Source organism: Bradyrhizobium sp. LTSP857 (assembly GCF_000938285.1).
GTDB lineage: Bacteria > Pseudomonadota > Alphaproteobacteria > Rhizobiales > Xanthobacteraceae > Bradyrhizobium.
The window spans coordinates 59182-115471 of the sequence record NZ_JYMS01000048.1 but is presented as its reverse complement, the minus strand read 5'-3'; the positions used below and the strand labels follow the sequence as shown (position 1 = coordinate 115471).

At 62.0% G+C, this 56290-nt stretch carries 54 protein-coding genes and 3 pseudogenes (2 of these 57 running past the window's edge); 26 read left to right on the top strand and 31 right to left on the bottom strand.

The window, feature by feature from the left end:
* The 3 genes from UP06_RS33100 to UP06_RS33090 all read right to left on the bottom strand — a co-directional run.
* Positions 1 to 200 carry the 5' portion of a hypothetical protein gene (locus UP06_RS33100; RefSeq protein ID WP_045007898.1) on the bottom strand. It extends 190 nt beyond the left edge of the window, so 200 of the gene's 390 nt are visible here — the first part of the coding sequence; it begins with the start codon at positions 198 to 200; the stop codon falls past the left edge of the window.
* Between the two features lie 171 nt (positions 201 to 371).
* A complete protein-coding gene (locus tag UP06_RS33095; protein ID WP_082081804.1) occupies positions 372 to 1292 on the bottom strand; it encodes an AraC family transcriptional regulator in 921 nt (306 codons plus the stop codon).
* Positions 1293 to 1341: 49 nt separating this feature from the next.
* On the bottom strand, positions 1342 to 2673 hold the full coding sequence (locus tag UP06_RS33090) for an MFS transporter (RefSeq protein WP_045007897.1): 1332 nt from the start codon (positions 2671 to 2673) through the stop codon (positions 1342 to 1344).
* Between the two features lie 80 nt (positions 2674 to 2753).
* Between UP06_RS33090 and UP06_RS33085 the strand changes: the two genes are divergently transcribed.
* Positions 2754 to 3239 (top strand): ribosomal maturation YjgA family protein, encoded by a 486-nt coding sequence (locus UP06_RS33085; protein ID WP_045007939.1) that lies wholly within the window; start codon positions 2754 to 2756, stop codon positions 3237 to 3239.
* On the opposite strand, the gene UP06_RS33080 is transcribed toward UP06_RS33085, so the two are convergent.
* Complete coding sequence (locus UP06_RS33080) at positions 3205 to 4239, bottom strand: LacI family DNA-binding transcriptional regulator (protein ID WP_045007896.1); 1035 nt, start codon at positions 4237 to 4239, stop codon at positions 3205 to 3207. The two genes, UP06_RS33085 and UP06_RS33080, sit on opposite strands and share 35 nt — an antisense overlap.
* A 218-nt stretch (positions 4240 to 4457) precedes the next feature.
* Between UP06_RS33080 and UP06_RS33075 the strand changes: the two genes are divergently transcribed.
* Positions 4458 to 5396 (top strand): NAD(P)-dependent oxidoreductase, encoded by a 939-nt coding sequence (locus UP06_RS33075; protein WP_045007895.1) that lies wholly within the window; start codon positions 4458 to 4460, stop codon positions 5394 to 5396.
* 18 nt (positions 5397 to 5414) lie between these two features.
* On the opposite strand, the gene UP06_RS33070 is transcribed toward UP06_RS33075, so the two are convergent.
* From UP06_RS33070 to UP06_RS33055, 4 genes are all read right to left on the bottom strand, one after another.
* Complete coding sequence (locus tag UP06_RS33070; protein WP_045007894.1) at positions 5415 to 6575, bottom strand: winged helix-turn-helix domain-containing protein; 1161 nt, start codon at positions 6573 to 6575, stop codon at positions 5415 to 5417.
* A 153-nt stretch (positions 6576 to 6728) separates the two neighbouring features.
* Positions 6729 to 6983, bottom strand: a complete 255-nt coding sequence (locus UP06_RS33065; protein ID WP_045007938.1) for a hypothetical protein — start codon at positions 6981 to 6983, stop codon at positions 6729 to 6731.
* A gap of 120 nt (positions 6984 to 7103) precedes the next feature.
* Complete coding sequence (locus UP06_RS33060; RefSeq protein ID WP_045007937.1) at positions 7104 to 7349, bottom strand: hypothetical protein; 246 nt, start codon at positions 7347 to 7349, stop codon at positions 7104 to 7106.
* 254 nt (positions 7350 to 7603) lie between these two features.
* The gene (locus UP06_RS33055) at positions 7604 to 8995 is read right to left on the bottom strand and encodes a caspase family protein (protein WP_045007893.1); all 1392 of its coding nucleotides are present in this window, start codon (positions 8993 to 8995) and stop codon (positions 7604 to 7606) included.
* A 314-nt stretch (positions 8996 to 9309) separates the two neighbouring features.
* On the opposite strand from UP06_RS33055, the gene UP06_RS33050 reads away from it, so the two are divergent.
* Positions 9310 to 9951, top strand: a complete 642-nt coding sequence (locus UP06_RS33050) for an OmpA family protein (RefSeq protein WP_045007892.1) — start codon at positions 9310 to 9312, stop codon at positions 9949 to 9951.
* A gap of 64 nt (positions 9952 to 10015) precedes the next feature.
* Here the strand turns inward: UP06_RS33050 and UP06_RS33045 are convergent, their stop codons facing one another.
* Positions 10016 to 11296 (bottom strand): phospholipid carrier-dependent glycosyltransferase, encoded by a 1281-nt coding sequence (locus tag UP06_RS33045; RefSeq protein WP_045007891.1) that lies wholly within the window; start codon positions 11294 to 11296, stop codon positions 10016 to 10018.
* Between the two features lie 198 nt (positions 11297 to 11494).
* On the opposite strand from UP06_RS33045, the gene UP06_RS33040 reads away from it, so the two are divergent.
* Together UP06_RS33040 and UP06_RS33035 are read left to right on the top strand one after the other, a co-directional pair.
* Entirely contained in the window at positions 11495 to 12196 is a 702-nt protein-coding gene (locus tag UP06_RS33040; protein ID WP_045007890.1) for a FecR family protein, read from the top strand.
* Positions 12197 to 12198: 2 nt separating this feature from the next.
* Positions 12199 to 13326 (top strand): hypothetical protein, encoded by a 1128-nt coding sequence (locus UP06_RS33035; protein ID WP_045007936.1) that lies wholly within the window; start codon positions 12199 to 12201, stop codon positions 13324 to 13326.
* 115 nt (positions 13327 to 13441) lie between these two features.
* On the opposite strand, the gene UP06_RS33030 is transcribed toward UP06_RS33035, so the two are convergent.
* From UP06_RS33030 to UP06_RS33020, 3 genes are all read right to left on the bottom strand, one after another.
* Entirely contained in the window at positions 13442 to 13930 is a 489-nt protein-coding gene (locus tag UP06_RS33030; RefSeq protein ID WP_045007889.1) for a VOC family protein, read from the bottom strand.
* A gap of 26 nt (positions 13931 to 13956) precedes the next feature.
* Positions 13957 to 14385: a VOC family protein gene (locus UP06_RS33025; RefSeq protein WP_045007888.1), complete on the bottom strand. Its 429-nt coding sequence runs from the start codon at positions 14383 to 14385 to the stop codon at positions 13957 to 13959.
* Positions 14386 to 14516: 131 nt separating this feature from the next.
* Entirely contained in the window at positions 14517 to 15029 is a 513-nt protein-coding gene (locus tag UP06_RS33020) for a cupin domain-containing protein (protein ID WP_028148584.1), read from the bottom strand.
* A 127-nt stretch (positions 15030 to 15156) separates the two neighbouring features.
* Here UP06_RS33020 and UP06_RS33015 point away from each other — a divergent pair, with 127 nt between their 5' ends.
* Positions 15157 to 15375, top strand: a complete 219-nt coding sequence (locus UP06_RS33015; RefSeq protein WP_045007887.1) for a CsbD family protein — start codon at positions 15157 to 15159, stop codon at positions 15373 to 15375.
* A 59-nt stretch (positions 15376 to 15434) separates the two neighbouring features.
* Here the strand turns inward: UP06_RS33015 and UP06_RS33010 are convergent, their stop codons facing one another.
* Both UP06_RS33010 and ggt read right to left on the bottom strand, forming a co-directional pair.
* Positions 15435 to 15899, bottom strand: coding sequence for an FKBP-type peptidyl-prolyl cis-trans isomerase (locus UP06_RS33010; RefSeq protein WP_045007886.1), 465 nt, complete (start codon positions 15897 to 15899; stop codon positions 15435 to 15437).
* A 70-nt stretch (positions 15900 to 15969) separates the two neighbouring features.
* A complete protein-coding gene (ggt, locus tag UP06_RS33005) occupies positions 15970 to 17556 on the bottom strand; it encodes a gamma-glutamyltransferase (protein ID WP_045007935.1) in 1587 nt (528 codons plus the stop codon).
* A 184-nt stretch (positions 17557 to 17740) separates the two neighbouring features.
* Between ggt and trhO the strand changes: the two genes are divergently transcribed.
* Together trhO and UP06_RS32995 are read left to right on the top strand one after the other, a co-directional pair.
* The gene (gene trhO, locus UP06_RS33000) at positions 17741 to 18493 is read left to right on the top strand and encodes an oxygen-dependent tRNA uridine(34) hydroxylase TrhO (protein ID WP_045007885.1); all 753 of its coding nucleotides are present in this window, start codon (positions 17741 to 17743) and stop codon (positions 18491 to 18493) included.
* Entirely contained in the window at positions 18483 to 18701 is a 219-nt protein-coding gene (locus tag UP06_RS32995; protein WP_045007884.1) for a SlyX family protein, read from the top strand. Before trhO ends, UP06_RS32995 begins: the two co-directional genes overlap by 11 nt.
* 6 nt (positions 18702 to 18707) lie before the next feature.
* Here UP06_RS32995 and UP06_RS32990 read toward each other — a convergent pair whose 3' ends face one another.
* Both UP06_RS32990 and UP06_RS32985 read right to left on the bottom strand, forming a co-directional pair.
* Positions 18708 to 20612: a sensor domain-containing diguanylate cyclase gene (locus UP06_RS32990; RefSeq protein ID WP_045007883.1), complete on the bottom strand. Its 1905-nt coding sequence runs from the start codon at positions 20610 to 20612 to the stop codon at positions 18708 to 18710.
* Positions 20613 to 20786: 174 nt separating this feature from the next.
* Positions 20787 to 21002, bottom strand: coding sequence for a hypothetical protein (locus UP06_RS32985; protein WP_045007934.1), 216 nt, complete (start codon positions 21000 to 21002; stop codon positions 20787 to 20789).
* A gap of 109 nt (positions 21003 to 21111) precedes the next feature.
* On the opposite strand from UP06_RS32985, the gene hemE reads away from it, so the two are divergent.
* Positions 21112 to 22146 carry a uroporphyrinogen decarboxylase gene (hemE, locus tag UP06_RS32980; RefSeq protein ID WP_045007882.1) on the top strand — a complete coding sequence of 345 codons (1035 nt, stop codon included), beginning with the start codon at positions 21112 to 21114 and terminating at the stop codon, positions 22144 to 22146.
* Positions 22147 to 22320: 174 nt separating this feature from the next.
* Here the strand turns inward: hemE and hemC are convergent, their stop codons facing one another.
* The 3 genes from hemC to UP06_RS32965 form a co-directional block, all read right to left on the bottom strand.
* Positions 22321 to 23301, bottom strand: coding sequence for a hydroxymethylbilane synthase (hemC, locus tag UP06_RS32975; protein ID WP_082078455.1), 981 nt, complete (start codon positions 23299 to 23301; stop codon positions 22321 to 22323).
* A gap of 26 nt (positions 23302 to 23327) precedes the next feature.
* A complete protein-coding gene (locus UP06_RS32970) occupies positions 23328 to 24953 on the bottom strand; it encodes a GMC family oxidoreductase (RefSeq protein ID WP_045007880.1) in 1626 nt (541 codons plus the stop codon).
* 150 nt (positions 24954 to 25103) lie between these two features.
* Entirely contained in the window at positions 25104 to 25694 is a 591-nt protein-coding gene (locus UP06_RS32965; protein WP_045007879.1) for a TetR/AcrR family transcriptional regulator, read from the bottom strand.
* A 100-nt stretch (positions 25695 to 25794) separates the two neighbouring features.
* Here UP06_RS32965 and UP06_RS32960 point away from each other — a divergent pair, with 100 nt between their 5' ends.
* Positions 25795 to 26160 carry a nuclear transport factor 2 family protein gene (locus tag UP06_RS32960; RefSeq protein WP_045007878.1) on the top strand — a complete coding sequence of 122 codons (366 nt, stop codon included), beginning with the start codon at positions 25795 to 25797 and terminating at the stop codon, positions 26158 to 26160.
* Positions 26161 to 26486: 326 nt separating this feature from the next.
* Positions 26487 to 28448, top strand: a complete 1962-nt coding sequence (locus tag UP06_RS32955; protein ID WP_045007877.1) for a putative bifunctional diguanylate cyclase/phosphodiesterase — start codon at positions 26487 to 26489, stop codon at positions 28446 to 28448.
* 214 nt (positions 28449 to 28662) lie between these two features.
* Here the strand turns inward: UP06_RS32955 and UP06_RS32950 are convergent, their stop codons facing one another.
* The 4 genes from UP06_RS32950 to pgm form a co-directional block, all read right to left on the bottom strand.
* On the bottom strand, positions 28663 to 29643 hold the full coding sequence (locus UP06_RS32950) for a PDR/VanB family oxidoreductase (protein ID WP_045007876.1): 981 nt from the start codon (positions 29641 to 29643) through the stop codon (positions 28663 to 28665).
* An 11-nt stretch (positions 29644 to 29654) separates the two neighbouring features.
* The gene (locus UP06_RS32945) at positions 29655 to 30407 is read right to left on the bottom strand and encodes a GntR family transcriptional regulator (RefSeq protein WP_008139252.1); all 753 of its coding nucleotides are present in this window, start codon (positions 30405 to 30407) and stop codon (positions 29655 to 29657) included.
* Between the two features lie 4 nt (positions 30408 to 30411).
* Positions 30412 to 31461 (bottom strand): aromatic ring-hydroxylating dioxygenase subunit alpha, encoded by a 1050-nt coding sequence (locus UP06_RS32940; protein WP_045007875.1) that lies wholly within the window; start codon positions 31459 to 31461, stop codon positions 30412 to 30414.
* 295 nt (positions 31462 to 31756) lie between these two features.
* Complete coding sequence (gene pgm / locus UP06_RS32935) at positions 31757 to 33403, bottom strand: phosphoglucomutase (alpha-D-glucose-1,6-bisphosphate-dependent) (RefSeq protein WP_045007874.1); 1647 nt, start codon at positions 33401 to 33403, stop codon at positions 31757 to 31759.
* Positions 33404 to 33550: 147 nt separating this feature from the next.
* Between pgm and UP06_RS32930 the strand changes: the two genes are divergently transcribed.
* The gene (locus tag UP06_RS32930) at positions 33551 to 34693 is read left to right on the top strand and encodes an alpha/beta hydrolase family protein (protein WP_045007873.1); all 1143 of its coding nucleotides are present in this window, start codon (positions 33551 to 33553) and stop codon (positions 34691 to 34693) included.
* A gap of 60 nt (positions 34694 to 34753) precedes the next feature.
* Positions 34754 to 35572, top strand: coding sequence for a lytic transglycosylase domain-containing protein (locus UP06_RS32925; protein ID WP_045007872.1), 819 nt, complete (start codon positions 34754 to 34756; stop codon positions 35570 to 35572).
* A gap of 212 nt (positions 35573 to 35784) precedes the next feature.
* On the opposite strand, the gene UP06_RS32920 is transcribed toward UP06_RS32925, so the two are convergent.
* Positions 35785 to 36600, bottom strand: a complete 816-nt coding sequence (locus UP06_RS32920; protein ID WP_045007871.1) for a response regulator transcription factor — start codon at positions 36598 to 36600, stop codon at positions 35785 to 35787.
* A 308-nt stretch (positions 36601 to 36908) separates the two neighbouring features.
* On the opposite strand from UP06_RS32920, the gene UP06_RS32915 reads away from it, so the two are divergent.
* The gene (locus UP06_RS32915) at positions 36909 to 38063 is read left to right on the top strand and encodes an acyltransferase family protein (protein WP_045007870.1); all 1155 of its coding nucleotides are present in this window, start codon (positions 36909 to 36911) and stop codon (positions 38061 to 38063) included.
* 6 nt (positions 38064 to 38069) lie between these two features.
* Here UP06_RS32915 and UP06_RS32910 read toward each other — a convergent pair whose 3' ends face one another.
* Positions 38070 to 38966: an aldose 1-epimerase family protein gene (locus UP06_RS32910; RefSeq protein WP_045007869.1), complete on the bottom strand. Its 897-nt coding sequence runs from the start codon at positions 38964 to 38966 to the stop codon at positions 38070 to 38072.
* Positions 38967 to 39845: 879 nt separating this feature from the next.
* Between UP06_RS32910 and UP06_RS42290 the strand changes: the two are divergent.
* The 9 genes and pseudogenes from UP06_RS42290 to UP06_RS41220 all read left to right on the top strand — a co-directional run.
* Positions 39846 to 40136, top strand: a pseudogene (locus UP06_RS42290) (ParB/Srx family N-terminal domain-containing protein); the annotation flags it as partial.
* Positions 40137 to 41129 carry a DNA-methyltransferase gene (locus UP06_RS32900; RefSeq protein ID WP_245305613.1) on the top strand — a complete coding sequence of 331 codons (993 nt, stop codon included), beginning with the start codon at positions 40137 to 40139 and terminating at the stop codon, positions 41127 to 41129.
* A complete protein-coding gene (locus UP06_RS32895) occupies positions 41126 to 41764 on the top strand; it encodes a DUF5681 domain-containing protein (RefSeq protein WP_045007866.1) in 639 nt (212 codons plus the stop codon). Before UP06_RS32900 ends, UP06_RS32895 begins: the two co-directional genes overlap by 4 nt.
* Positions 41751 to 42302 (top strand): DUF5681 domain-containing protein, encoded by a 552-nt coding sequence (locus UP06_RS32890; protein WP_045007865.1) that lies wholly within the window; start codon positions 41751 to 41753, stop codon positions 42300 to 42302. Before UP06_RS32895 ends, UP06_RS32890 begins: the two co-directional genes overlap by 14 nt.
* Before the next feature lie 232 nt (positions 42303 to 42534).
* Positions 42535 to 43350, top strand: coding sequence for a YqaJ viral recombinase family protein (locus UP06_RS32885; RefSeq protein ID WP_245305612.1), 816 nt, complete (start codon positions 42535 to 42537; stop codon positions 43348 to 43350).
* Complete coding sequence (locus tag UP06_RS32880) at positions 43334 to 44512, top strand: ERF family protein (RefSeq protein WP_045007863.1); 1179 nt, start codon at positions 43334 to 43336, stop codon at positions 44510 to 44512. The genes UP06_RS32885 and UP06_RS32880 overlap by 17 nt, the downstream gene beginning before the upstream one ends.
* A gap of 521 nt (positions 44513 to 45033) precedes the next feature.
* Positions 45034 to 45213: pseudogene (locus tag UP06_RS40380) on the top strand (DUF968 domain-containing protein); the annotation flags it as partial.
* Between the two features lie 521 nt (positions 45214 to 45734).
* On the top strand, positions 45735 to 46265 hold the full coding sequence (locus UP06_RS32870) for a transglutaminase-like cysteine peptidase (RefSeq protein WP_063778878.1): 531 nt from the start codon (positions 45735 to 45737) through the stop codon (positions 46263 to 46265).
* 35 nt (positions 46266 to 46300) lie between these two features.
* Complete coding sequence (locus UP06_RS41220) at positions 46301 to 46456, top strand: hypothetical protein (protein ID WP_156163395.1); 156 nt, start codon at positions 46301 to 46303, stop codon at positions 46454 to 46456.
* A 55-nt stretch (positions 46457 to 46511) separates the two neighbouring features.
* Here the strand turns inward: UP06_RS41220 and UP06_RS32865 are convergent, their stop codons facing one another.
* Both UP06_RS32865 and UP06_RS41215 read right to left on the bottom strand, forming a co-directional pair.
* Positions 46512 to 46832: a hypothetical protein gene (locus tag UP06_RS32865; protein WP_045007861.1), complete on the bottom strand. Its 321-nt coding sequence runs from the start codon at positions 46830 to 46832 to the stop codon at positions 46512 to 46514.
* Between the two features lie 256 nt (positions 46833 to 47088).
* Positions 47089 to 47631: a hypothetical protein gene (locus UP06_RS41215; protein WP_156163394.1), complete on the bottom strand. Its 543-nt coding sequence runs from the start codon at positions 47629 to 47631 to the stop codon at positions 47089 to 47091.
* A gap of 513 nt (positions 47632 to 48144) precedes the next feature.
* On the opposite strand from UP06_RS41215, the gene UP06_RS32855 reads away from it, so the two are divergent.
* Positions 48145 to 49065, top strand: coding sequence for a hypothetical protein (locus tag UP06_RS32855; protein ID WP_156163393.1), 921 nt, complete (start codon positions 48145 to 48147; stop codon positions 49063 to 49065).
* A gap of 77 nt (positions 49066 to 49142) precedes the next feature.
* Positions 49143 to 49838, top strand: a complete 696-nt coding sequence (locus tag UP06_RS32850) for a DUF8453 domain-containing protein (RefSeq protein WP_045007858.1) — start codon at positions 49143 to 49145, stop codon at positions 49836 to 49838.
* A gap of 26 nt (positions 49839 to 49864) precedes the next feature.
* Here UP06_RS32850 and UP06_RS32845 read toward each other — a convergent pair whose 3' ends face one another.
* Positions 49865 to 51391: a polysaccharide deacetylase family protein gene (locus UP06_RS32845; protein ID WP_156163392.1), complete on the bottom strand. Its 1527-nt coding sequence runs from the start codon at positions 51389 to 51391 to the stop codon at positions 49865 to 49867.
* A gap of 1132 nt (positions 51392 to 52523) precedes the next feature.
* Here UP06_RS32845 and UP06_RS32835 point away from each other — a divergent pair.
* Entirely contained in the window at positions 52524 to 52712 is a 189-nt protein-coding gene (locus tag UP06_RS32835; protein WP_045007855.1) for a hypothetical protein, read from the top strand.
* A 668-nt stretch (positions 52713 to 53380) separates the two neighbouring features.
* Here the strand turns inward: UP06_RS32835 and UP06_RS42285 are convergent.
* The 3 genes and pseudogenes from UP06_RS42285 to xrtD form a co-directional block, all read right to left on the bottom strand.
* A pseudogene (locus UP06_RS42285) lies at positions 53381 to 54059 on the bottom strand (nucleotide sugar dehydrogenase); the annotation flags it as partial.
* A 536-nt stretch (positions 54060 to 54595) separates the two neighbouring features.
* On the bottom strand, positions 54596 to 55033 hold the full coding sequence (locus UP06_RS41210; protein ID WP_156163391.1) for a hypothetical protein: 438 nt from the start codon (positions 55031 to 55033) through the stop codon (positions 54596 to 54598).
* A 137-nt stretch (positions 55034 to 55170) separates the two neighbouring features.
* Positions 55171 to 56290, bottom strand: the 3' portion of a protein-coding gene (gene xrtD, locus UP06_RS32820; protein ID WP_045007853.1) for a VPLPA-CTERM-specific exosortase XrtD. Its footprint extends 464 nt past the window's final position; the window shows 1120 of its 1584 coding nt (coding positions 465–1584); its start codon lies beyond the right edge, outside the window; the stop codon is at positions 55171 to 55173.

The window sequence follows — 56290 nt, the reverse complement described above, 5'->3', positions numbered from 1 at the left end:
TTGTTCCGCTTCAGAAACAACGCGCGCGACTTCCTCGCGTCCTGTGAATCGTTCGCATCGTCATCGCCGTCATGCTGCGCGATCAAAACGAATGTACCGCCTTCCGCAAGAAGCGCTGCGAGCTCGGCTTCTGCGTTCCCTTCGGGACCGTCGGTATCGCGGAGAAAAACCAGCGGAAATTGGCTTCTGTCGATCGGCATGGCAGGCTCCTGCAAAGCGGTGCAGCGCCTCTCGCGTGAAGGCGCTCCCAATGGCCTGATCCTATCGATCACGCACCCGCTGGAGCGCGCATCAGATCAGGCCATCAAGTAGCTCCAGACGGCCCAAAATGCGGATTTCCAACGTGTGGCCGCATGACGCCGGGCCTGCCTTCACGATTTCTGCTTGGTGTGCCGCTGGGCAACCGCCCCGAAATCGACGACCTCCGCGTTGGGACGGATATCGACACGCGGAGTGTCGTCGGCGGCACGGCCGGGCGGCTTCCGAATCTCCCGTTCGAGGTCGCCCATCGCAGCTTCGGTGAAATACCGAGCCGGTGTCGTCCCAAGCATCCGTCTAAACATGGCGATAAAAGCGCTTGGGCTTTCATAGCCAAGGTCGAACGCGATATTCGTAACGGAGCTTCCAGAGGCTAGACGCTGGAGTGCCAATCCAATGTGCAACTGCTGTCGCCACCGCATGAACGACATACCCGTCTCGCGTTGAAACAGCCGTGACAGTGTGCGGTTGCTCGCGCCAACGCGCGCGCCCCATTCCTCGATCGTGAAACGCAGCGATGGATCATCGATCAATGTCTCGACAAGCCGCCGCAGGCGTCGATCGGTCGGCATCGGCAAATGCAAGGGTTCGAGCGGAGCCGCCTGGAGCTCGTCCAGCAATACGGCGACCAGCCGCGCTTCGCGCGTATCACCTTCCGGATAGAGCGATGGCCCCGCAATGAACCGCAGCAGCAGCTCGCGAAGCAGTGGCTGGACGAACAGGATCCCACAGCCGCCGCGGAGCGAGTTCGCCGTCGCGGGATCGACATAGAGGCTGCCGACAGAAATCGGACCGGCCGAGCGGGCCACGTGGGCGACGCCGCTCGGAATCCAGATGGCGCAATGGGGTGGCACGGTCCAGATGCCACCAGCGGCTTCCACGGTGATGACGCCGCTGACCACATAGAGCAACTGCGCCTTTCGGTGGCAGTGAGGCTCGGTTTCACGGATCGATGCGAGCTCGATCGTCAGTCCGACGACCGGGCGCGGCACCTGGTCGGGATCGTCCAGGTCCGGGGTGTTCGAAAGGCTCATTGACCAGCCTCCTGTTCGCCAGCTCGCAAATTATGAGGCTGGTTGCCCCTCACCGCCCCTGTTCGGCGAACTCGTGCTTGCTCTCGTGGCCGCCGATGAAGACGAGGATGCCGGCGAGCAGAGGCAGCACCGCGAGCACCAAGAGGCCGGTCGAGGTCTGTCCCGTCGCTTCCTTGACCCAGCCGATCAGATACGGCCCGCCGAAACCGGCGAGGTTGCCGACCGAGTTGATCAGGGCGATAGCGCCGGCCGCAGCCGTGCCCGAGAGCCAGGCGGTCGGCAAGGTCCAGAACACGCCGAAGCAGCAGAACACGCCGATCGCAGCGACCGTCAGCACCACCATCGTCATGGTGGGATCGGTGAGGTAGCTGGAGGCGGCAAGCGCAATGGCCGTGAGCAGCAGCGGCGCGCCGACATGCATCACGCGCTCGCGCGTCGCATCCGAATGCCGTGCCCACAGGATCATGGCGATGGTACCGAACAGATACGGGATCGCGGTGACGAAGCCGGTCTGGGCGTTGGTGAGGCCGAACGCCTTGACGATCTGCGGCAGCCAGAACTGCATGCCGTAGAGCGCGCCGACGAAGCCGAAATAGACCAGGCTCAGCATGATCACCTTGGGCGAGGACAGCGCCTCGCCGAGCGACAAATGCTTCACCGCCTGCTTGGCGGCAATCTCGGAATCGAGTTTGGCCTTGAGCCAGGCCTTCTGCTCGGCCGACAACCAGTCGGCCTTCTCCGGCCTGTCGGTGAGGTAGAACCAGGTGACGATGCCAAGCAGCACCGAGGGGATGCCCTCGATGATGAACAGCCACTGCCAGCCCTTCAGCCCCATCGCGCCGTCGAGCCCGAGCAACAGGCCCGAGATCGGCGCGCCGATCACAGTCGAGACCGGGACCGCGATGGCGAAGGCGGCGAGGAATCGACCGCGATATTCGGCCGGGTACCAATAGGTGAGATAGAGGATGATGCCCGGGAAGAAGCCGGCCTCGGCCACGCCGAGCAGGAAGCGGAGGACGTAGAAGCTGGTGACGCCGCTCGTCAGCGCCATCAGCGCCGAGATGATGCCCCAGGTCACCATGATGCGGGCGATCCAGCGGCTCGCGCCGAACTTTTCCAGCGCGAGGTTGCTCGGCACCTCGAAGATGAAATAGCCGATGAAGAAGATGCCGGCGCCCCAGGAAAAGATCAGCGGCGTGAACTTCAGCTCGGCATTCATGGTCAGCGCGGCGAAGCCGAGATTGACGCGGTCGAGATAGGAGAAGAAGTAGGCCAGCACCAGGAACGGAATCAGGCGCCAGGAGATGGCGCGGATGGTTGAAGTCTCGATTTCACTCTTGGCTGCGCCGGCAGAACCGGCATAGGTCGTGGTCTGGCTCATGGCTTCCCCCCGGGGTTGTTGCTTTTATGGGCTAAAATGCGGTTTTCAGCATCGCGGGCAAAGAGTCAATGGAGCAAGCAATGCACGGGACGCAACCGGTCAAACCCATTGCGCAGCGACAGAGATCGCTGATCCGCGCCGCCCTCGCGCTGGTCGTGATCGCCTGCGGACTGTCCCTGCGCTGGTACGGTTTTCCCCTCGGGCTTCCGGCCTTCGTCGTGAAGTATGGCGGCTCGCTGTTGTGGGCGACGATGGTGTTCCTGCTGGTCGGGGTTTTGCTGCCGCGGCTGACGCGGACGCAGATCGCGATCATCGCCATGGTGATCGCGGTCGTGGTCGAATTCTCTCGACTAGTGCATGCGCCCTGGCTCGATGCGTTCCGGCTGACCACCGCAGGCGCGCTGCTGTTGGGGCGAATCTTCTCCCTGTGGAATTTGGTCGCCTACCTCATCGGTATCGTGGCCGGCGTCTGGCTCGACGGCCGTGTCGCGAGCTTCGCCCAAGACCGGATCCTGCCTCGACGCAGCACGCTCAATTCGCAACAGGCCGGCTCGACGCGCGAATGATCAGCTCCGTCGGCACGGTGAGTCCACGGCCGCGCTCGATCTCGTCGCCGCGCATTCGCTCCAGCAGCATGGTCGCGGCGTGGCGGCCCATCGCCGCCAGATCCCACGCGATCGCCGTGATCGGCGGCGTGTGCAATTCGGCGAGGTCCGAGTCGCTGCCGGCCACCACCGAAATCCCGTCGCCTACGGCGATGTTCATCGTCCGCAGCGCTCTCAAGCAGCCGCCTAGCATGTCCATCGCCGCGACGAAGAGCGCCGTGGGGGGATTCTCAATGCCCATGAGCGATGCCGCCGCCCGGTAGGCGTCTTCGCTCGAGAGCACATTGTCTCGCAACAGTCTCGGATCCGGCGTGATGCCTGCCGCCACATTCGCCTCACGAAATCCTTCCAGGCGGCTTCGCGACGGAAACGCCTTGATATCGCCGACGAGCATCCCGATCCGCCGATGCCCGAGACCAAGCAGATGGCTCGTCGCAAGACCTGCCCCCCGGCGATGATCGGCCGTGACGCGGTCGAGCGCCTCGATGCTGCCTCTGTCGATGAGCAGGACCGGCATCGAACCCTCCGACAGCGCCTGGCGCACGTCGCGGTGCTGCTCGTCACTCAGCGTCATCATCACGCCATCGACCCGGCGCTTGCGGAAGGCCCGCAGCAAGGCGATCTCGACATCGGGGCGGTTGGTCGTGCTCGCCAGCAGCAGGGTGTATCCGGCCTCGCGCAGGACCGCCTCGGCCTCCTTGATGAATATCGCGAAGCGGGGGATGTCGAAATCACGAATGGCGCAGGCCACGAGCCGCGATCGTCCCGCACGCATGCTCTGTGCAGTGACATCAAGCTCATAGCCGAGGTCAGCCACGGCCTTTTCGACGCGCTCGCGCAGCTCTCTGGTCACTGTGGGATGATCATTGAGCACGCGGGATACCGTGCCGACCGCGACGCCCGCCTCTCGGGCCACGTCCCTGACTTTTACGGTTTGTGATCGGCGCGTCTGTAATGGCATGCCATGTTATGAACCGGTTCATGAATTCGGGCAAGCTTCTGCGGCGACAAATGCAAAAAACCAACTACTCGGCTTAAAATCTGTTTTCGTGCGATCGAATCTTTGATGAACCGGTTCATTGACTCCCACGCAGAACTCGGCACAATGGCCGCGGTGGTGAAAAGCCACGCCAGGTGACCTCATCCTCTCCATTGGACGGGTCCAGAGAAATGTCAGCCATGCCGCAACCCAAGATCGGCTTTGTTGGATTTGGCGAGGCTGCGCAATGCTTCGCAAAGCATCTCTCGCCTCAGACCGGCGCGCCGATCGCCGCGTTCTGTCAGGGCAAGACCAACGCACCACCCTATTCTCAGGCCTTTCGCGCGCTGGCGGCCGGTTGTGGCGTCACGCTGGTCGAGCGGCTTGACGATCTGTCGGAGGCGGACGTGATCTTTTCCGCCGTCGTCGTTGCCGTCGCAGCGGAGACAGGCGAGGCCATATCCAGGATTGTGCGCCCCGGCTGCCTCGTGGTGGACATCAACGCGGCAACTCCGCGCACGAAAAAGCGTGTCGCCGAAGCGGTGGAGGCGCGCGGCGGCGTGTTCGCGGACGCGAACCTGATGGGTTCGGTCGACCTTTATGGCGCCGCGGTCCCACTCTACACCTCCGGCAGCGGCGCCGAGCGCTTCGCAGAGATTTTCGGGCCACTCGGCTTCCGCATCGAGGTGGCCGGTCCGGAAGCCGGAACAGCAGCGGCCGTGAAGATGCTGCGGAGTGTGGTGACGAAAGGCATGGAGGCGCTGCTGGTCGAAGCTCTGACCGCCGCAACGCTCGCCGGTGTGCGCCATGAAACCATGCGCGGGCTTTGCGCGTCGATGGATGCCACCACGTTCAGCAAATTCCTCGACATGTGCGTCCGCTCCAACGTGCTGCATGCCGAGCGCCGCGCCGTGGAAATGGACGGCGTCGCGGCGGGCCTGCGGGAATTGGGCTTCGATCCCGTGATGACGGCCGCGACGGCGGAGCGATTGAAAGTCTCCGCGCGGCTGGGCTTACGGGCGGAATTTGCACGACGTTCGGGCTATTCGGCCGACGATGTGCTGGACAGATATGCTCGTGTGCTGTCCGGTCCTGGAGGCGAGCCACGAGGCTCGCGCGAGTTCAAAGAAGGGCCGTAGACAGGGCTGCGATGACGCTCATTCCGCCAATTGAAACCGCTCGAAGCGATCGAGCTCGTCCTCGATCTTCTGCTTGAGCTCCTTGCGCCCCGCCGTCTTCTTGCCGGTGCCGAGCCAGGTCCATTTCTGCATCAGGAGCTTCTTGGCCTGCCGGTCGGTCTTGAGATCGAGCGCGGCGACGATCTCGTCGCCAACCAGCACGGGGAGCGCGAAATAGCCGAGCTTGCGCTTGGCCTTCGGCACGTAAGCCTCGAACAGATGGTTGTAGCCGAAGATGAGATTGGTGCGCTTGCGCTGGATGATCAGAGGGTCGAACGGCGAGAGGATATGGACGAGATCCGGCGAGACTTCGCCCGGCAACAGCGCGGCCGGCTGCGCCCAATGCTCCTGCTTGCCGGCGCCGTCGAGGGCGACCGGGACGAGTTCGCCGCGGCGAACGCGCCAGGCGATCAGGGCTGCGACCGCCTTCTTGCTTGGCGCATCGAGATGGCAGATCGAATCCAGGCTGACGATGCCCTGTGAGCGCAGCGCGCGGTCGAGCAGATAGGCCGTGATCTCCTTCACTGATGCGGGCTTCGGCAACTTGTCCCAGCCGAAATGCCGCGTCATCAGCTCATAGGTCTTGAGCATGCCTTGGCGTTCGCTGACGGTCGCGAGGCCGGTATAGAAGGCGAGCTGCAACGCGCGCTTCGAGGGTTTTCGGCTCTGCCAGAGATGCTCCTTCTCGGTGAGCACGTCATCCTCGATGTCGCGGATCGTCAGCGGTCCGGCGCGAAGCAACCGCATCACCTTGCGGGTGTCGGCCGGCTTTACCGACGCATACCATCTGTGTCCCTCGCGGCGGTGTTCGCGCATCGCCGGCAGGAAGAAGCGAAAGTCGCTCGACGGCACGTAGGACAGTGCATGCGTCCAGTATTCGAACACGCTCCTGTCGACGCTCTGGGCCTGACGCAGGTCGGCGCGGCGATAGGACGGGATGCGGCTGAACAGGATGTGATGATGGCAGCGCTCGATCACGTTGATGGTGTCGATCTGCACATAGCCGAGATGGGCGATCGCCTCCGCCACGGCTGCCGCGCCCTCGCCGAATGGCGCGCGCGTGTCCAGGCGCTGGGCACGCAGCCAGACCTGCCGGGCCAGTGTCGTGGAGATTGGAAGGGGTTTTGGCGCGCGGGACATTGCGAGGAGCAATGTAGCGGGATTCGCGCCAAGAGAAAGAACAAGAGAAACAACAAGAGAAACAACAAGAGAAAGAACAGGGCAGAGCGGCGAGCCCAAGAAAAAGCCGCGCTGCCATCTGCTGACAGCGCGGCCGAATGATACGGCCGAGGCCTATTTCATCATCATGGCCTTCTGCGCCTTCATATAGTGCATGCAGCCGCTCTTCATCTTGCCCATGCTCATGTCGGCGTTGGCCATGGCCATTTCCTTGTTCGCGGCCGTCTTGCCGGCCGTGTCGGCAGGGCCGGTCATCGTGGCCGTCGATTTCATCAGATTATCGCTGGTGCACGCCATCATGGCGGCGGATGCGGGTGAAACAGAAAAAGCGAACGCGACAAAGGCTGCGGCGGTGAGCAAGGTCTTCATCGAAAAGTCTCCTCCGTAAAACGAAACCGGCGTCATGCCGGCCTTCGCAATTACGTATTCTCTGCCGACAATGTTTCGCGGAGAAGAAAATTTTCTTGCTGCGATGCGAAGCGAGACGCCTCAGCGGCCGTCCTTCGGCGCTTTGGACCGGTTACTGAGGCTGCCGGTCGCGATGTCCGGCTCGCAGGAGGCCTTACCGCGCCCCTCGGACTGGCAGCGATAGACGCTGCCGGTGAGGCGGTCGACCAGCCACATGTTCTCGTCGGTCGGACCATCGAGGCCGACATAGCGGGAGGTCAACCCCGTGATCAGCGTCGAGAGCAGGATCGCCACCGCAATCATCGCCGCGCCAATATAGATGGGCATGGAGTTCAGGAACACGGTCCGATCCGGCGGGCCATTGCGATAAAACTGATAGTCACTTGGCCTCGGCACTGGATGGAACTCGGCTCCCCTCGTCTGCGGTGTCGGATGACGGATTTTTGCTAGGCGCGCATCTGGCCGATTTCTTGTTCGCAGGCAGGCCATGCGACGACCGCTTTGCGACGATCAATGTACATCGGTTTCCAACGCAAAAGCGGCCCGGTCTCGGGCCGCTTCGCGCAACGTGGCTCGTCAAATCAGCGGTGGAACAGGCCGCCGAGCACGTGACCGAAGAGAGCGCCGGCGCCGCCCGCGCCGCCACCGCCACCACCATGAGCGCGACGGCTGCCACCGCTGGAGGAGCGGCGATGCGCGGGTTCGTCATCGGAATCGTCAGCCGAGGCGAGCCGGGTGGAGACGATCTCGGACTGCATCGCCTTGTGCTGGAGCTTGTTCAGATAGCCAGTGGTGGGATAGCCGCGCGCAGCCTGCCAGCGCTTGATCACGGAGCGCGTGTCGTCGTCGAACTTGCCGGTTGCCTTGATGTCGAAGCCGAGACCGGTGAGGCGGCGCTGCACGTCGCGGCGCAGGTTCTTGTCCAGCCCAAGCTGGTCTTCGGAGATCTGGTCGGCTGTTTCCGTGAAGGTCGAGGGATCAACGCCGCCGGTCAGGTTGCGCGTCGTGGTCGAAGGGCCATCCTGGATCGCGGCGATGCGGGCGAGTGCCAGCGACTTGAAGGTGCCGTTCGGATAGTTGCTGAGGTAGGCATTGAGCTCCTCGACCTTGTTGGTGTCCTTGATCGAGCGCCAGAACTCGAGCTCGACCTCGCCGGCCTGGGCGACCGACGCCGGAGCGGCGTCGGCGGTGACAGCGGGCGTCGCGGTCGGATTGAGATAGACCGTGCCGGTCAGATTGGTGTGGCCCCAGGGCAGCTGCGCCTTGTTGGTCTCGTCATTGACCTGAGCGCGGACCTTGGTCATCGCCTGCTGGATCTCGACACCGGGGGAAGCGATGTTGGCAATGAGCGCGCGGGTGAAGGGGCTGTTGGTGCCGGCTTCGCCGTCGAGCGCGGTCTGGCCCGGGCCAGTCGCGAAAGCGATCAGCGTGCCTTCGCCGGACTTCATCTCGGCAAGGCCGCTGTCGACGCTGACGGAACGCGTCGCCTTGGCGGAGCGGATCTTTGCGGCGAAGGGATTGTCCCGGCACGCATCGAGGAACACCAGCTTCACCTTGGCGTCGGCCATGGTCTGCTCCAGCGTCAGATCGACGTTGATCGCAGCACCCAGCTTGACGTCCATCTCGGATTTGAGGTCGGCATCGATCGGCAGCAGATAGTTGGTGCCGTTCACCGCGATGCCGTGGCCGGCATAGAAGAACAGCGCCACGTCGGCGCCTTCGCTCTTCTTGCCGAATTCGAGCAGCTTCGTCGTCATGGCGTCGCGGGTGAGGTTCGAACCCTCGACCACCTCGAAGCCGACATTGCGCAGCACCCGCGCCATCGACTTGGCGTCGATCGCGGGGTTCGGAAGCTGCGGAACGTTCTTGTAGGCTGAATTGCCGACCACGAAGGCGACGCGCTTGTCTGCGAGCGCCGCGTTGCCAGAGAAGACGAGGGCCGCGAAGGATATTGCCGCGATCAGGAAACGCATGGTCTTTCTCCCCAGATCCAGAACCACCGACGGCCTGACTGTGATCTCTTCCACGGAGCCTGAATGTGATCTATATCACGCAAGGGGCGACGCAGCTCGAACCCGCGCCGAACAGGGCGCGACGACTGCTGTTCGCTTGGGCGCGATCTCTTTCCCTTGGATACGAAGCGCCGCCCGAAACACCGTGAAAATGCGCTAGGATGAGCCCGGAAACGCACAATTTCCAACGTGACGAGCATCACATCTGAGCTTTTGAACCTAGCCTATGCTCGCAGCATCAAATCGCCATCAGGCGTCACAGCGAGGATACGACAATGACCCATTTCAATAAGTTTTTTGGACTTAAGGCGATTGCGCTCACGGCCGCGCTGTCGATGACGGCGGGCCTGGCTTTCGCCGGCGACAATAACGTCTCTTCCAGCCAGATCCTGGATGCACTGAAGCCGAAGCCGGTGACCCGCGGCCTCTCGGTCGGTCCGCAGACCGATCCGACGGTGCAGGCCAAGGAATCGAGCTTCCTGAGCACCGTGCGCAACCGGCAGACCCGTTCGCTCTCGACGGGCGAGCGTGAGCAGATCGCCGAGCTCGCCGCGACCAAGCCGAACATCGATCTGGAAATCCAGTTCGACTACAACTCGGCCGACATCGCCAAGACCTCGGTGCCGTCGGTGCAGGCGCTCGGCAAGGCATTGTCCGATCCGACGCTGAAGGGCTCGACCTTCGTGGTCGCCGGCCACACCGATGCGGTCGGCACCGAAGAGTACAATCAGGGGCTCTCGGAACGACGCGCCGACACCATCAAGAAGTATTTGGTGCAGAATTACGGCCTCAACGGCACCGACCTCGTCACCGTCGGCTATGGCAAGACCAAGCTGAAGGACACCGCCAACGGCGCCGACCCGGTCAACCGCCGCGTCCAGGTCGTGAACATGGACACCAAGACCGCGTCGAAGTGATCTGAGAAGTAGTTGCAGCAATCGACAAACCGCCTGCCGCGAGAGTGGCAGGCGGTTTTGATTGTCAGATCCAGCCCTGAAACAGCATCAACCGGTTGAAGGTCTGCATCGAGGTGCCGACGAAGGCCGCGGAGATCGGCAGCATGACGGCAAAGCCGACTGCCGCGACGCCGACATAGGCCCACAGCAGCCAGCGCGGCAGGCCATCCCTGCGCAACACATAGACCAGCGTGAGCGATGCCGCGGTCGCGGCCGGCAGATAATAATAGATGAAGCCGAGCGTGCGCGGCAGCAGCGCCCAGGCGAGCCAGGGGCCGAAATAGAACGCCGCGATCAGGAACGCATCCCAGCGACGCGCGACGATGAAATCGCGTAGCACAAATACGAGCGCGAGCAGCGCCGGCCACAGCACCAGCGGATTGCCGAGGAAGACGACTGCCGAAACATTGTCTTCCGCGGTCTTGTCGAACAGGAACCACACCGGGCGCGCGAGCAACGGCCAGGACGGCCACGAGCTCATATAGGTGTGGCCAGCGATCGCAGTCGTGGTGTTGTCGGCAAAGATCCGGCGCTGCGCCTCAACCAGATCCGACAGCGATAACCCGTCGAGCGGAACGAAGGCCGCAACATACGTCAGCGCCGGCAGCAGCGCGAAGCAGAGCGCGACATGGTGCACCCTGAAGTCGGGCCAAAGATCAGGCCGGTACCAGTCGCTTGCCTTCGCATCGGCAAACAGCGTGTTCCAGCTCTGCATCAGACGGACCACCGCAACAATGGCGATGCAGACGCCGAGCGGAAACAGCCCGCTCCACTTGCAGGCCGCGGCGAGGCCGAACAACGCGCCCGCAAGCGCGAACAACGCATGCGGACGCTCTCTCCGAAAGCCATGCATGAAGGCGGCGGTCGCGAGCAGGCCGAAGCCAAGCGCAAAGATGTCGAGCATCGCGATGCGCGCCTGCACATAGAGCATCTGGTTAAATACTGCGATCAGCGCGGCCGCGATCGCAGGCTCCTGTGCGGCGAACAGCGCGAGACCGCAGAGATAGATCGCGACGATCGCGAGCGCGCCGAACAATGTCGCCGGATAGCGCCAGCCGAACGCATTGTCGCCGAACGCCGCGATCGATACCGCCATCAGCTCCTTCGCGAGCGGCGGATGCATCGGGTTGAGCATCGGCTGCGACGTCACGGGGCTGAGCATCTGCCGCGCAGCCGGCACATAATGCACCTCGTCGAACACGAATTTGTCCGGCGTCGCCAGCCCGATCAGCAACGCGAGATGCGCAGCTAGGAAAATCGCGACAGCGATCACTGCGCTCCGCGACAGCTTTGGAACTGCGGGCAATTCAAGCGGCTTCTGTGGGGTTATTTTACGTGGCAAATCTGCGTCACCCCGGATAAAAAAATAACTCAGCGTCTGCATTGAACGCATTCTGCCGCAACTGTCACTAAGCTAACGCTCGTCCCGCGCCGCTTGTGATAATTCTACCACAACACAAGCGTGCGCGATCCGGTACGATCAGGGACCTCGATCGGTTGCGAAATGAATTTACGTTTTCTGCTTTTACCAACACTGCTGTCGGCCGCACTCTGCGCAGCGCCTTGCGCGCAGGCGCAGACCCGCGTCGGCGAAGCCGTCCTCGTCCAGAACGAAGTGGTGCGCGTGGCCGCGACCACGACGCCGATCAGTGTCGGCGACAGCATGCTGCGCGACGAGACTGTGCAGACCGGCGCCGCCAGTGCGGCGCGCTTCGTCATGGCCGACAGCACCAATCTGTCGCTCGGCCCGAGCGCAACGCTGAAGCTCGACCGTACCGTCTTCAACGACGAGCATAGCTATCGCGACGTCGCGATCCGCATGACCACCGGCGCGTTCCGGTTCGTCACCGGACATTCGGAGAAGACCGCCTACAAGATCACAACGCCGCTTGCGACCATCGGTGTGCGCGGCACCACGCTCGACATCCTGTCCCAGCGCGGCCGCTCCGTCGTCGTGCTTCAGGAGGGCGCGGCCAGCGTCTGCACGTTGAGCTTCCAATGCGTGCAGCTCACCCAGCCCGGCGACACCGCGGTCATTACCTCGACCGGCGGCAAGGTCTCCATCACCAAGACCAACGCGCCGCCCTGGACGTTCGCCGCCAACTGCACCGCGAGTGCCGGGCTGTGCTCGGTCAACCAATATGCCGACGCCTCACCGACCATCACGCCCGCCGTCCATGACGATGGCATGCTGTGCGGGCGCTGATGATGGCGAAGCTCGGCTTCAGACGGCTTGTCCTGGCCTGCGCGCTAAGCGCAGCCGCTGCGCTTGCACTGTTTACGCTCGACACCCGTCCGGCTGCGGCGCAGAGCACCACCTGCGAGTCCGAGTGCGGCGAGCCGCACCCCAATCCGTCGCCGACGTACTCGCCCTCCCCTTCGCCGAGCCCATATCCCTCGCCGTCGCCGAGCCCATATCCGTCGCCAAGCCCGACGCCGACCGGCTCCGATTCCAGCGGCAATTCGATCGGCGGCCTCGCCAACCAGCGCTTCAACCAGATGATCACCAACCGGGTGCTCGGCACGGTGCTGCTCGGCGTCAACGAGCAGGTCAATTGCAGCGACTGCATCAGCGCGTTCGGCTCGGCCGGCTCGTTCTCGGCCGGCATCCACGGCCGCAAGGAACTGACCAACAATCTGTCGCTGCTCGCCGGCATCGCCTACACGCAATACAGCGAGGGCGGCTACAACATCACCAGCGCGCCGATCGGCGCTTTCGCGCTGCGCTATGACTTCACCGATTGGGGCTCGTCGCGCCCGTTCTTCGACATCGGCACGATCCTGACGCCGTGGGAGAAGGCGCGCTACACCCGGAGCTACAACACCAGCCTCGGCCCGGTGAGCGTGACGAGTTCGACGAACAGCTCGAACTACGCGGTCTACGGTCGCGCCGGCTGGATGAGCCGGCTGTCACCGCGCGACGAAGTTGCGGCCTCCATCGAGGTCTGGCAACTCTGGCAGCGCGTGTCCGGCTACGCGGACAATACGGTGGCGTTCAATCCGTTCGACGCCACCATCGCAACCGGCACCGACCGCACCAGCCTGGTCAAGATCGGCGGCCAGTGGACCCATCTCTTCGCCGGCAATATCGAGACGAACATCAACGGCGGCTGGGTGCAGTCATTCGCCAGCCATAGCGGTATCGTCGCCACCGTGACCGGGGACGGCATGGTGGTGCCGACGATGGGCAACCAGGGCTGGTTCGAATATGGCGGCCGCCTCGGCTTCCGCGTGCAGAAGGGTTGGATCGTGGACCTCTTTGCGAACGGTACGCTCGGTCCGCAGCCGGTCGGCAACACCATCCATGGCGGCGTGGGGCTGCGGATTAATTATTAGCGGGAGGTCGTGGGGTGGGCAAAGCGAAGCGTGCCCACCAACTCTCGTAATCGTGGATGGATGGTGGGCACGGCGCTACTGCGCCTATGCCCACCCTACGGCGACTGCGTTGACGTCACGCCGCCGACTTACCCTCGAACGCCCGTCGCAAGAGCGCCTCGTCCAGCTTCACCATCTTCATCATGGCCTGCATCGCGCGAGCGGCCGCAGCCCTGTCCGGGCTCGAGAGGAATTCGAACATCACCTTCGGCACGACCTGCCACGACACGCCGTAGCGGTCGCTGATCCAGCCGCACTGCTGTTCCTTGCCGCCATGCTCCAGGAACGCATGCCACACGCTGTCGACCTGGGCCTGATCGTCGCAATGGATCATCAGTGACAGCGCGTGGGTATATTCCACCTTCATGCCGCCGTTGAGCGCGACCAGCGGCTGGCCGGCCACCGTGAACTCGACGACAAGCACGGAGCCCTCCTTGCCGGACGGGTTATCCGAGACGTTGCGCTGGACGTGCGTGATCTTGGAGCCCGGCACGAGCGAGACGTAGAACTTCGCGGCTTCCTCGGCATCGCCGTTGAACCACATGCAGGGAACGAGCTTGGACATTGCGAATGCTCCTCTTCGGGTTTCAATCAGGCGTTCGCCATAGCGGGCTTCGGGGGGACCGCGGCCATGTCCAGCCAGTTCACACCCCACATATGACCATCCGGATCCTCGAAGCTGCGGCCGTACATGAAGCTGTATTCGTCCTTCGGGCTGGGATCGGCCGCCCCACCCGCAGCCTTGGCCCTGTCGACGATATCGTCGACCTCGTTGCGGCTATCGGCGGACAGGCAGAACAGAGCCTGGTTCGAGGTCTTTGCATCCGCGATCGGCTTCGGCGTGAACTGACGGAATTTGTCGTGGGTCGTCAGCATCACGTAAATGGTCTCGGAAAAGACCATGCAGCTTGCCGTGTCGTCACTGAATTGCGGATTCCTGGTCGCGCCGATCGCCTCATAAAACGCGGTCGCACGCTTGAGGTCGGTCACCGGTAGATTGAGGAAAATCATCCTGGGCATCGAAAGCTCCTTGGGCGGGGTTCTGCCCAAGGACGGATGGACAGGGGGCCATCCGACACGGCTTCCGAGAATTTTTTTGACCGAGCCTGCGTGGTTCTGCCGCACGGGAACCACGCAGGTCCTCGCTGGTCCTACTTCTTCTCGTTGGGATCGCGGTGCACCGGATCGATCCACAGCACAGTCTCCGGCTTCTCGACCGGTTCGATGTCGAGATTGATCGCGACCGCCTCGCCGTCGCTGCGGACCAGCACGCATTCCAGCACCTCGTCGCGGCTGGCGTTGATCTCCTGATGCGGCACGTAAGGCGGGACGAAAATGAAATCGCCGGGGCCGGCCTCGGCGGTGAATTGCAGGCTCTCGCCCCAGCGCATCCGCGCCTTGCCCTTCACCACATAGATCACGCTTTCGAGATGGCCATGGTGGTGCGCGCCGGTCTTGGCATCAGGCTTGATGCTCACCGTGCCCGCCCACAATTTCTGCGCGCCGACGCGCGCGAAATTGATCGCGGCCGCGCGGTCCATGCCCGCCGTCGATGGCACGTTCGTGTCGAGCTGGTTGCCGGGAATGACGCGCACGCCGTCATGTTTCCAGCGATCGTCATGATCGTGGTCATGGTGCGAATGCGTGTGGTCATGGCCGGTCATGGGACTTGCTTTCTGTTGGTTCCGTGCGCGGCAAGCTAACCAAAGCCGGCCCATCAAGCCATACCAAAATAGGAACTCTCATAGCCATCGGGCGTTGTTCTCGCGAGCAAACCGGAAGGAGAGTTTCATGGGTAGCACCAGCGACAAGATCAAGGGTAACACCAACGAGGCGATCGGCAAGGCCAAGCAGGGTATCGGCGAAGCCACCGGTTCCGATCGTCTGAAGGGCGAAGGCGCGGTCCAGGAAGTAAAGGGCAAGGGCCAGAAGGCCATGGGCGACGCCAAGGATGCCGCGAAGGACGCGATCGATCGCGCCGCTGCGGCGGCACGTCGCGCGGCTGAGTAACGCGCGCAAGACTGAAAGCGAAAAGACCGGCCGCAAGGCCGGTCTTTTTGTTTGTGCGTTTATTTCACCGCGAGCAATTCGACGTCGAACATCAGCGTCGCATTCGGCGGGATCACGCCGCCGGCACCGCGGGCGCCGTAGCCAAGCTGCGGCGGGATGATCAGCGTGCGCTTGCCGCCGACCTTCATCGAGGCAACGCCCTCGTCCCAGCCGGCGATGACGCGGCCCTTGCCGATCGGAAACTCGAACGGCTCGTTGCGGTCGACCGACGAGTCGAATTTCTTGCCCTTCTGGCCGTTCTCATAGAGCCAGCCGGTGTAGTGCATCACGCAGATCTGGCCCGCCTTTGGCGAGGCACCGGTGCCGGCGACGCTGTCGATTACTTGCAAGCCTGAAGCTGTGGTCATGGTCTTTCCTGCGGTCTGGGCAGAGGCCGTGGTGGAAACGAAGCCGGACACGCCGCCGATCATTGTGATCGCGAGTGCCGACGTGATAGCGAGAAGCGCGCGTTGGAAACGCTGCATTAGACACCTTCCGTTTGAGGCGGGAGGTGTCTAGCGCAACGAACGTATGGTTTCCAGCCCCAGCCCTCGATCAATAACCGAGCGCGCAGCCGTCCTTGCGCGGATCGGAACCGCCGGTCAGCGTGCCCTTGTCCCAGTCGATCCAGATCGCCTGGGCGCCGCCGAGCGGGCCGACCACGCTGGTGGTCTTGTGGCCGAGCTTCTTGAGACCCTCGACGATATCGGCCGGAACGCTGTCCTCGAGCTGATACTGGCCCTCGTAGTGCAGGCCGCGCGGCATATCGATCGCCTCCTGCACGTCGCAGCCATAGTCGAGGATGTTGGTGACCACGTGGGTCTGGCCGACCGGCTGATACTGGCCGCCCATCACCGCAAACGGCATGACCGAACGGCCGCCCTTGGTGAGCAGGCCCGGCATGATCGTGTGCAGCGGGCGCTTGCCGCCGGCGATGCAGTTGGGATGGCCCGGCTGGATGCGGAAGCCGCCGGCGCGGTTCTGCAACAGCACGCCGGTCTTGTTGGAGACGATCGCCGAACCGAACGAATGCGCGATCGAATTGATGAACGAGCAGACGTTGAGGTCCTTGTCCACCACCGTGATGTAGATGGTTGAAGGATTCATCGGCGGTGCGACGTTCGGCAGGTCGAGCATGCCGTCCAGGCGGATCTTGCTGATGTACTCGTCGGCAAAGCCCTTCGCGAGCATCTCGGCAACGTTGATCTTCATATGCTCGGGGTCGGCGACATGCATCTCGCGATTCATGTAGGCGATGCGCGCGGCCTCGGCTTCGAGATGGAAGCGCTCGACGCTGAGCGGCGCGAACTTCGTCAGATCGAAGCGCGACAGGATATTGAGCATCAGCAGCGCGGTAACGCCCGGGCCATTCGGCGGGCACTGCCAGACGTCGTAACCCTTGTACGTGGTACCGATCGGCGTCGTCGTCTCGGTGGTGTGCGCGGCGAAATCGTCGATTGTGTGCAGGCCGCCAATTCCGCGCAGGGTCTCGACCATGTCTTCCGCGATCGGACCCTTGTAGAAGGCGTCGCGGCCGTCCTTGGCGATCGCGCGCAGCGTCTTGCCGAGCTCGGCCTGGCGGATGACGTCGCCGGCGACCGGCGGCTTGCCGCCCGGCAGCAGGTAACGCACGGTGTTGGTGCCACCCTTCAGCTTCTCGAACTGGTTCTTCCAGTCGAAGGCGATGCGGGGCGCGACGACATAGCCTTCCTCGGCCGCCTTGATCGCGGGCTGGAGCAGCCGGTCGAAGCCGAACTTGCCGTGATCGCGCAGCACGGTCGCAAAGGCGTCGATCACGCCAGGGATCGAGACCGCATGCGCCGAGGTCAGCGGCACGGACGTCATCTTGCGCTCGAGATACCAGTCCGCGTTCGCCGCCTTCGGCGCCCGGCCGGAGCCGTTATAGGCGATGATCTTGCCCTCGCCGCGCGGCTGGATCAGCGCAAAACAGTCGCCGCCGATGCCGGTCGATTGCGGCTCGATCACGCCGAGCACCGCCGAGCCCGCCACCGCCGCGTCCACCGCCGTGCCGCCCTCGCGCAGCACCTCGATCGCGGCGAGGGACGCCTGCGGATGCGAGGTCGCGACCATCGCGTTGGTGGCGTGGACCGTGGACCTGCCGGGAAAGTGGAAATTTCTCATCGAATTCTTGCTCTCTTGGGGCCGTTGGCGCGCGCCGCGCCATCTCGGAAAAACCGAGCCTTCATGGCACATTCCGGGCCGCCCGGGCAATGCTGGCATACCAGGGAAATGGCTGCCATCCGCTGGGCGTATAGACCCCGCCACGCGGGTTTTCTGGGCGGCGGCCGCCTGCTAAACGGGCCTCATGATCACCAAGGTCTGCGCCTTCTACCAATTCGCCGCCCTGCCCGATTACCGCGAGCTGCGCGAGCCGCTGCGCGCGTTCTGTGCCGGCCTTTCGCTGAAGGGCAGCGTGCTGCTGGCGAATGAGGGCATCAACGGCACGATCGCGGGCGCGCCCGACGCGATCGACGCATTCGCCCATGAACTCGCGCACGGCGACCTGTTTAGCGGCAGGCTTAACAATCTCGAATTGAAGCTCTCGACCTCCGAGGCGATGCCGTTCGGCCGACTCAAGGTGCGGCTGAAGAAGGAGATCGTCACGCTTGGCGATGCGGCCGCCGATCCGACCCGACAGGTCGGTACTTACATTGAGGCCGCCGAGTGGAACGCGCTGATCTCGGCGCCCGACACGCTGGTGCTCGACACCCGCAACGCCTTCGAGGTCGCCATGGGCACGTTCGAGGGCGCGGTCGACCCTGAGATCAAGAGCTTTGGCCAATTCAAGGACTTTGCAGCACAACAGCTCGATCCAACGAAACACCGCAAGATCGCGATGTTCTGCACCGGTGGGATCCGCTGCGAGAAGGCGAGCGCGCATCTGCTCGCGCGCGGCTTTGCCGAGGTCTATCACCTCAAGGGCGGCATCCTCCGATATCTGGAAGAAGTACCGGAGGCGCAGAGCCGCTGGCGCGGCGAATGTTTTGTGTTCGACGAGCGCGTCGCTCTCGGCCATGGTTTGCAAGAACGGGACAAGGGACACGGCCGTGACGAATGAGATCAACGCGCTGAGCGAACGCATCGACGCGCTGGAGACGCGCCTGGCCTATCAGGACGACACCATCGAGACCCTGAACAAGACCATCACCGCGCAATGGAAGCAGATCGACGCGCTGACGCGGCAGCTCGCACAACTCGGCGAACGGTTGCAGGAGGCCGAGGCGAACGCGCCGGGTCCCGCCAACGAGCGCCCACCGCATTATTGAGCGGGATTACTGACCAGACGCTCTGGCCAGCAGGTTCATGACCTCGCCCGACATCATCAGGCGGTCGCGGCCAGCGTCCTTGGCAGCGTAAAGCGCGCGGTCGGCCGCCTCCACCAGCGATCCCGCCCCCGCCGTGCGCTCGAACGACGGCCGGCAGGCCGCGCCGCCGACCGAGACAGTCACGCATCCCGCTGTCGGATTGGAGGCATGAACGAGGCCGGCATCGTGAACGGCGCTGCGGATCCGCTCGCCGATCCGGGCGCAGCCGGCGGCATCGGTGTTCGGCAGCAGCATGGCGAATTCCTCGCCGCCATAGCGGGCCGCGAGATCGCCGACCCGCTGCATCTCTGCGGCGATGATCCTCGCAACCACGCGCAAGCAGGCGTCGCCCGCGGGATGGCCGTATTCGTCGTTGTAGGACTTGAAGTGGTCGACGTCGATCATCAAGAGGCCAAGGCTGGAGCGGTCGCGATAGGCGCGCGCCCATTCCTCGTTCAGCCGCTCGTCGAAGCGGCGCCGGTTGGCAAGCCCGGTGAGGCTGTCCTCGATCGCGAGCGTCTCGAGCCTGCTCTCCAGCTGCTTCTGCTCGGTGATATCGCGCGAAATCGCGACCACGCCGTCGACATGGCCGTTGTCTTTGCGCGTCACCCGCATGGTCGATTCCAGCCAGACCTCGGATTTCTGCCGGTGCACATTGCGGTAGGTGACGCGCGCTTCGTCCTTCTCGCCGCGCTTCATGGCGTCGATGATGGCCTGGACCTGCGGCAGATCGTCCGGGTGGATGCCCGCGAGCGCAAGCGTGCCGATCAGCTGATTGGCGCGCCAGCCGATGACGCGGTTCGACGACGGCGAGACGTAACGCAGGCGCTCGTCGATCCCGATGCGGGTGACCATATCGCTGGAGCCTTCCGCGAGCAGGCGGAAATGCGCCTCCTTCTCGACCAGAGCGGCGGCCATGCTCTGGCCACGCTGCAACTGCCGCACCAGCACCGCGCCGATCACCGCGATCAGCATCACCAGCGCGAGCACGTAGAGCATGCGGGAGATCGCAGCGGCACGCCACGGCGCGAGCAGCTCCTCCTTGTCGACGGTGGCGAGCAGGACGAGCGGATAACGGCCAGAGCGCTTGAAGAAGCTGACGCGCTCGGCGCCGTCCAGCGGCGACTTGAAATGATAGGCGCCATTCGGCCGTTGCAGGCTGGCATCACGGAACAGCGGGGTGTCGCCGACATTGCGGCCGACGAACTTCTCGTTGTTCGGGTTGCGCGCGATGATCATGCCGTCGCCGTACATCAGCGTCACGGAGCTGTTGCGGCCGATCTCGAACTGCTCGTAGAAATGCGACAGATATCTGGAGCTGATGGCCGCGAGCACCACGCCGCCAAAGCTGCCGTCCGGCTTGTTGAAGCGGCGCGACAGGGTGACGACCCATTCGCCGTCCAGCAGGCTCTTCACGGGATGGCCGATATAGGCCTCGCGCTTGGGCGAGAGCTGGTGGTGACGGAAGAACGCGTCGTCGCTGAGCGTCGAGGCGATCGTGCCGGGCGAAGTCAGCCAGTTGCCCTGGTCGTCGATGATGGCGAGGCTATGGACGCGATCCATCGCCTTCTTGCGCGCCTCCAGAAGGTTGCGCAGCTTCGCAATCGTGGCGGGATCGGCGCCGTCCATCTCCAGCCGGCTGACGACGCCGACAACACCGGAATCCAGCAGATCGAGACTGTCCTCGGCATGCTGCGTCAGCGAGCGGGCGACGTTCGCCATCTCCGTCTCGGCGCCTTTCAGCACCGCGTCGCGTGCCGCCCATTCACGCCAGCCACTGACGCTGAGAATCGCCACGCAGGTGAGCACGACAAACGCCGCCGCACGCAGCGGCAGTCGGCTCCATCCGGCTCTCTGTGAGGCGACGTTCATGCGGCAGAAATCTCCGATCGTCGGAACTTCTGCCGCTTCTGTTATTGAACCCTGAAACGCTTGCTGACATTCGGAAGCATATCCGGGTTTTCCCGTACTCCTACGGACTCAAGCGTCCGCAGATCGCTAACAATGCGTTATCGATCCTATCGGAAACCGGCGAGCGAGCGCGCCTTAGCTGAAGATCGCCTTAACCTTGTCCCATAGCGACGGGCTGTCCGCCTCCGCGTCGGCCTTCGAGGGCGTCGGCTGGGCAGCACTGACGGGATCGGACGCGGGGAAACTGTCCTCCAGCCCGGCGTCGAGCTTGGCATGGCGGTCGGCGGCGAGCGCCTTGCCCAGATCGTCGGCGTGCTTGTCGTGCGGCGCGGGATTGAATGTCTCAGCCATGGATTCCTCCTCCGTGAGCTGATCAACGCTTCGCATTTGCGCTGGTTCCCCTGTTCCGCTCGGGCTTGCGGCAGTGTATCAGGAACCTCAATCTACATCAGGACAGTTCGTGCCCCAGTCTGCGACCAAACCCTTCATCGAAGTGCTCTCCGGCCAGCGGCAGGCAATCCCGCCGGTGTGGATGATGCGGCAGGCCGGCCGCTATCTGCCGGAATATCGCGAGGTGCGGGCCAAGGCCGGCGGCTTCCTCGATCTCTGCTTCAATCCGGAGCTTGCCGCCGAAGTGACGCTGCAACCGATCCGCAGGTTCGGCTTCGATGCCGCGATCATCTTCTCGGACATTCTCGTGATCCCCTATGCGCTCGGCCGCTCCGTGCGCTTCGAGGTCGGCGAGGGCCCTCGGCTCGAGCCGCTCGATGATCCCGGCAAGGTCGCGACGCTCGCCCCCTACGCCGATTTCGGCAAGCTCGCGCCGGTGTTCGAGGCGTTGCGCATCGTGCGCGGCGCGCTCGATCCAAAGATTGCGCTGATCGGCTTCTGCGGCGCGCCGTGGACGGTCGCGACCTACATGGTCGCGGGCCAGGGCACGCCGGACCAGGGGCCGGCGCGGATGATGGCCTATCGGCATCCGGACGCGTTTACAAAGATCATCGACGTGCTGGTCGAGAGCTCGATCAATTATCTGCTCATGCAGCTTGCCGCCGGCGCCGACGTCTTGCAGATCTTCGACACCTGGGCCGGCGTGTTGCCGCCGGCCGAATTCGCGCGCTGGTCGGTCGAGCCGACGCGCCGCATCGTCGAAGGCGTGCGCGCCAAGGTGCCGGACGCGAAGATCATTGGCTTCCCGCGCGGCGCCGGCGCGCAGCTGCCGGGCTATGTCGAGGGCACTGGCGTCAACGCCGTCAGCATCGACTGGACCGCCGAGCCCGCCTTCATCCGCGAGCGCGTGCAGTCACGCGTCGCCGTGCAGGGCAATCTCGATCCGCTCGTGCTGATCACCGGTGGCGCAGCACTCGACCGTGCGGTCGACAATGTGCTGACGAACTTTGCGCAAGGGCGCTTCATCTTCAATCTCGGTCACGGCATCCAGCCGGAGACGCCGATCGCCCATGTCGAGCAGATGCTGAAGCGCGTGCGGAGATGATTTGTCTCGCCTAGGGGCGCGAAATAAAAACGCGAAAACAACCCCATGCACAGTAGAAATCATTGAAGGATTCCGTCTGGCATGGCTTCAAGTCACGCAGCAACGAGGTTTGACCCGTCGGGCAAAACAGGCGCATGATGCCATCATCGCACCGATGCCCGCCGTGCTGCTGACTTAGCGCGGCCGGCTGCGCTCGATGATCTCGGCGGCGCCCTTCGTCAGCAGATCGAGTCCCACCGCACGGCCGAGTTCGCGCGGGCGGTTCGCAGGGCCGGCGTGTGAAACCTCGATGATGGTGTTGCCGGAGAGGTCGAGCACGGATGCGGTGAGCGACATCTGATCCCCAGTGATGGTCGAAAGGCCCGCGATCGGCGAGTTGCAGTGGCCGTTGAGCACCCACAGCACCTCGCGCTCGGCATCGGCACAGGCATGCGCCGTGGGATCATCGATCGACGCGAGGATCTGCCGGGTCTGCCAGTCCTGCGCGGCGCATTCCACTGCGACGATGCCCTGCCCGGCCGCGGGCAGCATCTCCGCCGCGGAGAATTCGTAGGCGATGCGGTTCGCAAGACCAACGCGGTCGAGACCCGAGCGCGCCATGATCAGCGCATCCGCAGGCCCGACAGCGCCGCCCTCCGGCAGGCGCTGCTTCTCGCCATTGTCGAGCTTTCGCACGCGCGTATCGGCGGCGCCGCGAAAGTGAATAACCTCGATCTCCGGAAACAACCGCCGCACATAGGCGGCGCGGCGCACGGCGTTGGTGCCAACTTTAAAACCCTTGCCGCGCGACTGCCGCAGCGCCTCCAGCGTGACGCCGTCGCGCAGCACCAGTGCATCGCTCGCGGGATCGCGCGACAGTGTGGCACCAATGACGAGGCCCGGCGTGTCCTCGTTGCCGGGCATGTCCTTCAGCGAATGCATCGCCGCCTGCAACTCGCCGGACAGCACGGCGGCGCGGATCTGCGCCACGAAGGCACCGCCCTTGCCGCCATGCGGCAGGAGCTTGCTGGTCTGGTCGAGATCGCCTGACGTGTCGAACTTGACGATCTCGACCTCGATCTCGGGCACGGCGGCGGTCAGGCGGCGCGCGATCTCTTCCGTCTGTGCCAGCGCCATCGCGCTCTTGCGTGTGCCGATCCGAAGTCGAATAGCCAAGCTTTTATCCTCTCGAGATGCGCGGGTTACCGCGCATCCTCCAATATCATATCGGACGCCTTTTCGGCGATCATGATGATCGGCGCATTGGTGTTGCCCGAGACCAGATCCGGCATGATCGAGCCATCGACCACCCGAAGGCCTTCGAGCCCCCTCACCTTCAGCCGCTGGTCGACCACCGCGAGTGCGTCATTGCCCATACGGCAGGTCGAGGTCGGATGATAGATGGTGCTGCCGCGTTCGCGGCAGTAATCCAGCAGCTCGGCATCCGTGGATACCTTCGCCCCGGGATCGTATTCGTCGACCACGAACGGCTTCATCGCCGGCGCGTTCAGGATCTTGCGCAAGATCTTCAGACCTTCGACATTGGTGGTGCGGTCGGTCTCGGTCGACATGTAGTTGATGCGGATCTCCGGTGGCACCGTCGGGTCCGCGCTCTTGATGCGCAAGCTGCCGCGGCTTTCAGGGCGAAGCTGGCACACCGATGCGGTGAAGCCGGAGAAATCATGCAGCTTCTCGCCCATCTTGTTGGTCGAGAACGGCAGGAAGTGCACCTGGATGTCGGGCGAGGCCAGCCGCGGACTGGTCTTGAAGAACGCCCCCGCCGTGCCGGCGGCGATCGTCAGCCAACCCTTCCGGAACAGCGCATAGCGCGCGCCGGCGAGCGTGCGGCGGATCGGATTGTTGACGGTGTCGTTGAGGGTGACCTTCTGCGCGCAGCGCATCACGACGCGGACCTGCATGTGATCCTGGAGATCGTGGCCGACGCCTTTCGCATCCAGCACGACATCAATGCCGTGCCGGCGCAGGAGATCGGCGGGACCGACGCCGGAGAGCTGAAGCAGCTGCGGCGAGTTGTAGGCGCCGCTCGACAGAACGATCTCCTTGCGCGCCCGTGCGCGGCGCAGCGTAGCGCCTTGACGGTATTCGACCCCGACGGCGCGGCGGCCCTCGAACAGCACGCGCTGGCCGAGCGCTGATGTTTCGATCTTGAGATTGACGCGAGTCTTCGCGAGGCCGAGATAGGCCACCGCCGTCGAGGCACGACGGCCGTTGCGCGTGGTGGTCTGAAACAGGCCGACGCCTTCCTGCGTGGCGCCGTTGAAATCGGGATTGTAGGGCAAGCCGTTCGCGACCGCGGCGTCGATGAAGGCTTTCGACAGCGGATCGGTCATGACCATGTTGGAGACCGGCAGCGGACCGCCAGTGCCGTGATATTGATCGGCGCCGCGCGTCTGGTTCTCGGCCTTCTTGAAATAGGGCAGCACATCGTCATAGCCCCAGCCGGTATTGCCGTGCTGACGCCAGCGATCGTAATCCTCATGCTGGCCGCGGACATAGAGCAGGCCGTTGATCGAGCTCGATCCGCCCAACGTTTTTCCACGCGGCTGAAACACCTGGCGGCCCTTCAGCTCGGGCTCCGGCTCGGTCTGGTACATCCAGTTGACGGTCTTCTCCTTGAAGAGCTTGCCGTAGCCGAGCGGCACGTGGATCCAGATGTTGGAATCCTTCGGGCCGGCTTCGAGCAGCAATACCGAATGTTTGCCGTTCGCCGACAGGCGGTTGGCGAGCACGCAGCCGGCGGAGCCGGCGCCGACGATGATGTAGTCGAATTCAGGATCTGACGGTGCGAGGGAGGAATTTGCGTTCATGCGCTACTGTTCTTCTTGTTGGTGTGGCGTTTCCGTTTCGTCACTAGAGCACCGTTCCGATAAAATCGGAACAGCGCTCTAGATTCTTGTTTTGACGCGTTTTCTTTACGCGAACCGGTACCCACTTCGCTCGAAAACGCTTTTGTACAATCATGCCCGCAGACGCAGCGCCTCGACCAGCGACTTGAACGCACGGGCATATTCCGCGCCCGCCCTTGCGATATCCGCGCGTCCGGCGCAGGCGACCGCGGCCTCCGTCACCGCGCCAAGCAGAAGGCGCGCCAGCGGCTCGACCGGCTGCTTTGCGATCAGGCCGGCTTCCATCGCCGCCGAAAGCGCGCGCGGCAGCTTGCCGCCAAAGTGCTGCGCGTCGATCTCGCGCCAACGCTCCCAGCCGAGCACGGCCGGGCCGTCGCGCAGGATGATCTGGCCGGTCGGGCCTTTTGCGGTGGCAGCAAAATAATGCTGGGTGCCGGCGACCATGGCGGCGAGCACGTCCTTCTCGGCACGCGCGGCGCTGTCGATCTCCGCGACAAGATCGCGCGAGACGGAATCGAACACGGCTTCGAACACGGCTTCCTTGGTCTTGAAATGGTGATAGACCGCGCCCTTGGCGACGCCGGCCGCTTCCGCGATCTCGTCCATGGTGGTGGCGGCAAAGCCTTGCGTCCCGAACAGGCGACGCGCCGCCGTCAGGATCGCCTCCGATGTCGCAGCCCGCCGCTCCGCCTGTTTTGCCATGGTTATCGTCTAATCGAATTCAGTGCAGGCGGCCAGTTGACTTTTCGACCAACGGTCGGTATTTACCGACTATCAGTCGGTTTTAATCGTGAGGTGCGCCATGCCGAGCCGTGACATCGTCGAAGCTTTTGCGAAGCGGCTGGAGGATGGGGATTTCATCGGCGCGATAGAACAATTCTATACGCCCGATGCAGCCACGTATGAGAACAACGCCGCCCCGACGGTCGGCCGCGACAAGCTCGTCGCCAAGGAGCGCGGCGTGCTCGCGGCCTCCAAGGAGGTCAAGGCCGTGCGCGTGGGGCCAAGCATGATCGAGGGCGACCATGTCGCGACGCGCTGGAGCTTCAGCTTCACCAACGCGGAAGGGGTTATCCGAACGTTGGATGAGATCGCGTGGCAGACGTGGCGGGGCGATAAGCTGATCGAGGAGCGGTTCTATTACGATCCGAAGCAATTGGGGCGGTGATGCCTGGGGCACTGCTGTCATCGCCCGGCTCGACCGGGCGATCCAGTACTCCGAGACAGGTGTGATTGATCCGATAAGCCGCGGCGTACTGGATGCCCCGCCTTCGCGGGGCATGACAGCGGAGGTGGTGGCGAACATCCCGCTGCCGTTACAGCAGTAACGCGGGACACCGCATTTGTATCGATTTGTTATCGATACGGCGGCTTGGACACGCAGAAGTGGTCACAGCGACGCTCGCCTGCTGGGATAATTCATAGTTCGTCAAAGGTTTGCGGCGAATTCTCCGGACCGAGCCGGACGAACGGCCCATGCTTGCAGGCCCTGGAATGCGGACTCAACTGACCAGCTATTTCGCACGGCTGTTCGCCGGCGATCTGTCGGCGTTCGGCGGTCCCGCAACCGACGAAGCGGTCGCCGGCCATATCCGCGCCGAGCAGATGTCGCTGGTGCTCGGCTATTCCGTCGGCATCATGCTGGCCAATGCCTGCAACGCCGCCGTGCTTGCTGTCGCGCTGTGGCATTCGCCTGACTGGAAGCTCGCCCTCTCGTGGGCGGAGGTCGTCGCCGGCGCAGCGATCGTGTTCGGCCTGCAATCGCATGCCTCGCGGCGCATCACCAAACCGCAATTTGTCTCGCGTCGCGCCATCCACCGGCTGGTGCGCAACGCCTTCGTGCTCGGTGCGGCCTGGGGCATCGTGCCGGTCGCCTTCTTTGCGAACGCCGCCACCGGCGGCCAACTCGTCATCACCTGCCTCTGCTCCGGCATGCTGGCCGGCGGCGCGCTGGCCTTTGCCACGGTCCCGATCGCGGCCATCGCGTTCACGACCCCCATCTTCATCGGCATCGCGATCTGCCTCAGCCGGGACGGCGATCCCGCCTATGTGCTGGTGGCCATCCTGGTGCTGGTCTACGGCAGCGTGCTGCTGCGCGCCGTGTTCGTCAATTCCTTCGCCTTCGCGCGGCGCGTGATGCGGCAGATCGAGGCGGAGCGCACGGTGCGGCAAGACCCGCTGACCCAACTGCCCAACCGCTTCGCCTTCAACGAGACGCTCGATGCAGCCCTGAAGCGGCTCGCTCTCTCCGGCGAAGAGTTTGCGGTGCTACTGCTCGACCTCGATCGCTTCAAGGAGGTCAACGACAAGTTCGGCCATCCCGCCGGCGACGAATTTCTGGTCCAGGTCGCAAGCCGGCTGCAACGCTGCACCCGCGCGGCCGAGCATGTCGCGCGCATCGGCGGCGACGAGTTCGCGCTGGTGATGGCCAATCTGGCGCGGCCAGAGGATGCGCTTGATATCGCCGAGCGTTTTGTTGCGGCTTTTGCCGAACCGTTCCTGATCGCGGGCTGCGAGATCGTTGGCGCCACCAGCGTCGGCATCGTGCTGGCGCCGCGCGACGGCAACACGCCACTCGACATCATGAAGAACGCCGACGCCGCGCTCTATCGCGCCAAGAAGGCCGGCCCCGGCACGGTCTGCTTCTTCGAGGAAGCCGACGACAAGGCCTCGCGCGACCGCAAGGCGCTGCAAGCGGACCTGGAAGGCGCCATCGCGCGCGACGAGTTTTTTCTGGTGTTCCAGCCGTTCCTCGATCTCGACGACAACCGCATCACCGGCTTCGAGGCGCTGCTGCGCTGGCAGCATCCCTCACGCGGACTGGTGCCGCCGAGCGAGTTCATTCCGATCGCCGAAGAGACCGGGCTGATCCACGAGATCGGCGAATGGGTCATACGTCGCGCCTGCGCCACGCTTGCGGACTGGCCCGAAGAGATCCGCGTCGCCGTGAATTTCTCCGCGGCACAATTTCACAACGCCGGCATCCTCCAGACCATCGTGCAGGCGCTGGCCGACGCCAAGGTCGCTCCACACCGGCTCGAGATCGAGATCACGGAATCGATGCTGCTGTCGAAATACGGCTCGGCCGCGTCGATCCTGAATGCGCTCCTGGAGCTCGGCGCCACGGTGGCGCTCGACGATTTCGGCACCGGCTTCTCGTCGCTGACGTATTTGCGCAAGCTGCCGTTCAGCCGCATCAAGATCGACCAATCCTTCATCCGCGACATGCTGGTGCAGCCGGACTGCGCCGCGATCGTGAAGTCGGTGATTTCGCTCGCACGCGACCTGCGCATCGGCGTGGTCGCGGAAGGCGTCGAGACTGCCGACCAGCTCGAATATCTGCGCGAGACCCAGTGCGATGAGGTTCAGGGTTATCTGATCAGCCGGCCGGTATCGGCCGAGCAGGTTCTGGCGCTGCTTGATACGAAGAAGTTTCGGGCGACCTACGCGGCGTAGGTCGCGTCAGATCGGAGCCAAGTGCCGACCACGAGGGAGGTGAGCCCCCTCTCCCGCTTGCGGGAGAGGGTCGGGGAGAGGGTGTCTCCACAGAGGGATTCCCCAAGAGGAGAGAACCCTCACCCGGCGCTTCGCGCCGACCTCTCCCGCAAGCGGGAGAGGTGGAGCCCGCGGCGCCGTCCATTCCGCCCAAATCGATCCCGCCGCAGCCGCCTCAGATCGCATCCGCGCGGAGCAGCGTGTCCACCGTGATGGTGCCGCGGGCGCGGGAGACGCAGGCGCAGATCTTCTGGTTGCTTTGCTTCTGATGGTCGCTGAAGAAGACGTCGCGATGATCGATCTCGCCGTCGACCGCGACCACGTCGATGGCGCAGAGGCCGCATTCGCCGCGCTTGCAGTCGTACATCACATCGTGGCCGGCGGCGTTGAGCACATCCAGCATCGAGCGTTCGCGCGGGATCTCGAGCTCGGTATTGGTGCCCTTCAGCCGCACGCGAAACGTCTCAGTCGGCAGCGTACCGCTGGAACCAAAGGTCTCGTAGCGGAGATCGGGAAGCGGATGTCCGGCTCCGATCCAGGCGTGGCGCGCGGCATCGAGCATCCGCATCGGGCCGCAGAACAGTGCGAGCGCATTTTGCGGAAGTGAGGCGAACACCGCGTCGAGATCGAGCCGCCTGCCTTCGTCGCTGGCATGAACCACCAGGCGATCGCCGAGCAGCTTTGCAAGATCGTCGAGATAAGCCGCATCACCGCGCCCGCGCACGGCATAGTGCAGCGTGACGTCCACCCCGCGGCGCGCCAGCGCCTGCGCGGCGCCGAGGATCGGGGTGATGCCGATGCCGCCGGCGATCAGGCAATAATTTGCGCGCGCCCAGTCGACCGCGAGCAGTGACGACGGCCGCGTGATGTCGAGCCGGGCACCCGGCGCGAGCTGCCACATGTAGCGCGAGCCGCCGCGGGAATCCTCGGCGCGGCGCACCGCGATCCTTAAACCCCGCGACGAGGCCTCGCCGACCAGCGAATAGGATCGCGTCTCCGGCAGGCCATCGATCGTCACGCTGACATTGATGTGGCTGCCGACCGGATAGGCGGCGCCGTCAAACTGATCCGGCAGAATCAGGAATTCGCGGATGCCAGGCGCGAGGTCGCGGGTCGAGACGAGCGTGGCCGGCGTCCATGTTTCGATGAAGCGCATGGTGACTGCCCTCAATCGGTTGCGGTCTTGATCAGCGCGAGCGCCGGCAAGAGGTCGAGATGGGTCCGATTGCGCAACGCGAGCCGCAGGTTGCGCACGGCGAGCCGCGCATGCTCGCGCATCACGGCTTCGGCGCGCGCGCCTTCGCGGTTCTCGATCGCGTCGATGACGACGCGGTGGTGCTCCTGACCGATGATCAGGATCTGCTGCGCCTCGGGCAGCGCCGATTGCGCCATCACGAAGCCGCTTGGCGAGGCAAACGGCAGCGCCGAGGCGCGGTCGATCTGCCGGATCAAGGGCGGGCTGCGCGACAATTCGGTGAGCAGCGCATGGAAGCGCGCGTTCAGCGTGACATAGGACGAGAAGGCATCGACCGAGATCGGCACCTGCCGCAGCAGCTCGTCGATCGCGGCGAGGCATTCCTTCAGCGGCTCGAGCTCGCGCGCGGAGACGCCGCGCTCGGCGGCGAAGCGCGCGGCGAGGCCTTCCAGCGTGCCGCGGAGCTCAATGGAATCGGAGATGTCGCGCTCGGAAAACGCCTTCACCATGAAGCCGCCGGAGGGGATCGCCTCCAGCAGGCCCTCCTCCTCCAGCCGCACCAGTGCCATGCGCACCGGGGTGCGCGAGGCGCCCGTCGTCTCCACCGCCTGAAGCTCGGAGATACGCTCGCCCGGCCGTAACGATCCCGACAGGATCTGGTCGCGCAAGGCGAGCTGCGCCTTCACCGTCTGCGAGACGGAGCGGTCGACCTCGCGCTCGGCCATGTCCTTACTCCGCGGCCTGAAGGTGCTGCGGCGGGTTTTCCTTCGCGACCATCCTGTCGATCAGCTTGCGCGTCCACATCGCGCCGGCATCGATGTTGAGGTTGTAGAAGATGCGATCGGGGTTCTCGTCCATCGCGCGCTGCTGCGCTTCGAGGATCAGCTCGTCCTCGTGGAAGATGCCGGAGACACCGTCGCGGATTTCAGAGGTGATGCGCTGCTCGCCGATCTGGTAGTTGCGGACGAAGGCCCAGAAATAATGGCAGGTCTTGTCGGTCTCGGGCGTGATGGTGTTGAGCACGAAGCCGTTGACGCCCTGCGAGCGGTCGCCTTCGGGCGCGCCGGTGCCGGTCGGCGCCACGCCGACGTCGATGGCGATGGTGCAGGGAGCCTCGAAGCGGATGATCTGCCAGCGGTCGACGAGGCCGGACTTGCCGAGTTGCTTGGCCCAGAACGGCGGCGCCTCGATGCCGCGCATCCAGCGCGTCACCGTCACCGTCTTCTCGCCATGGGTGACGTCGAACGGCGCTTCCGCCACTGCGTCGTTGCCGATGGATGAGCCGTGCACAAAAGTCTCGTGGGTGAGGTCCATGAGGTTGTCGAGCACGAGGCGGTAGTCGCAATTGACGCGGATGGTCTTGCCGTCGCCGGCCCAGGCCGGATCGTGGTTCCAGTGCATGTCGGGCACGAGCGCGGGATCGGCCAGCGCGGGATCGCCCATCCAGAGCCAGATGTAGCGGTGACGCTCGACCACGGGATAGGCGCGAACGCAGGCCGACGGATTGATGGTCTCCTGCGAGGGCATGAAGGTGCAGCGGCCCTGCGCGTTGTATTTCAGGCCGTGATAGCCGCAGACGACGGTGTCGCCTTCGAGCCGGCCCTTGGACAGCGGCACCAGGCGGTGCCAGCAGGCGTCCTCCAGCGCGGTCACGGAGCCATCGGCCTTGCGGTACATCACGACGTGCTTGCCGCAGATCGTCCGCGGCAGCAGCGCCGGCTTCACGTCCGAGTCCCAGGCAGCGGCATACCAGGCGTTCATGGGGAAGGGTTTGGTCATCGGGCGATCTCCCACGGCTTATGAATACGTTATGTATACAATAACGGAGGGGTGGAATCGTTCAAGCGCAATAGTGCCGTATTATAATACCTAAATGCAGAAGTATGTATACAGGATTAACTCCATTGTCATTCCCCGCGAAAGCGGGGAATCCAGTACTCCGCGGCAGACATTGGGTTCACACAACTTCCGCCGCGGCGTACTGGATCGCCCGCCTGCGCGGGCGACGACACCGTTTGGTACGGCAAGGCCTTCCATTGGTCGGGCAGGCGACACGGCGTTTCGGCCTGGCGCCTTACGCCCCGAACACCTTCTTCAGCCCCGCCTGGGCTTCTTCCTGGATCCGCTTCAGGTGCTCGGTGCTGCGGAAACTCTCCGCGTAGATCTTGTAGACGTCCTCCGTGCCGGACGGCCGCGCGGCGAACCAGCCGAAATCGGTCTCGACCTTGATGCCGCCGAAGGGCTGGCCGTTGCCGGGCGCTTTGCTGAGCGTCGCGCGGACGGGATCGCCGGCGAGGTCCTTCAAGCCAAGCTGCTCTGGCGTGACGGACTTCAGGATGTTCTTCTGCGGCACGGTCGCGGCGACATCGATCCGTGCGTAATGGGGCACACCGAGCTCGGCGGTCAGATCGCCAAAGAGCTGGCTCGGATCGCGGCCGGTCTTGGCCATGATCTCGGCTGCGAGCAGGCCCAGGATGATGCCGTCCTTGTCGGTGGTCCACACCGTGCCGTCGCGGCGCAGGAACGAGGCCCCTGCACTCTCCTCGCCGCCGAAGCCGAAGCTGCCGCCGACGAGACCGTCGACAAACCATTTGAAGCCGACCGGTGTCTCGACCAGCTTGCGGCCGAGCTTCTTGGCGACACGGTCGATGATCGAGCTCGATACCACGGTCTTGCCGATCGCGGCGTCCTTGCCCCAGTTCGGGCGGTGCGCGAACAGATAGGAAATCGCGGTCGCGAGATAATGGTTCGGGTTCATCAATCCGTTGGTGCGCGTCACGATGCCATGGCGGTCGGCGTCGGTGTCGTTGGCGAAGGCAACGTCGAAACGATCGCGCATCGCGATCAGGCTCGCCATGGCGTAGGGCGAGGAGCAGTCCATGCGTATCTTGCCGTCCCAGTCCACCGTCATGAAGCGGAAGGTCGGATCAATCGCCTCGTTCACCACCGTGGCCTTCAGGCCATAGCGCTCGATGATCGGATGCCAGTAATGCACGGCAGCGCCGCCAAGCGGATCGATGCCGATATTGATGCCGGCGGATTTGACCAGGTCGAGATCGACGACATTGCCGAGATCGGCAACGTAGGGCGTGATGAAGTCGTAGGCGTGGACGTTCGCGGATTTCTTCGCCTTCGCATAGTCCATGCGCGCGACGCCCTTGAGGCCGTCGGCGAGATAGGCGTTGGCACGCTTCTCGACCACGCCGGTGACATCGGTGTCGGCCGGCCCGCCATGCGGCGGATTGTATTTGTAGCCGCCATCCTCCGGCGGATTGTGCGAGGGCGTGACGACGACACCATCAGCGAGCCCGCTGGTGCGGCCTTTGTTATAAGTCAGGATCGCGTGCGAGATCACCGGCGTCGGCGTGTAGCCGCCGTCCTTGTCGATCATGAGTTCGACGCCGTTGGCCGCGAACACCTCGACGGCGCTGGCGAGCGCGGGCTCGGCCAGCGCATGGGTGTCGATGCCGATGAAGAGCGGGCCGGTCAGCCCCTTTTCTTTTCTGTAATCACAAATGGCCTGCGTGGTCGCGAGGATGTGACCTTCGTTGAAAGAGTTCTTCAGCGAGGTGCCGCGATGGCCGGAGGTGCCGAACGCCACCCGCTGCGCCGGGTCCGTCGCATCCGGCTTGTTGGCGAAATAGGCCGTCACGAGCCGCGGAATGTTGGCGAGCACGTCCGGCGAGGCCACTTTGCCCGCCGCGGGATTGACATCAGCCACTGGAAATACCCTCGTCCTGTCGTACAGAGATTGCGGGACACCATAGCATCGGCCCGGCCCCCGCCAAGGGCACAACACGCGCGGTGGGCGGCCGTTCCGGAGATCGTGCTATGGTGTTTTTTTGATCAGGTCATTTCGAGTCGGGTCATGGCGCTGTTTCACAGGCTTCTGTTTGTTCTGATCGCCTGGCTGGCAATGGCCTTGGCCGCGCCCCATGCGCGCGCCGCCGAATTCTACACCGAGGATCTCCGCATCCCGATGGCGGAGGCCGGGCCGCAGGGGCTGGAGGCGTTCCTGGTTCGCCCGGCCGGGACGAAACGCTATCCGCTCGCGCTGCTCAGCCACGGCTCGCCGCGCGACTACGATGATCGCGCGACCATGTCAGCGCACAAATATTACGGCATCGCGCTCGAATATGCCCGGCGCGGCTTTGCCGCGCTGATCGTGATGCGGCGCGGCTACGGCACCTCGCCCGGCGGCCGCGTCGACAGCGTCGGCGGCTGCGCCAATGCCGCCTATTTGCCGGCAGCCGCGGTCGCTGTCGCCGACTTGCGCGCCGCGATCGACGCGATGGCACGCAGGGCCGACGTCACGACGACAGGCATGATCGCGGCCGGGCATTCCGCCGGGGGCCTCGCCACCGTCGCGCTGACGGCGCAGGCGCCACCCGGTCTCGTTGCCGCGATCAGCTTTGCCGGCGGCCGCGGCTCGCGCGACGATGACGACGTCTGCAATCCGGATGGGCTGGTGCAGGCCTTCGCCTCCTTCGGCAAGACCTCGCGGGTGCCGATGCTGTGGGTCTATGCCACCAACGATCTGTTCTTCAGCCCCGATCTGGCGCGCCGGCTCTATGACGGATTTCGCACCAGTGGCGGCAACGCGAAATTCATCGCGGCGCCGCCTTATGGCGACGACGGCCACTATCTCTATTCGGTGGAGGGCCGTCCGCAATGGACGCCGTTCGTCGACGCGTTCCTGCGTGAGCGCGGGCTCGGCCACGACATCCTGAGCCCGCCCGATCCGCTGCCGCCGCCCAGCGGGTTCAACGACGCCGCGCGCGCCGAGTTCTCCCGCTTTCTCGCCAGCACCATGCCGCACAAGGCCTTTGCGGTGTCGCCCAACGGCGGTTACGGCTGGCGTTCGGGGCGCACCACGACGGATGACGCGCAACGCGATTCGCTCGCGGCCTGCATGAAATGGTCGCCCACCTGCACGCTCTATGCGGTCGATGACCGGCTCGCCGGGGCTGCGCAGAAGACGTCCACGGACCAGAGCTCGCGCGCACGATAGCGATGCCGTCATCGCCCATGGCAAATCGGTTGTTAACTCGGACGATATAAGACGTTCCCTATGCTGCGGAACCCGGCACATCCACATCACCACGCGACGTGGCGACACGTGGCGATGGCTGTGCTTTTGATGGCCTCGACATGCGCCTATGCGCAAGACGACGCGGTGAATGACGCGGACACCAATTCGGCCATTGGCCGCGACGGCGCAGACCTCGGCGCCGGTGAGACGCCGACCTCCCGGGCCTCGATCCGAAAGATCATCGAACGCGAAACCGCCAAGACCAACCTGCCTGCCGACATCGCGGAGGCCGTCGTCTTCGTCGAGAGCGGATACAATTCGGCTGTCGTCGGCAGCGTTGGCGAAGTCGGCCTGATGCAGGTGCGGCCCGAGACCGCGGCGATGCTCGGCTTCCGCGGCAACAAGGCAGAGCTCGCAGAGCCGGACATCAACATCCATTACGGGGTGATTTATCTCAGCCGCGCCTGGCGTCTCGCCGGCGGGGACCTGTGTCGCGCGCTGATGAAATACCGGGCGGGTCACGGCGAGGAGACGATGACCCCGCGTTCACAGGTCTATTGCAATCGCGCCCGCAACCGCCTTGTCGCCATGAACTCGGCCGCGCTGGGAACCCAGGTTGCGGCCGTCCCGGATGTAGCGCCGGCGCCAACGCCGGTCGCACCGGCGCCAAGAGTGGCGGCGGCGACGCCAAAATCAGCGCGCGATCCAAAGATGCTGGCACGGCCGAAGGACGTCTATGCGCGCTACCGTCAAGGCACGGCCGCAGCAAGCCGCGCCTATTGGGCAGCCCAGGAAGCCCGCGTCAGCCTGATCAAGGCGCGCATCGAAGCCAAATGGAAGCGCGTCGCCTCGCGCTGAACCCTTGACGAGCCTGGCACTGTTGATGGACAAATGCGGACGCTCGTTTTCCGGGCAACCGTGCCGATTAGACGATCAGTTTTTTTGCGTAACCCCGAATTGAGACCATGCACAACAGTTTGAGAGTTTTGTTCGCGATCTTCGCAACCGCGGCCGTGGCGACGTCCACCTTCATCGCCATCCGCCTCGTCGTCGGCTTCAGCGGCTGAACCCTAGAGCCGTTCGCTGAGCGCGAGCTTATAGCCGACACCGGTGACGGTGGCGATCACGGGCGTGCCGCTGCCGACGAGCTTGCGGCGCAGCCGCGCCACCAACGCATCGACGGTGCGGATGTCGACCTCGGCCTGGCGGTTGCTGACGACCTCGATCAGATAGTCGCGGCTGAGCGGCCGTCCGTCGGCGCCGACGAGCGCGGCGAGCAGGTCGAATTCGGCGCGCGTCAGCGCCACGGGCTTGCCGTCGCTGCCGAGCAGCTCGCGCCGAGTCAGGTCGATGATCCAGTCGCCGAAGGCGATCGAATTATGGTTGCGCGCCGCCTTGCGATCGATCGAGCGCCGCCGCAGCACGCTGCGCGCACGTGCGAGCAGGTCGCGCAGATTGATCGGCTTGGTGACGTAATGGTCGCCGGCGATCTCGAGCCCGAGGATGCGATCGACGTCGGTATCGCGGCGGGTCACGAAGATGATGCCAGCGTTGCTGGTGGCCTGGATCTCCTTGGCGAGCTCAAAACCGTCGCCGTCGGGCAACTGCACGTCGAGGAAGACGAGATCGGCACGCCCGCGCAACGCCTGGCGGCACTCCGCGCAGGAGCCGGCACCGACCACGTCAAAATTGTTCTCGCTGAAGTAACCGACCAGCATCGTCCGCGTCACCGGATCGTCCTCGACGACGACCAGCCGCTCGCGGCCGACCGGACGCAATTCCTGAAGTGCGGAATCAGCCACGATGTTGGATGTCCTGTGTGCGTTTGAGCCGACCTGAAAATCCAGGTCGCCGCGCGATGCGCTGTCCTGTGAACGTACATTCACGGCTTATTCGAGCCCCCGAAATTGCCTGCCGGAATACTAGGCTTGTTGTGCTGCCCAAACAATATTGGTCATGGTATTGAAGTATTAAGTATGAATTGGCCCACACTTCTCACTGCGCGCATCGTTGCGCAGGACCTTGCTCGCACGAACAGCCTGATCCGCCGCGACACTGACAATCCCGCTCATTCGGTTCCGGATTCAACCGCCGGTTAAGGTAAAGAAAGGCTTCCGCTTCGGTTTGGCCGGCCGCGCCTCTATGCTTTACCATCGCAAGCGCGAGAGAAACGCGAGACCACGGAGCAGGCGTGATGCAGGGGCAGGCCCGGTTGGCTGCCGGTCGGACCGATCAGGGCGCAACGCCGCTCAGTCGTTCGCACACGCTCGATTTCCTGCGCGGCCTCGCCATTGCCGGCGTGATGGCGATTCATGTCTCGCAGTCGTTTCCGTCGAACATCCACGCCGTCGATTTCACGTTCGTCTGCGGCTGGGTCGGCGTCAACGTGTTCTACTTCGTCAGCGCTATGACGATGTGCCTGATGTGGACGCAGCGCACGTCGGAAACCAACCCCACCCGCAAATTCTACATCCGCCGTTTCCTGCGCATCGCGCCGCTGTTCTGGCTCGCGATCCCGCTCTACCTCGTCATCAACGGCACCGGACCCAGCACCAACGCGCCTGATGGCATCGGGCCGCTCCAGGTGATCTTGACTGCGACGTTCCTGCACGGCTTCTGGCCGGACAGCGTCAACAGCGTGGTGCCGGGCGACTGGTCGATCGCAGCGGAAATGACTTTCTATCTCGTCTTCCCGTTCGTGATCACGGCATTCGGATCGCGCCGCCATCTCTATCTCGCGCTGGCGATCGTGCTGCATCTCGTCAATGTCTGCCTGTTCAAGCCGTGGGCCTTCGCGCTGTTCTCGGCCTATTTCGGGCCCGGCCACGAAGCCTTCGTCTGGAACGCGCTGCACATGAGCTTCCTGAACCAGCTGCCGATCTTCCTGGTCGGCTGCGCGCTGTTCTTCGCGCTGCGCGACGGCTTTGCGAAGTCGGACGCCGCGATCTTCTTGGGCTTCATCGCGCTGTCCTTTGTCGCCGACCGCGCGACCGGATCGCACGAGTTCAACTATCTCGTGATCAACCTCGTGCTCGGCGCACTCGTGTTCTGGTGCATCCGCTTTGCGATCAGCTGGCGGCCGCTCGAGGCGCTCGGCCGCAGCTCCTATTCGATGTACCTGTCGCACTTCGCGGTGATCTTTGGCCTGCGCCAGGTCTGGCCGCTGGCGGACGGACTGATCTCGCTGCTGCTCGCTTATGTCGTCACCGCGGCGCTGAGCTATCTCGTCGCGCGTGCGACCTGGCAGCTGATCGAACGGCGCACGCAGGATCTGGCGCACCGCATGACTTCGTCGGCAACGAAGGCTGCCCGCGCGGAGCCCGTCACCGCCGCACGCGTCGGCGCGTGAACCGACTCAGGACGATCCGATCTCGATCCGGTATGATAGCTCTTCGTCCGCGCCGGCTGCGATGTGCATCAGGCCCGGCTTGTCAGTGAATTCGCCGTCGAAGTCTTTGGGGCTGGCATAGCCGCGCCAGGGCTCGATGCAGAGGAACGGCGCGCCCGTCGGTTTTGACCAGACGCCGAGCTCACGAAAGCCGCGCCATGACATTCTGAGCCAAGGCCCGCTGAGCCAAGGCCCGGCGCCCTGCCCGGCCGCATAGCGGACCGCATGGCTGTTGATGCGATCGAAAATCACGGCGTCGACGGTGAACAGGGATTCCGACAGAGCAAGCACAGTGCCGCGCACGGGGCTCGGATCCGTCGCCGCGAGCAGCAGTCCGCCGTCGACACGGCGAACCGGAGATGACTCTTCGTTCGTGAATGTCAGCGCGTAATCCTCTTTGGACATGCCGGGCTGAAGCGGCCAGTTGAAGGCGGGATGGCCTCCGAGCGACGCCGGCAATGTCTCCCCGCCGGTGTTGACGATCTTCAGCGTCACATCGAGTCCGGCCGCATCCAGTGTGTAGGTCACAGCCAGCCGGAACGCGAACGGATAGAGCGCGCGGCTCGCTTCGCTGTCCTCGAGCACCAGCGTGCAGCTGTTGTCGCTGCGTTCCGCCCAGGCAAAACGGCTGTCCCGCGCAAAGCCGTGCTGGGTCATCCGGTAGGTTTTGCCCTGGTGCCGCATTTCGTCATTGACGAGGCGCCCGACGATCGGAAACAGCAACGGCGCATGGCGCGGCCAGGCCGGGCCTGCCTGCCAGATGAATTCGACGCCGGCATTCTTCAGCGAGCAGAGCTCGGCGCCTTGCGCCTTGATGGTCGCGGTGAGCCCGCCGAAACGGATGCAGTGAATGTCGTCACCCATACTGCAAACTCGTGATCTCGCCGCACGTGCGCCTCGGCGCAATATGCGCCCAAAAGGCTCTCATTGTCAGCACGATAGACGACCTTTACCGCACGGCGGACGACGATTCTCGCTCAGGGCTTCGAGGTAGGCTTCGGTGGTGTCTCCCACGGCCGCTTGCCATCGCCGTCGCGATCCCAGGCTCGCGCGGTAGGACCGCTCTTCGTATCTTCGGCTTCCTTGGCGCGGGCAGCCTTGATCTGATCATGGGATGAGAGTTCAGGCGCGGCTGGTGCCGGAGCTGCAAACTGCGCAGCTGAGGCGGGCGCCAAGAGCATGATCGCAATGATCGCGAGATATGTTTTCATCCTCGTCCGTAGCACATCCAAGGCTGGACGTCCGAAATAACAGGGAATTCGGCGAATATTATAGGCACAGAACAGGGCTTGCTCAATTTATGACAGCTGATCGATCAGATTTAGGACATGTTCCCCGCGGCTTGCGCGTAGTGGGCGTGGCTTTCGGCAGTTTCCTGTTCATGCCGATAACAGGCTGAGAACAGGCGATTATCCGGACAACATCTCACATCGCTGTGACCAAGAACCACCCGCAAACGATCGAAGCCGTTCATCTGCATTGGTGTAAGCGGAGTGAGGGCAAGGGCGTTGGCGAGTTCGCCATACCGCTTGTCTTTTTTAGTCTCATCGGCGCGGCAATGATCGCGTGAATTGGCGCCATAGGTTGGATCAGCTGGCGTGTCGTCGCATGGATGATCTCCTGAGGCCCTCGCACACCTGATACTGCAGCGACGATGTCAACGCGGAAGGGGGGGCCCGTCGCTCCAAAAATCGAGAATGCGGTTTCAGTTTTCTTAACTCTGCGCGCGCACCGTAAAGCGCAATGAGTACATCAGTCTCTTTTGTTGCACCTTCGCAACTCACCATCGTCTATCGCTCGCCGAGCGCTCTCGTTCCTGATCCGCGCAATGCGCGGACGCATCCGAAGCGTCAGCTCGAGCAGCTCAAGACATCCATCAACGCGTTCGGGTTCACCAATCCGATACTGGTCGATCCCGACGGGAATATCATCGCCGGCCATGGGCGACTCCAGGCGGCAAAGGCTTTGGGTCTTGCCCAAGTGCCGACCATCGTCCTGTCGGGATTGTCGGAAGCCCAGAAGCGCGCGCTCCGATTGGCCGACAACAAGATCGCGCTCAACGCAGGATGGGACCTGGAAATTCTTCAACAGGAGCTGGGCGAGCTCGCCTCGATCGATCTTGACATCGACGCCACCCTGACCGGATTTTCGACCGGCGAAATCGACGTGATCCTTTCTAGATCCGCCGCCGATCCCGATGATGATGTCATTCCGGCCACCCCTAAAACGCCAAAGACAAGGCTTGGCGAGATCTGGATTCTCGGGGAGCATCGGATCGGGTGCGGGGATAGCCGCGATGCGGCTTTCCTCGCGCGCGTCATCGGCAACGACGCTCGGATTGATGCAGCCTTTCTGGATCCTCCCTACAACGTCAAAATCGAAGGCAACGCCAGTCCAACGGGCCGTCACGGTGAATTCGCCATGGCCTCGGGCGAGATGAGCGACGACCAGTTCCGGGCGTTTCTCAAGGGCACGCTTGGTGCTGCTGCGAACGTCTCGCGCGATGGCGCGGTCCACTTCATTTGCATGGACTGGCGGCATATGGACGACGTTACAGCGGTCGGTGCTAACATCTATGGCAATCTCCTCAACCTCTGCATCTGGAACAAATGCAATGCCGGGATGGGATCACTCTATCGCTCCAAGTATGAGCTGATTTTTGTCTACCGGGTGGGATCGGCCTCTCATCTCAACATGGTCGAGCTCGGCAAGCACGGGCGCAACCGGACCAATGTCTGGGACTATGCATCGGCCAATTCGATGCGGGGCGGCCGACGCGAAGACCTTGCGTTGCATCCAACCGTCAAGCCGGTTGGACTTGTTGCGGATGCGATCAAGGACGTCACCAAACACGGCGATCTGGTGCTCGATCTCTTTCTGGGCTCAGGCACGACGTTGCTCGCGGCAGAGCGCACCGGGCGGCGTTTTCGCGGGATCGAAATCGATCCCAAATATGTCGATGTCGCAGTCGAGCGCTGGTCGGCCCAAACCGGCCTTAAGCCGCGTCTTGAGGGAGCAGATTCGTGAACAACCAGCCCAGCACCCAACCCAACAATGAGCTTCAAAGCCCGAAAAAGCGCCGCCGATCGCCGAACGCAGGCTCTTTTCGAAAGGGCCAGAGCGGCAACCGGAGGGGACGGCCGCCCGGGTCCGGCAAGCAGGCGGAGGACCCTTATCGAGTGTTGCTCAACAAGACCGTTACCACGACCATCCGCGGCAAGATCAGCGAGATGCCGATCGAGGAGGCCATCCAGCATCGAACGTTCAAGGACGCCCTTGCGGGCAAACCCAGGGCCATCCGCCAGGTGTTGGAGTGGATCAAGGAACGCGAGGCTTGGCTCAAGCAACACAGGCCCACGGCGCTATCTCAACAAACGCCTATGCGCGAGTCCTCGCCGGATCCGGATAATGCTGATCAGGCTCTTATGTTTCTCGGCATCGCGAGGATAGACCGTTACCGGGCCAAGTGGGGGCTTGAGCGAACCCCGCTTATTATCGAGCCGTGGGCGGTCGAACTTGCGCTCAGCCGGAACCGGAACGGCGCAGATTTCTCTCAGCGCGATTGGGACCACGTCAAACTGTGCACGCGAGATTTTGAGGTACTGATGTCCGCGGCATCACATTCTCGGAGAGATACCGGAGACATTGATGAGCAGCCTTGAGCACCAGGGCGCGGTTGGCTATGGACGACCTCCGGTCGGATCGCGCTTCGTGAAAGGCCGAAGCGGCAATCCCGCCGGCCGCCCACCGGCGCGCCATCTGCAGCTTCCTTACGAGTCGGTGCTGGGTCAGACATTTACGATCCTCGACAACGGTGTCGAACGCCAAGCCACAGCAATTGAAGTTTTTTTGTTGAAGGTCGCAAAGCGAGGCCTCGATGGCGATACCGGCGCCTCACGCACGATGCTGACGCTTTTGAAACAAGTTCGAGAGCAGCAACAAGCCAGCGAGCAGCTAACCATCGTGCTCGTCGCAGTTGCACCCGGCAGCGTCACGGGCGGCCTCGAAATCCTGCGCATTGCAACGAAGCTCGATCCATATCGCGAGACCGCGCGGATGGTGATTGAACCGTGGGCGGCCGAAGCCGCTCTGGAACGCCTACCGCAGCCGCTCACGCCCGCGCAACAGCGTACCGTCGTGGATGCCACGCGTACGCCAAAGCGGGTACGGTGGCCGGAATGGTGGAGCGAGTACCCTTGAGCATCTTCCGGTCAGAAGCCGCCCAAAAGAGCAAGAATCTTGCTCCAAAAACGACTGGCATCGGACGGCAATCGGAGCGTTACTGATTCTGCCGGGCGGATACGGCATCGGATCTCACCCCCGCGAATGCGGGGCTTAAGGCAGTGCGGCGGACCAGCCGCGCAAGCTTAAGCAGGAGATACCGTTGAGTACCGTTCAGATTGACGCGGCATCCGCGTCGCGCCTCAAGGCCATCAGGTTCAACACGATCGACCGCCGTCACTTCATCGGCGGGTCGGACGCGCGCATTATCATGGGAGACGATGAGGATCGCCTCGTTCGGCTCTGGCGCGAAAAGCGCGGCGAAGTCGAGCCGGAAGACCTCAGCGACAACCTGATTGTCCAGCTCGGGACCATCACCGAGGTGCTCAATCGCGCCTGGTATCAGCGTTCGACGGGCACCACTGTGAAGGATATCCAGAAGCGCGTCCGCCATCCCATTCACAAATGGATGGGCGCGACGCTCGACGGCGTGGTCGAACAGACCGGAGCGGTGTTCGAAGCCAAGTTTATGCTGCCTTGGGCCTTCACGGAAGAAGCCGCAGCTGACAAGCATATGGCCCAACTTCAGCACAACATGTGGGTCACGGCGTCCCGCAGCTCCGTTCTGTCCATCATTACGGGCGGCGGCAAATGGGTCGAGATCAAGATCCATGCCGACCCGCTCTATCAGCATCTTCTACTCACGGCCGAGAAGAAGTTCTGGCGCTGCGTCCAGAACGGCGAGCGCCCAATCCTGTTCAACATCGAAACCCCGCGCCCGCGGCTGGAGGCCGTCAAGGTCGTCGACATGGCCTCATCAAACGTATGGGCCGATTTTGCCGCCTGCTACCTCCGCACCAAGGAAGCCCATGGCGAACATGAGGTCGCCAAGGCCGAGCTCAAGAAGCTCATGCCGGAGGACGCCAGGGAAGCGAGCGGGCACGGCATTAAGGCCAAACGCTCGAAGTCTGGCGCGATCAGCTTTGACGCTCTCGCGGGGGAGATCACCGATGCATCAATCCAGTGAGCGTATCGGGACGATCGCGGCGGCTCTGGCCAAAGCTCAGGCTGAGCTTTCCAATCCCGAAAAGACCCTAACGGCGGTCATCCGGTCCCCCTTCCCGCGAGAGGACGATCGGACCTTCCGCTACGCGTCCCTGGCCTCCGGCCTGGACATCGTCCGAAAAACTCTGAGTCAGCAAGAGATCGCAACCATCCAGACCACCCGAACCGACCGGGGCACGGGACAGATCCACCTCACCACCCTGCTCGCCCACTCCTCAGGGGAATGGATCTCGTCCGACCTGCCGGTCTGCTCTGGCAAGGAAATCGAAGCGCCGCACCGGATGGGGGCGGCGCTCACCTACGCGCGCCGCTACGCCCTGTTTGCCCTGGTCGGAATCGCAGGCGAGGACGATATGGATGCTCCCGACGTGATCGCCGGGCCACCAGCCTCGCCGGAGCCACCTCCCGCGTCAGTCTCGAAAGCAAAACCGCCCAAGGGCGTCTTAGACCGGCCGCCGGTTCTAGGGGCTCAGGACTCAGCAGCCCTCCGCGAGCGACTTCTGGCACAACTCGCCAACGCCGACGATCTCCTCGCGTGGGCCAAGACCAACCTGCCGCTCAAGAACACGCTCCAGGAGATCGATGCCCGATCAATCGAGGCAGCTTACCAGGAAAGGATTGAGCTAGCCCCTCAACCCACCCTCAGCCCAGAAGAGGAGAAACCCGCCCAGGTGCCCATCCAAGCCTTTGCTGCCCCCACCGAAACCAGACTGGCTGCTTCCGAGGTCGACAAAGTTCATCCCGCCAAAACGGCAATCGAAGGCGGCCTCGCCATCCCGAAGGAACCGCTTCGCAAGAGAAACAAGGCCCACCTCGCTTTTGTCCGCGAACATCCCTGCCTCGTCTGCAAGAAATCTCCGACGGACGCGCATCACCTCAAGTTCTCCCAACCCACAACCTTAGGCCGCAAGGTGAGCGATGAATTCACCGTGCCTCTATGCCGCTCACACCACGAGGCTTTGCACAAGAACGGCGACGAAAGAGCGTGGTGGGCGAACATGCAGATATCGCCTTTGTCGGTCGCCAGGGACCTATGGACGGCAAGTACAGGGACAGACGCGCGCTCCAACGTCCCGGCATTGGATCGCAAGCGGCCCCAACAGTTCGGAACGGAGGCGCAGTAGCCATGAACGACCCGTCAAGATCGCAACAAACCGCAGGCCCAGATCACCCGTTGCCCGTCATGACCAGCAGGGGCCCCGAACTTAACCCTCGGTGGCACGATCACCGGCGGGATGGCAAACGGCGGGGCGAGCCATTTTTCGGGCACGGTGCCGTTCGATTTCTTGCCGAACTGATTGTCTCCGTCGGAGCGCTTGGGCTCTTGCTTATCGTCTTGCTGCTAACCGCTAGCGTGAAAGAGAAAGCCTCTCGCCTGATATATGGCGGATCTCAGCGCTCACAAGCTCTGGAGCCCGGCGAATCGAGGGTGATCGACGGATACAAGATCAAGCGTATTGACTAGCGGTCGCGCCGCGGGTGTTCAAGAGGCCCGACTAAAAGAGGGGAGCCGCTGACATGTTTACCCAAGAGTAGTCATCGGCTCCCGCCTACCCGAGTCAAATCGGCCAGACGCCCCTTCGATCCAGAATACCGGGCGATCGGTATTCACGGCAGCCGCTGATCGCGCCCCGAACATCAACAGGTCGGTCTCGCCCTTCCGAAAGATGCTCCACGAAAGCACAGCAAGATACACTTAGCCTTCGTTCGGAGCCAAGCTTGTCTCGTTTGCAAGAAAAGCCCGGCTGATGCTCACCATCTGAAATTTGCGCAACCACAAGCACTTGGGCGGAAGGTCAGGGACGAATTCATTGTTCCGCTTTGCCTCATACGGCTTTGATCAACACGCCATCAGCAGTGAGGTCTATGTTCAAGCAAGCGAAGTCTTCTCCCTCTTCGAAGCGCTCTGAACGGGGCTCAGTTTCGACGGCTCCTATTGCTGAAGGAGCTCAATGGCTTCCGGCGAACGGACGCCAACGGCACGCCAAATCGGCGACGACAGTCGGTTGTAGGGCGAGCGGAATTGGCACATGTTTCTGAGGCTTACGCGTGGTCGGGCGTGCGGCAGTTTCCTGCTGATGCCGATAACAAGCTGAGAACAGGAGCCAACAAGAATGAGCGATCAATGTCGATACCTGCGACCGTTGCGCATCTAAGTGGAGCTGACCGAACGCATGGCACAGGCGTTTTAGGCGTCAATCCGTGGCGGGCATAGCAACTCCTCCGATCGTAGTTTCTTGGAAGCAAGGGCGTCTTCGCCCGTGATGAATTCGGCTCCGCCGCAGCCAAACGTTCGACTCAATCAAGTCTTACCTTCACTTGCTTGCTTCAATGCGAGCAGCAGGCATGCGAAAGCTTATCTTACGAGCAATTCTGCCAATATTCTTTGTGCAGCCCTGCATCCCTCCTGTGCACGCAGAGTTCACTCTGCCGCCGTTCCAATACACGGCCTTCTGCGCCAAATACCCCTCCGATTGCAAATCGCAACCGCCCAGCGGCATGGGACTGGAACTGCGCAAGATCCAACTCGTGAACACAGCCGTGAACGCGCAAATTACGCCAAGCGAACGAACGCGGGATACATGGGAACTCTATCCGCGTGAGGGAGACTGTGGCGACTATGCAGTTTCGAAGCGACACCTGCTTTTGTCTTTAGGCGGCAAATCCTCGCAGCTACTTCTTGCCGAGGTGCTCAATCGAAAGAGTGGTGAACACCACCTCATCCTGATTGTCCTTTACGAAGGAGGCGCCTTCGCCCTGGACAATCTCTACGAATACGTGCTGCCCCTCGACGAAGCAGTTAGACAGTACCAGTTGCTCAGGGTAGCCTCACCCGACAATCCGAACATTTGGCGCACATCCCTACCCCTACCCTAGATATGGCAACATCAAATTATACATCGGCTGACAGAATGAACCGCGACATCAAAGAGATGTTGGTGGGCTCGACCGCCATCCTCCTGTTCGGCGCAGCAATTATTCGTTGGCCGTCGTTTGGCCTGTTCGTCGACCGATATGTCTTTTCTAATCTCAGGGTCGCCTGGCATTTCGTGCTGAGTTTCTTCTAGCCGGTAAGACCATTCCCGGTCAGAAAACTGATTCGACGCGCGAGGCCTCCCGGTGCTAAAATGAAATCCTTTGCAATGCACAAAGGATTTCAACGATGCGTACCTTATTGATCTCCGCCGCCATCTGCTTCGCGTTTTCATCCACCTGCGCGCGAGCAGGCGATAACTGCATGCTCGCAACATCCGACGAAGCTATGCGGGAATGCTTCGATCGGACGTTCTCTACGACGCAGAAGCAAGAGCCTGCGGCTACGGCGCAGAAAGCCAAGACCGCGCCGAAGCTCGCATCGCCACCCAAGACGCAAAGCCTAACGGACGGAACATCGAGATAGCGCTCCCGGGCCAGGCGTTGGTGACCTGAGGTTACCGCGACCATGGGCAGTCCCGGTGTCCGCTCCCCCCTGAACGACCGACCCGGCGCCTTGAAGGGAGTGGACGGAGGGCGCTAGACAACCGTCCGGCGGACCGTTATCCCGGGACCTAAGGGGAGACGAACGGCATGAGGGGCGCTTGGATATTGATTTTCGTCTCAGTCTCTTGTGCAATCTATACTGGATTGGCGGTTTCTGAGAGCTATTCGTCTGGCCTTCCGTTGTGGAAGTGCCTGACCTCTTACAAGTGCAATCGAGCCCTTAGCCGCGCGCGTCGCGCTCCGGATGGGCCTGAACCACCCCTGCGAAACCAAGGTTGATCGCGGTCAACATGTCACTTCGATACTCGCGCATTTGCTCGCGAACCCAAGCAGCATGCACCCTCCGGACCACTACAGGAACCCTCTCTATTTTGAGAAGACTGGCCATTGCCAACCGATGATTTCCCTCGCCTTCCTGTTTATGAAACTCGCCATTTCGGTCGACTGCGACGTTGATCTCCTCGCCTAGGGGGACGCCGAGCTCCTTCTGTGTCTTAAATCCGCGACATCGCATGTCCCGATGGAGGATGTTCAACTTGTTAAAGTAGAACACGATCTCATCGGTGGTCTTACAGCCTCGGGTGATCCAGCCATCTTGGAAAGAACCGGCTGATATAGCGTCGCGCATAATCCCGAACTGCTCGCAAGTGTCGAATGGCAGCATGTCCCGATAAATGTGCGTCACTGCCGTGCAAGACGAATTTATTGCCAGGAAATCGCGCATCGGGATCCTACCGACGATATCCCAGTCGCCATCGGCCACGAACGTCGCCGGCCGATCCGGTCTTCTATCGTAGCCCCACTTTATGCGATTGAGCGGGATCCAGTAGACATTCCGCCTAAACCCAAGCGGAATGAACCGTCTCTGCCATTCAAAGCCGAAACTCCTACCGGCATGATATGACGCCGTCTGTCTTATCGTTGAAGCCAGTTCGGTCGCTCGCCTTACAGACAAACGCAGGTCGCTGGCCAATTGGCGAAAGGGTGGCTTGCCCCTCCAATCGCCCAGCGACGACAGCGGACCAAGCTCAAAGTCATGTATCGACGGCACAACCATAGGCTATACTGTCGATCCCATGCCCATTGCGTCAATTCGCGAACCTGTATTGCCGACCAACCATGCACAAATATTGACTGTGCGATGCACACTCCCTGAAGCCGCCCCTGAGAGAGCGCCGCTCGATCCGGCCGCTGCCCTGAAGGGGGCGGACCCTCGTCTTGCATCGTTTTAGCTTTGCGATCGTTCGATCTGCATTTTTTGGAAAGCGACTCACCCATGGTGGAGAAATTCTTTTCTGGCAACATCGAGCTTAGCGACGATAAAGGTCGTGTGAGCGTCGCGAGCAGTGAGAACGCGATGTACGGTGCTCCCCAACAAAATAGACCCCCGCCGATTATGCCAGCGCGCGTTTATCCCCCCGCCTGCCGCTGCATTTATTGCGGCTCTGAGCGCTACTCGACGGGCAAAACGCGGGTTCGTGGGACCGAGCACATCGTGGCAAACGGATTGAATGGTACGTGGCTATTGCCGGAAGCTAGCTGCCAGCGGTGCGAACGGATTACCTGCAAAGACGAGGCGAAGGTGCTGCGAGGCTTTATGCACGGCATTCGGCTCAAGGGTCGATTCAAAACGAATTCAGGTTGGCCTGACGAATTGCCGCTCTTCTTGTCCGATGGAAGGAAGGTCAAGGTCCACATCGACGATTATCTCTACAACCTGATGCTGTTGGATTTTGAGGCGCCATCAATTCTGACTGGAGCGGAAGAAGGCACGGCGGTCCGCAACGTTTTGATGAGTGTCCATGAATTCGATTGGGAGAAGCTCGCAGCCAAATACGGCATCTTCGGCAACCCAATCACGCCTCGCGTCGACCAAGAGGCATTCAACCGGGTTCTCGCTAAAATCGCTCATGCGTACACAGTTGCCGAGCTTGGGCTGGACAATTTCGAAGCCGTACTTCCATCAAGAATCCTGGATCGGACCGATGCTCTGCGACGCTATGTTGGTGGCGGTGCAGAGTACCCGCCGCCCGCCTCCGACAATCTGCACGAGGTGGAGATCGAACCGAGAAGTCCTGATCACGACTGGATCATCGTGAGAATCCGACTGCTCGCCTACTATGCTACACCGATCTATCGCGTCGTTTCGGGGCGTTGGCTCGATCAAACCGAGGCGCCAACGAATAGCGAGGGTTGATTGGCTCTCCTGAGAGGAAGTAGACGGCGCGCATTCGACAGAGCTACTTTAAGATCTCAACTCGGGGGCGAGGACTAATGAAAAACGATCTCGGGCCTTATGCTGTCGGATTGCTTCTGTTGACCGTGGCACTATCGCTCGTTTTTTCTATAGGCGTTCCAGTCTTCATTTCTGAAGCGTGGCTCGGCTTCACTGGGAACGTCCTTGGTGCGTTCATGACGCTCGCTGCAGCTGTCTTCGCATGGACAGCAGTACAGCGACAGATCGGCGTACAACATGAGGCAAACCGCATTGCGCAAGCTGCAGCTACGGCTGCTGTGAAGGCCTTAGAACTCAGCCAAAAGCAGAGTAGAGCTTATTTCACTTGCTCAACTGAGGCCAAAACCACTCTCGACCGCCAGCTTCAAGTGAAATTGGTCATCAAGAACACCGGGCAGTCTCAGGCCAGAAATATGCAAGTCGAATGCGAATTGGGTTACCTGAGGGCCCCGTTTTTAAACCAGTACTTTGCGCTAGGAACTCGCATCGCCAGTAGTCCCGACGACATGGGCGCATCGAGCCAGGACACTATTGAAGTGACGTCTGGCGGCTTTCCCGAAGATCTGGCCTTTTCGGAGGGTGGCTGGGGCCCAATGGTACAGTGCGGTATAGCCTTCACTGACATTTTTGGCGACGTACACCAGCAACTCTTCAGAAGCTTTCGCTACGTCGTACCGGGAACGAACACCAACGACTATATGCGATTGTTCAAACAAGATATCCCGGAAGCGTGACAGCTGATTGCACGACCACGGCGCTGTCACTTCGTCATGTCGTCGCCGTTGGACGGCGCCTGCAAAGAACGCATCGTCTTGAACTCGATGACGTCAGGACGCAGCACCGTGACGTAGTTGATCAGATTGACATATGAGTTGTAGACGTCCGGGTTCGTGTAGAGATCATCATGATGGTCGAGGAAGAAAACGCCCTTGTTCGCGACCGCGATGTCGAGTGCGTATTGGACGATAGTCCACACTTGCGACCCGGTGCCACCGGTGAGGCCGTGCTGGAGCCTCTGGACACTCCATTGATCGCCAAATGGAAGGAGTTCCGACGGAGCAAATGGAGGATTAGCGTTGATACCGGCTAGGCCGTTCATGGCCGACCGGAACGTCGATTTGATCTGCGGCAACGTAGCGAGATTTGAATACGCGATCCCAGACTGATAGCCAAAATCAGCCGTGTCGCGGAAATGTCCGTGTTGGAGCGCGAGCGCGCGAACCTTCTGAAATTCTAGGGTGCGCTGCGCCGCGGTCATCGCGTTGACGATGTTCACGTCTTCCGTCGAATACATCCCCGCACCGAGCTGGCCACCAGCCGCCCAGATTTCGTCGATCTGCGCCCAGGTAATTTTCCCAGAGCCTCCGGTAGCCGATCCTCCGACGCCGTTCACGGGGTCGGCGACTGCGCCAGGAATAATCATAATGGGGCAAGCTCCTCCGAGCGCAGCCTGCATCAGCGGTCTTGCAATGGTGTAAGCGCTCGCCCATGCGTCATCAAAGGTGGGGATGACCGCCGCCTTCGTGCGCAGGTTGGGATAGAAGTCAATGTCGCCGACGCAGAACATGCCGCCCGCGCTGCCGCGCCCGTAGAGCGCTGCATACTTGAGGGCTGTCAGATCGGCACCGGTGCCCGTGGGCTTGAACTGGTTGACCGGATAGCCGATAGACTCGAATACGCCGTTGTTGACGCCCAAAGTTCGCGTGAAGTGGGACGTGATACCGCTAATGCCGCCTTGAGAGTGATAGTTGGCCGAAGGCGATGACGGCGTGCCCGCGGAGAACAGGCGGATCTCAAACGAGGTCAGGTTCACGTTGAACGGCTTGAAGGTAAAGCGGATAGTGCCGTTCCTGGCGTCGAGGCCGGTCCCCAGGATCGTCTTCGACGTGTAATAATTGGTCCCGCCATTCATCGTGACAAGGATCGCCGTCGAGCCGTAAGGACTATCCGACATCGCGGTGTCTGCTCCGGCCCCAAAGCTTTGGGACTGGACGTCCGCCATCGTATGGAACTGCGCCAACGTGGTTTTGGTGGAGACCGGCACCGGAAAATCCGTCGGTGTCACCGCCACCATCATAGAACCGGTGATGACAGTGGCGCCTCGCACGGCCTGCACGCCGACAGCATAAACGCCATCGGTAAGCGCGCCCGCAACTTGCAGCGACGCCCCCGAAATCTGGAATTGATTGCCGGGATTGCTGGTCAGTGAATACGCCCATCCGCTGGAGCCATTGCTCATAAACAGCGTGCAGATATTCGTCCCTGTCGAGGCCGTATCCAAAACCAAGATCGAATCTTGCTGGATCGTTGGCGCCGCTCCCCCAAGGTTACCGCGACCATGGCAGTCCCAATGGTCCGCTCCCTGAAGGGATGAACTTCGTGCTGATTAATGATGCACGGAACCATCGAAACTTCTTGCCCGATTCGCGCTTCAACCAGCGATGCGCCGTTGGACTGATGAAGAAATTGCAAGATTGAGGAAGCTCGCACAACGGCGGCGAGCAACGCAGATTGCGATTGAGTTGGGACGTTCGACTGGCGAGGTTCACCGCAAGGCCAGGTCGCTAGGCATTTCGCTCCGCATATTAACTGAGGACACACTCCACCGCGGACCTAAGTCCTCACAATGAACCGCAATTACCCAATATTGCGGCGATGGACTGCCAGCGATGAAAAGAGCCTTCGCGATCTGGTTGCCAGCAATAAGCGACCCGAGGAGATCGCAGTCGCTCTCGATCGGTCGGCCAAGGCCATCCGCAACAGCGCCCACGCACTTGGTTTGACCTTCGGCCGCACCGGTCCTCGATCTAGACGGCCCCCCTCTTAAAACTGTGAAGTGGCTAGCTGAAGTACCCTTTGGAACTTCGAACAAGACCAGGCGTTTAAGACTATGTTCTGGATCTACGTCACGGCTTGCTGGATCGGATTTAGCCTGGGTACCGGCGCCCTTCTTATATGGCGCACCCTTCCGGCAGCGACCTACCACTCCCACTTCCGGAATATTCGGCTTCATATCGTGCCACAGACGGCCAGACGGCGCGGCACCTTTTAGGGATTTCCCTGGACTTCCCGCGTCCTTAGACGTAACGGCGTGTCAAAGGCGAACCGGAGTAAAAGAGATGAAAAGGCTCACGATTGCCGTCATTATGCTGGGAAGTTCGATCATCTCTGCTGCGGCTCAGATCAGTCCAAACGGCACTCAAGGCTCCGTAAATGGAGGGACGCGGGCGCGTCCTACGCAGGGACAATCGCGAACCTCAGTCGCCACCCAACCAAGCAATAACCCGTTCCAAAACCCAATCGGACAGGGCGTTCCACCCGCCGTATCGGCAAATCCTAACGACAACAGTGGCCGCACAGCGCGATAGCCTGAGAGGTCCTTACACTCTCCCCACGAACCAAGTAGAGAGCTATGGACCATGGAAGACGGGCCACCGGATATCCAGTTTCGCATCAATTCAAAGGGCTGGGTCGTCTTGGACGGCCTTTCACCGGGCGAGACGTTCGAGTATGAGCTGCTTGCCCATCCGTCCGACCATCTGCGGAATTCAGCAGATCAAGTCCGCCTAAATCAACTGGTCGAAAAACATCGGCATGCGATGACCTAGCCGACGCCCCCGAGTGAGCGAACCGCTATTCTCTCTCTTCGTAGCGGTCGCAGCGAGCGTCCCCTCGCTTGACATCGGAATCGATCTCGTCGAGCGGTGGGGTACAGCGGAGCAACGAATATTTGTCATTGTAAGGCGCAGGTTGTCGCCGACAAATGCGCCCGCCAATCGGGACCTGAATGGCCTGAGTTCCAACCGTATAGAAGCAATTGTCCGACTTTGGATCCGCCTTTTTTGTCGAATCCTGCGCTATCGCGATCCCGGGACTAAGCACCGCTAGCGCGATAATGGCGAGCTTCCTCATTGGAGTTCTCCCTTTTGCGACCAAATGTTTAGATAAGGCCGATCGCCGCGCCGTTCAACTAATGCGCTGACCGGGCGTGGACGTTGGCCCTCTTTACGGCAAGAGGCCGACGTGAACGCTGATTAGGGCATCCGCACCCTGCTGCCCGAAAGCCTTACCGGATCTGACAAAATGCCGACCGAAGCTGACGAAGGCATCACACGCTTACGCCTTGGCCAAATGCGGCCCATCCAAAAAATCTACACCTTTGCTCATCCAGTCCAACGCCTTCGCGGAAGCGCGGCAACAGCCCTGCGAAATCAGCGAGCACCTTGGCGACATAAAGCCCGGAGGCCTTTCGCGGCACCCAACGATCGCTATCTGCCTAGCCCTCGCGCGACGCGCTCGAGCGTCCGATGCTTTCATAGACGAAACCGGCCGCGACCATCTCATCGGGACGGTAGATGTTACGGAGGTCAACGATGACGGGTTGCGTCATGGTCGCCTTCAGCCGGTCGAGGTCGAGCGCGCGGAACTGCACCCGCTCCGTGACGATGACGATCGCATCCGCACCGGTCGCGCAGGAATACGCATCTTCGCAATAGGTGATGCTGGGCAGCTCGCCCTTGGCCTGCTCCATGCCGACGGGATCGAAAGCTTTCACTTTCGCGCCCATGTCGATCAGGCCTGTCACCAGCGGGATCGACGGCGCATCGCGCATGTCGTCGGTGTCGGGCTTGAAGGTGAGGCCGAGCACCGCGATGGTCTTGCCGCGCAACGAGCCGCCAAGCGCCTGGGCTCACTTTCCGCGCCATCGCGCGCTTGCGGTTCTCGTTGACCGCCAGCACGGATTCGACGATGCGCAAGGAGACATCGTAATCCTGCGCGATCTTGATCAGCGCCTTGGTGTCCTTCGGGAAGCAGGAGCCGCCAAAGCCTGGGCCGGCGTGCAAAAACTTGGTGCCGATGCAGTTGTCCAGGCCAATGCCACGCGCGACCTCCTGCACATTGGCGCCGACCTTTTCGGAAAGGTCAGCGATCTCGTTGATGAAGGTGATCTTGTCGCGAGGAACCGTTCGCGCGGCGACGATGGGCGCTCGTCGAAGATACAGTGCTATCGCGTGTTGCGGCACCTTCTGCTGAATATTTTCCGCCAGAAGGCAATGGAGACATCACTTCGCCCTACTGACGTTGCCGGTATCGTCTCCGAATTCCAGGTGCAACGGAGTTTCACACGATCCACCATGCCCTCGCCTGCCAAATGGATCCGACCCGCCGCGCGTGGCATCGAACCCGTCTCGCTTCCAACGGCCATCGTCATGAGCATGGGTCAGCACAAGAGCAGTTTTAGAGAATACTGAGGTCAGGCTTTGCATCGCCGCCCCAAGCGCATACGCTGAAAGGCGGCGGCAGGGTGGTATCCCAATAAGGCTCGGGTTGAGGGCTCAGATATAAAAGAGGACGATTGCAGAGCCCGAAGAAAGAGAAAACTATCACTTGGCCTTCAGTGAAATTGCAGGCCAGTTGGGAAGGATAGTCTGTAGCCAAGGCGCCAAACCAACCAAGCAGCCGAGACAACCTTCCCAATTCTTGAATAAAATCAAACTGCTTGTAGACTGATCGCACGCTTACGTGCGGTTCGATAGCCAACCAAGCCTAGAGCAAAGATTGCCAAGGCAAACAATGGAAGCCCAGCCGGAAGTGGCACCGCCGAAACCGACAGACCAAAACTTGAAGTTGTACCAGTAAAATGGGACACAGAATAGTTGCTAGCATAACTTTTTGATGTATCAACAGAAACAAGCTGACTTATGCTGCCGGAGCCCGCTCCGATGACCCCTCCGCCCGAAGTCGTGTAAATGCCGGAGAGCGTATTACTGCCCCCAGAGTAAGAATAGGAGAGGTTAGAAAGAGTAAACGACCCATTTGTATTGTAGCTGAACGTAAAAAGGTACTCTTGCAACGACGCGGCTGACGCTGGGCCAACAAATGAAAACACAAGGGAAACCACGCCCAAATATTTAGCTAGCTTGTTCATCTAGCGCCCCTTCCAAATAAACCGCAAACGTTGAAAAACTTCGTTAACCAACGTTAATTCCGAACAATCAGAAAAGCAATGAAAAATTCTGCAATGCGCAATAGAAGCGCTGCGCTCCAATTTCGGCAGCTACGAACTTAGCGGATGCCGGGTTCCCGCGACATTCGACTCGGAACATAAGATTCGATCATAGGACCAATATCAGCGACGAATTTCTTCACAACTGCGTCTGCCTTAGCATCCTCTCCATTGTGAATCGTCGCGACAATGCGGATGAGGGCTCCGTCTGACCTGTTCTCAACAATGGCGTCTCTAATCGCATAGTATCGAAGTGCATTTTCGTTTGCGATATGGCGGCCTCGCTCCTCAAACCAATAGTACACGACTTGCTTCACATCTCGCTTTTCAATGATGGCGCGGTTCACGTCGATTGATACGCCTTCATTGAAAGGCAACTCGACTACCGATTGGCTGGTAATGGTCCATCCGCCGCCAGGTATGCAAAACTGAGGGCTGTGCGGATGAGCACCAGCATGCTGCGATGCGTAGTAGGCCACGTAAAAGTTCAACGAGAGACCGACGGTCGGATCGACGTAGTCTGCCAAGAGATAGTCCGTAAATCCCATCGAATCGGCCAGATCCCCATCAAGGACGTGCGGCACACCGCGCCAGATTTTGTACTCCATGGGGAACAGCGCTAATGGCTGACGCGTGGGCATGATTTCGGCGCGCACGGCGGGTAGGCTTGCGAGAAGGCCCGCCCCAGCAAGCAAGACGATACCTGCAGAAAGCGATGATCGCGATAGCGGCCAGTTGATCAACCTATCCAGTGTGAATTTATCAACGATCATGAGATCGGATACAAGGAAGCGACCGGGCGGGTTTCCAATACTGAGCAGACACCAAACCTCGAGAAACAATACGCCTATGCATAGCGAAAAGACCGCGAAACCTGCGACGGTATGCATCACGCCGACCGATGTATCAAGGTCGAAATAGCCAAGCAGCACAGCGATCATCGCAATCCGGCCAGCATTCATGAAAATAGCGATCGGAAAGCAGGACAGAAGAACCAAAACTTTCTTCCAGAGCCGGTCCTCCATCAACATTGAAACAAGATATGCGAAACCCATCAGCGGGAAGAGATAACGCAGACCATTGCAAGCCTCCGCAACCTCGAGGTTTCCGGTGGCGAGGACGATCACATTGCCATCGAGCAATGCCGGCACCTGAAACAATGAAATAAAAATCGTCCCA

Bases quoted from the DNA above. Each gene is read 5' to 3' on its own strand.
- UP06_RS33035 (WP_045007936.1), top strand. From the start codon at position 12,199: ATGGCGAAGCTCGGCTTCAGACGGCTTGTCCTGGCCTGCGCGCTAAGC.
- UP06_RS32945 (WP_008139252.1), bottom strand. From the start codon at position 30,407: ATGGCCGAGCGCGAGGTCGACCGCTCCGTCTCGCAGACGGTGAAGGCG.
- UP06_RS33040 (WP_045007890.1), top strand. From the start codon at position 11,495: ATGAATTTACGTTTTCTGCTTTTACCAACACTGCTGTCGGCCGCACTC.
- UP06_RS32990 (WP_045007883.1), bottom strand. From the start codon at position 20,612: ATGAACGTCGCCTCACAGAGAGCCGGATGGAGCCGACTGCCGCTGCGT.
- UP06_RS33085 (WP_045007939.1), top strand. From the start codon at position 2,754: ATGCACGGGACGCAACCGGTCAAACCCATTGCGCAGCGACAGAGATCG.
- UP06_RS32970 (WP_045007880.1), bottom strand. From the start codon at position 24,953: ATGAACGCAAATTCCTCCCTCGCACCGTCAGATCCTGAATTCGACTAC.
- UP06_RS33010 (WP_045007886.1), bottom strand. From the start codon at position 15,899: ATGCAGCGTTTCCAACGCGCGCTTCTCGCTATCACGTCGGCACTCGCG.
- UP06_RS32910 (WP_045007869.1), bottom strand. From the start codon at position 38,966: ATGGGTGACGACATTCACTGCATCCGTTTCGGCGGGCTCACCGCGACC.
- UP06_RS33055 (WP_045007893.1), bottom strand. From the start codon at position 8,995: ATGCGTTTCCTGATCGCGGCAATATCCTTCGCGGCCCTCGTCTTCTCT.
- UP06_RS32985 (WP_045007934.1), bottom strand. From the start codon at position 21,002: ATGGCTGAGACATTCAATCCCGCGCCGCACGACAAGCACGCCGACGAT.
- UP06_RS32880 (WP_045007863.1), top strand. From the start codon at position 43,334: ATGCATCAATCCAGTGAGCGTATCGGGACGATCGCGGCGGCTCTGGCC.
- UP06_RS32940 (WP_045007875.1), bottom strand. From the start codon at position 31,461: ATGACCAAACCCTTCCCCATGAACGCCTGGTATGCCGCTGCCTGGGAC.
- UP06_RS33050 (WP_045007892.1), top strand. From the start codon at position 9,310: ATGACCCATTTCAATAAGTTTTTTGGACTTAAGGCGATTGCGCTCACG.
- UP06_RS32870 (WP_063778878.1), top strand. From the start codon at position 45,735: ATGCGAAAGCTTATCTTACGAGCAATTCTGCCAATATTCTTTGTGCAG.
- UP06_RS32855 (WP_156163393.1), top strand. From the start codon at position 48,145: ATGGTGGAGAAATTCTTTTCTGGCAACATCGAGCTTAGCGACGATAAA.
- UP06_RS32950 (WP_045007876.1), bottom strand. From the start codon at position 29,643: ATGCGCTTCATCGAAACATGGACGCCGGCCACGCTCGTCTCGACCCGC.
- UP06_RS33080 (WP_045007896.1), bottom strand. From the start codon at position 4,239: ATGCCATTACAGACGCGCCGATCACAAACCGTAAAAGTCAGGGACGTG.
- UP06_RS33065 (WP_045007938.1), bottom strand. From the start codon at position 6,983: ATGAAGACCTTGCTCACCGCCGCAGCCTTTGTCGCGTTCGCTTTTTCT.
- UP06_RS32930 (WP_045007873.1), top strand. From the start codon at position 33,551: ATGGCGCTGTTTCACAGGCTTCTGTTTGTTCTGATCGCCTGGCTGGCA.
- UP06_RS33075 (WP_045007895.1), top strand. From the start codon at position 4,458: ATGCCGCAACCCAAGATCGGCTTTGTTGGATTTGGCGAGGCTGCGCAA.
- UP06_RS41210 (WP_156163391.1), bottom strand. From the start codon at position 55,033: ATGAACAAGCTAGCTAAATATTTGGGCGTGGTTTCCCTTGTGTTTTCA.
- UP06_RS33020 (WP_028148584.1), bottom strand. From the start codon at position 15,029: ATGACCGGCCATGACCACACGCATTCGCACCATGACCACGATCATGAC.
- ggt (WP_045007935.1), bottom strand. From the start codon at position 17,556: ATGAGAAATTTCCACTTTCCCGGCAGGTCCACGGTCCACGCCACCAAC.
- UP06_RS32850 (WP_045007858.1), top strand. From the start codon at position 49,143: ATGAAAAACGATCTCGGGCCTTATGCTGTCGGATTGCTTCTGTTGACC.
- UP06_RS33090 (WP_045007897.1), bottom strand. From the start codon at position 2,673: ATGAGCCAGACCACGACCTATGCCGGTTCTGCCGGCGCAGCCAAGAGT.
- UP06_RS33070 (WP_045007894.1), bottom strand. From the start codon at position 6,575: ATGTCCCGCGCGCCAAAACCCCTTCCAATCTCCACGACACTGGCCCGG.
- UP06_RS32890 (WP_045007865.1), top strand. From the start codon at position 41,751: ATGAGCAGCCTTGAGCACCAGGGCGCGGTTGGCTATGGACGACCTCCG.
- trhO (WP_045007885.1), top strand. From the start codon at position 17,741: ATGATCACCAAGGTCTGCGCCTTCTACCAATTCGCCGCCCTGCCCGAT.
- UP06_RS33030 (WP_045007889.1), bottom strand. From the start codon at position 13,930: ATGTCCAAGCTCGTTCCCTGCATGTGGTTCAACGGCGATGCCGAGGAA.
- UP06_RS32835 (WP_045007855.1), top strand. From the start codon at position 52,524: ATGGAAGACGGGCCACCGGATATCCAGTTTCGCATCAATTCAAAGGGC.
- UP06_RS41220 (WP_156163395.1), top strand. From the start codon at position 46,301: ATGAACCGCGACATCAAAGAGATGTTGGTGGGCTCGACCGCCATCCTC.
- UP06_RS33025 (WP_045007888.1), bottom strand. From the start codon at position 14,385: ATGCCCAGGATGATTTTCCTCAATCTACCGGTGACCGACCTCAAGCGT.
- UP06_RS32960 (WP_045007878.1), top strand. From the start codon at position 25,795: ATGCCGAGCCGTGACATCGTCGAAGCTTTTGCGAAGCGGCTGGAGGAT.
- UP06_RS32965 (WP_045007879.1), bottom strand. From the start codon at position 25,694: ATGGCAAAACAGGCGGAGCGGCGGGCTGCGACATCGGAGGCGATCCTG.
- UP06_RS32865 (WP_045007861.1), bottom strand. From the start codon at position 46,832: ATGGTCGCGGTAACCTCAGGTCACCAACGCCTGGCCCGGGAGCGCTAT.
- UP06_RS32915 (WP_045007870.1), top strand. From the start codon at position 36,909: ATGCAGGGGCAGGCCCGGTTGGCTGCCGGTCGGACCGATCAGGGCGCA.
- UP06_RS32955 (WP_045007877.1), top strand. From the start codon at position 26,487: ATGCGGACTCAACTGACCAGCTATTTCGCACGGCTGTTCGCCGGCGAT.
- UP06_RS32925 (WP_045007872.1), top strand. From the start codon at position 34,754: ATGCTGCGGAACCCGGCACATCCACATCACCACGCGACGTGGCGACAC.
- UP06_RS33060 (WP_045007937.1), bottom strand. From the start codon at position 7,349: ATGCCCATCTATATTGGCGCGGCGATGATTGCGGTGGCGATCCTGCTC.
- UP06_RS33095 (WP_082081804.1), bottom strand. From the start codon at position 1,292: ATGAGCCTTTCGAACACCCCGGACCTGGACGATCCCGACCAGGTGCCG.
- UP06_RS33015 (WP_045007887.1), top strand. From the start codon at position 15,157: ATGGGTAGCACCAGCGACAAGATCAAGGGTAACACCAACGAGGCGATC.